The 57,671-nt window shown below is 56.9% G+C and carries 46 protein-coding genes and 1 riboswitch (2 of these 47 cut by a window edge); of the genes, 20 read left to right on the forward strand and 26 right to left on the reverse strand.

The window, feature by feature from the left end; all coding sequences use genetic code 11:
* From murG to leuO, 14 genes are all read right to left on the reverse strand, one after another.
* Nucleotides 1–964, reverse strand: partial view of an undecaprenyldiphospho-muramoylpentapeptide beta-N-acetylglucosaminyltransferase gene (gene murG, locus AAE045_RS16985; protein ID WP_455548731.1) — the 5' portion only. Its footprint begins 104 nt before the window's first position; only the first 964 of its 1,068 coding nucleotides appear in the window; it begins with the start codon at nt 962–964; the stop codon falls past the left edge of the window.
* The gene (ftsW, locus tag AAE045_RS16990; protein WP_455548732.1) at nt 961–2,205 is read right to left on the reverse strand and encodes a cell division protein FtsW; all 1,245 of its coding nucleotides are present in this window, start codon (nt 2,203–2,205) and stop codon (nt 961–963) included. The genes murG and ftsW overlap by 4 nt, the downstream gene beginning before the upstream one ends.
* Nucleotides 2,205–3,521: a UDP-N-acetylmuramoyl-L-alanine--D-glutamate ligase gene (murD, locus tag AAE045_RS16995; protein WP_455548733.1), complete on the reverse strand. Its 1,317-nt coding sequence runs from the start codon at nt 3,519–3,521 to the stop codon at nt 2,205–2,207. Before murD ends, ftsW begins: the two co-directional genes overlap by 1 nt.
* 2 nt (nt 3,522–3,523) lie before the next feature.
* Nucleotides 3,524–4,606 (reverse strand): phospho-N-acetylmuramoyl-pentapeptide-transferase, encoded by a 1,083-nt coding sequence (gene mraY, locus AAE045_RS17000; protein ID WP_455548734.1) that lies wholly within the window; start codon nt 4,604–4,606, stop codon nt 3,524–3,526.
* Complete coding sequence (gene murF / locus AAE045_RS17005) at nt 4,600–5,958, reverse strand: UDP-N-acetylmuramoyl-tripeptide--D-alanyl-D-alanine ligase (RefSeq protein ID WP_455548735.1); 1,359 nt, start codon at nt 5,956–5,958, stop codon at nt 4,600–4,602. Before murF ends, mraY begins: the two co-directional genes overlap by 7 nt.
* Nucleotides 5,955–7,442, reverse strand: a complete 1,488-nt coding sequence (gene murE, locus AAE045_RS17010; RefSeq protein WP_455548736.1) for a UDP-N-acetylmuramoyl-L-alanyl-D-glutamate--2,6-diaminopimelate ligase — start codon at nt 7,440–7,442, stop codon at nt 5,955–5,957. The genes murF and murE overlap by 4 nt, the downstream gene beginning before the upstream one ends.
* Nucleotides 7,429–9,195 carry a peptidoglycan glycosyltransferase FtsI gene (locus tag AAE045_RS17015; RefSeq protein ID WP_455548737.1) on the reverse strand — a complete coding sequence of 589 codons (1,767 nt, stop codon included), beginning with the start codon at nt 9,193–9,195 and terminating at the stop codon, nt 7,429–7,431. Before AAE045_RS17015 ends, murE begins: the two co-directional genes overlap by 14 nt.
* A 15-nt stretch (nt 9,196–9,210) precedes the next feature.
* Nucleotides 9,211–9,573, reverse strand: coding sequence for a cell division protein FtsL (gene ftsL, locus AAE045_RS17020; RefSeq protein WP_455548738.1), 363 nt, complete (start codon nt 9,571–9,573; stop codon nt 9,211–9,213).
* Nucleotides 9,570–10,511 carry a 16S rRNA (cytosine(1402)-N(4))-methyltransferase RsmH gene (gene rsmH / locus AAE045_RS17025; protein ID WP_455548739.1) on the reverse strand — a complete coding sequence of 314 codons (942 nt, stop codon included), beginning with the start codon at nt 10,509–10,511 and terminating at the stop codon, nt 9,570–9,572. Before rsmH ends, ftsL begins: the two co-directional genes overlap by 4 nt.
* A 3-nt stretch (nt 10,512–10,514) precedes the next feature.
* Nucleotides 10,515–10,973 carry a division/cell wall cluster transcriptional repressor MraZ gene (mraZ, locus tag AAE045_RS17030; protein ID WP_455548740.1) on the reverse strand — a complete coding sequence of 153 codons (459 nt, stop codon included), beginning with the start codon at nt 10,971–10,973 and terminating at the stop codon, nt 10,515–10,517.
* Nucleotides 10,974–11,543: 570 nt separating this feature from the next.
* Nucleotides 11,544–12,548: a catabolite repressor/activator gene (cra, locus tag AAE045_RS17035; protein ID WP_455548741.1), complete on the reverse strand. Its 1,005-nt coding sequence runs from the start codon at nt 12,546–12,548 to the stop codon at nt 11,544–11,546.
* A 175-nt stretch (nt 12,549–12,723) separates the two neighbouring features.
* A complete protein-coding gene (gene ilvN, locus AAE045_RS17040; protein ID WP_455426920.1) occupies nt 12,724–13,215 on the reverse strand; it encodes an acetolactate synthase small subunit in 492 nt (163 codons plus the stop codon).
* A gap of 1 nt (nt 13,216) precedes the next feature.
* Nucleotides 13,217–14,941, reverse strand: a complete 1,725-nt coding sequence (gene ilvI, locus AAE045_RS17045; protein WP_455548742.1) for an acetolactate synthase 3 large subunit — start codon at nt 14,939–14,941, stop codon at nt 13,217–13,219.
* Between the two features lie 408 nt (nt 14,942–15,349).
* Complete coding sequence (gene leuO, locus AAE045_RS17050; RefSeq protein ID WP_455548743.1) at nt 15,350–16,294, reverse strand: transcriptional regulator LeuO; 945 nt, start codon at nt 16,292–16,294, stop codon at nt 15,350–15,352.
* Between the two features lie 838 nt (nt 16,295–17,132).
* Between leuO and leuA the strand changes: the two genes are divergently transcribed.
* The 4 genes from leuA to leuD are packed head-to-tail and all read left to right on the forward strand — an operon-like array spanning nt 17,133 to nt 21,814.
* Entirely contained in the window at nt 17,133–18,701 is a 1,569-nt protein-coding gene (gene leuA / locus AAE045_RS17055; protein ID WP_455548744.1) for a 2-isopropylmalate synthase, read from the forward strand.
* A gap of 1 nt (nt 18,702) precedes the next feature.
* Nucleotides 18,703–19,794 carry a 3-isopropylmalate dehydrogenase gene (gene leuB, locus AAE045_RS17060; protein ID WP_455548745.1) on the forward strand — a complete coding sequence of 364 codons (1,092 nt, stop codon included), beginning with the start codon at nt 18,703–18,705 and terminating at the stop codon, nt 19,792–19,794.
* A 2-nt stretch (nt 19,795–19,796) separates the two neighbouring features.
* Entirely contained in the window at nt 19,797–21,197 is a 1,401-nt protein-coding gene (gene leuC / locus AAE045_RS17065; protein WP_455548746.1) for a 3-isopropylmalate dehydratase large subunit, read from the forward strand.
* 11 nt (nt 21,198–21,208) lie between these two features.
* Nucleotides 21,209–21,814 carry a 3-isopropylmalate dehydratase small subunit gene (leuD, locus tag AAE045_RS17070; protein ID WP_455548747.1) on the forward strand — a complete coding sequence of 202 codons (606 nt, stop codon included), beginning with the start codon at nt 21,209–21,211 and terminating at the stop codon, nt 21,812–21,814.
* Nucleotides 21,815–21,888: 74 nt separating this feature from the next.
* On the opposite strand, the gene AAE045_RS17075 is transcribed toward leuD, so the two are convergent.
* Nucleotides 21,889–23,067 (reverse strand): sugar efflux transporter, encoded by a 1,179-nt coding sequence (locus tag AAE045_RS17075; protein WP_455548748.1) that lies wholly within the window; start codon nt 23,065–23,067, stop codon nt 21,889–21,891.
* A gap of 107 nt (nt 23,068–23,174) precedes the next feature.
* Complete coding sequence (gene sgrT / locus AAE045_RS17080; protein WP_455548749.1) at nt 23,175–23,465, reverse strand: glucose uptake inhibitor SgrT; 291 nt, start codon at nt 23,463–23,465, stop codon at nt 23,175–23,177.
* Between sgrT and sgrR the strand changes: the two genes are divergently transcribed.
* The 4 genes from sgrR (at nt 23,434) to thiQ (ending at nt 28,524) form a co-directional block, all read left to right on the forward strand.
* Nucleotides 23,434–25,092, forward strand: a complete 1,659-nt coding sequence (gene sgrR, locus AAE045_RS17085; RefSeq protein ID WP_455548750.1) for an HTH-type transcriptional regulator SgrR — start codon at nt 23,434–23,436, stop codon at nt 25,090–25,092. The two genes, sgrT and sgrR, sit on opposite strands and share 32 nt — an antisense overlap.
* A 35-nt stretch (nt 25,093–25,127) precedes the next feature.
* A riboswitch (TPP riboswitch) is annotated at nt 25,128–25,228 on the forward strand.
* 35 nt (nt 25,229–25,263) lie between these two features.
* Nucleotides 25,264–26,247, forward strand: coding sequence for a thiamine ABC transporter substrate binding subunit (gene thiB / locus AAE045_RS17090; protein WP_455548751.1), 984 nt, complete (start codon nt 25,264–25,266; stop codon nt 26,245–26,247).
* On the forward strand, nt 26,223–27,833 hold the full coding sequence (thiP, locus tag AAE045_RS17095; protein WP_455548752.1) for a thiamine/thiamine pyrophosphate ABC transporter permease ThiP: 1,611 nt from the start codon (nt 26,223–26,225) through the stop codon (nt 27,831–27,833). Before thiB ends, thiP begins: the two co-directional genes overlap by 25 nt.
* Nucleotides 27,817–28,524, forward strand: a complete 708-nt coding sequence (gene thiQ, locus AAE045_RS17100) for a thiamine ABC transporter ATP-binding protein ThiQ (RefSeq protein ID WP_455548753.1) — start codon at nt 27,817–27,819, stop codon at nt 28,522–28,524. The genes thiP and thiQ overlap by 17 nt, the downstream gene beginning before the upstream one ends.
* Here thiQ and AAE045_RS17105 read toward each other — a convergent pair.
* Together AAE045_RS17105 and araC are read right to left on the reverse strand one after the other, a co-directional pair.
* Nucleotides 28,515–29,288, reverse strand: coding sequence for a DedA family protein (locus AAE045_RS17105; RefSeq protein ID WP_455548754.1), 774 nt, complete (start codon nt 29,286–29,288; stop codon nt 28,515–28,517). The two genes, thiQ and AAE045_RS17105, sit on opposite strands and share 10 nt — an antisense overlap.
* Nucleotides 29,289–29,375: 87 nt before the next feature.
* The gene (gene araC / locus AAE045_RS17110; RefSeq protein WP_202301240.1) at nt 29,376–30,221 is read right to left on the reverse strand and encodes an arabinose operon transcriptional regulator AraC; all 846 of its coding nucleotides are present in this window, start codon (nt 30,219–30,221) and stop codon (nt 29,376–29,378) included.
* 339 nt (nt 30,222–30,560) lie between these two features.
* Here araC and araB point away from each other — a divergent pair, with 339 nt between their 5' ends.
* The 6 genes from araB (at nt 30,561) to rluA (ending at nt 40,691) form a co-directional block, all read left to right on the forward strand.
* Nucleotides 30,561–32,267: a ribulokinase gene (gene araB, locus AAE045_RS17115; RefSeq protein ID WP_455548755.1), complete on the forward strand. Its 1,707-nt coding sequence runs from the start codon at nt 30,561–30,563 to the stop codon at nt 32,265–32,267.
* Nucleotides 32,268–32,277: 10 nt separating this feature from the next.
* Nucleotides 32,278–33,780, forward strand: coding sequence for an L-arabinose isomerase (gene araA, locus AAE045_RS17120; RefSeq protein ID WP_455548756.1), 1,503 nt, complete (start codon nt 32,278–32,280; stop codon nt 33,778–33,780).
* A gap of 70 nt (nt 33,781–33,850) precedes the next feature.
* The gene (gene araD, locus AAE045_RS17125; RefSeq protein WP_455548757.1) at nt 33,851–34,546 is read left to right on the forward strand and encodes an L-ribulose-5-phosphate 4-epimerase; all 696 of its coding nucleotides are present in this window, start codon (nt 33,851–33,853) and stop codon (nt 34,544–34,546) included.
* Between the two features lie 75 nt (nt 34,547–34,621).
* On the forward strand, nt 34,622–36,982 hold the full coding sequence (gene polB / locus AAE045_RS17130) for a DNA polymerase II (protein ID WP_455548758.1): 2,361 nt from the start codon (nt 34,622–34,624) through the stop codon (nt 36,980–36,982).
* A 143-nt stretch (nt 36,983–37,125) separates the two neighbouring features.
* The gene (rapA, locus tag AAE045_RS17135) at nt 37,126–40,032 is read left to right on the forward strand and encodes an RNA polymerase-associated protein RapA (protein ID WP_455548759.1); all 2,907 of its coding nucleotides are present in this window, start codon (nt 37,126–37,128) and stop codon (nt 40,030–40,032) included.
* Entirely contained in the window at nt 40,032–40,691 is a 660-nt protein-coding gene (rluA, locus tag AAE045_RS17140) for a bifunctional tRNA pseudouridine(32) synthase/23S rRNA pseudouridine(746) synthase RluA (protein ID WP_455548760.1), read from the forward strand. Before rapA ends, rluA begins: the two co-directional genes overlap by 1 nt.
* A gap of 74 nt (nt 40,692–40,765) precedes the next feature.
* On the opposite strand, the gene djlA is transcribed toward rluA, so the two are convergent.
* Nucleotides 40,766–41,575 carry a co-chaperone DjlA gene (djlA, locus tag AAE045_RS17145; RefSeq protein WP_455426899.1) on the reverse strand — a complete coding sequence of 270 codons (810 nt, stop codon included), beginning with the start codon at nt 41,573–41,575 and terminating at the stop codon, nt 40,766–40,768.
* 182 nt (nt 41,576–41,757) lie between these two features.
* Between djlA and lptD the strand changes: the two genes are divergently transcribed.
* Genes lptD through apaH form a run of 6 tightly spaced genes read left to right on the forward strand, consistent with a single transcriptional unit; the run spans nt 41,758 to nt 48,496 of the window.
* Nucleotides 41,758–44,112 (forward strand): LPS assembly protein LptD, encoded by a 2,355-nt coding sequence (gene lptD / locus AAE045_RS17150; protein WP_455548761.1) that lies wholly within the window; start codon nt 41,758–41,760, stop codon nt 44,110–44,112.
* Between the two features lie 55 nt (nt 44,113–44,167).
* Nucleotides 44,168–45,460 (forward strand): peptidylprolyl isomerase SurA, encoded by a 1,293-nt coding sequence (gene surA / locus AAE045_RS17155; RefSeq protein WP_455548762.1) that lies wholly within the window; start codon nt 44,168–44,170, stop codon nt 45,458–45,460.
* Entirely contained in the window at nt 45,453–46,442 is a 990-nt protein-coding gene (gene pdxA, locus AAE045_RS17160; RefSeq protein ID WP_455548763.1) for a 4-hydroxythreonine-4-phosphate dehydrogenase PdxA, read from the forward strand. The genes surA and pdxA overlap by 8 nt, the downstream gene beginning before the upstream one ends.
* A complete protein-coding gene (gene rsmA, locus AAE045_RS17165; RefSeq protein WP_455548764.1) occupies nt 46,439–47,260 on the forward strand; it encodes a 16S rRNA (adenine(1518)-N(6)/adenine(1519)-N(6))-dimethyltransferase RsmA in 822 nt (273 codons plus the stop codon). The genes pdxA and rsmA overlap by 4 nt, the downstream gene beginning before the upstream one ends.
* 2 nt (nt 47,261–47,262) lie before the next feature.
* Nucleotides 47,263–47,640, forward strand: coding sequence for a Co2+/Mg2+ efflux protein ApaG (gene apaG / locus AAE045_RS17170; protein ID WP_167611223.1), 378 nt, complete (start codon nt 47,263–47,265; stop codon nt 47,638–47,640).
* Between the two features lie 4 nt (nt 47,641–47,644).
* Complete coding sequence (apaH, locus tag AAE045_RS17175) at nt 47,645–48,496, forward strand: bis(5'-nucleosyl)-tetraphosphatase (symmetrical) ApaH (protein ID WP_455548765.1); 852 nt, start codon at nt 47,645–47,647, stop codon at nt 48,494–48,496.
* Nucleotides 48,497–48,570: 74 nt separating this feature from the next.
* On the opposite strand, the gene folA is transcribed toward apaH, so the two are convergent.
* From folA to dapB, 7 genes are all read right to left on the reverse strand, one after another.
* Complete coding sequence (folA, locus tag AAE045_RS17180) at nt 48,571–49,050, reverse strand: type 3 dihydrofolate reductase (RefSeq protein WP_455548766.1); 480 nt, start codon at nt 49,048–49,050, stop codon at nt 48,571–48,573.
* Between the two features lie 175 nt (nt 49,051–49,225).
* A complete protein-coding gene (gene kefC / locus AAE045_RS17185; RefSeq protein ID WP_455548767.1) occupies nt 49,226–51,085 on the reverse strand; it encodes a glutathione-regulated potassium-efflux system protein KefC in 1,860 nt (619 codons plus the stop codon).
* Nucleotides 51,078–51,608: a glutathione-regulated potassium-efflux system oxidoreductase KefF gene (gene kefF, locus AAE045_RS17190; RefSeq protein WP_455548768.1), complete on the reverse strand. Its 531-nt coding sequence runs from the start codon at nt 51,606–51,608 to the stop codon at nt 51,078–51,080. The genes kefC and kefF overlap by 8 nt, the downstream gene beginning before the upstream one ends.
* 104 nt (nt 51,609–51,712) lie before the next feature.
* Nucleotides 51,713–51,946, reverse strand: coding sequence for a YgdI/YgdR family lipoprotein (locus tag AAE045_RS17195; RefSeq protein ID WP_455426890.1), 234 nt, complete (start codon nt 51,944–51,946; stop codon nt 51,713–51,715).
* Between the two features lie 149 nt (nt 51,947–52,095).
* Nucleotides 52,096–55,320, reverse strand: a complete 3,225-nt coding sequence (gene carB / locus AAE045_RS17200; protein WP_455548769.1) for a carbamoyl-phosphate synthase large subunit — start codon at nt 55,318–55,320, stop codon at nt 52,096–52,098.
* An 18-nt stretch (nt 55,321–55,338) separates the two neighbouring features.
* Nucleotides 55,339–56,499, reverse strand: coding sequence for a glutamine-hydrolyzing carbamoyl-phosphate synthase small subunit (gene carA, locus AAE045_RS17205; protein WP_455548770.1), 1,161 nt, complete (start codon nt 56,497–56,499; stop codon nt 55,339–55,341).
* Between the two features lie 458 nt (nt 56,500–56,957).
* Nucleotides 56,958–57,671 carry the 3' portion of a 4-hydroxy-tetrahydrodipicolinate reductase gene (gene dapB, locus AAE045_RS17210; RefSeq protein ID WP_455548771.1) on the reverse strand. It continues 108 nt past the right edge of the window, so only the last 714 of its 822 coding nucleotides appear in the window; its start codon lies beyond the right edge, outside the window — the gene reads right to left on this strand; it ends in the stop codon at nt 56,958–56,960.

The raw sequence follows: 57,671 nt of genomic DNA on the forward strand, positions 1-57,671 counted from the left end.
CCCATCCGGTGAGCGTTTCGGTAACGGCATCCACGGTAAACTGCGGCTGCTCGAGTATTTTTGCGGCGCCAGCCTTTTCCAGCGGCAGCGCGTTCCAGTATTGCTGACGGTCTTTATGCTGGAAGGGGACAAACAGCGCAGGCAAGCCTGCGGCCGCGATCTCGCTGACGGTTAAGGCACCGGAGCGGCAAACCACAACGTCTGCCCATGCGTAGGCGGCAGCCATGTCATCAATAAATTCGGTCACTTTATGCTGGGGCTGTGCGGCCTCGGCATAAGCCTGCTGCACGACAGCCTGAGCGCCTTTACCACACTGGTGCCAGATAGTGACGGCTCCAGCGAGTCGCCCGGCTACCTGTGGCATGGTCTGGTTAAGCACGCGCGCTCCCTGGGAGCCACCGACTACCAGTACGCGTACCGGCCCCTCACGGCCAGCAAAACGCTCTTGCGGCAGTGGGAGTGCCAGCACGTCCGTACGGACCGGATTCCCAACAACATCCGCATTCGGAAATGCGCCCGGGAATGCCTGCATAACTTTCTTAGCGATTTTTGCCAGCCACTTGTTCGTCAGGCCCGCAATCCCGTTTTGTTCGTGAAGCACAACCGGAATGCCAAGCGACCACGCTGCCAGACCACCCGGGCCTGAGACATAACCCCCCATACCGAGCACGACCTGCGGGCGATAAGCTTTCATGATCGCCCTCGCCTGCCGCCAGGCGTTAAAGATTCGCACCGGAGCAAGCATCATTGCTTTCAGCCCTTTCCCGCGCAGGCCTGAAATACGGATAAAGTCGATTTCAATGCCATGTTTCGGCACCAGGTCCGCTTCCATTCGATCGGCGGTGCCGAGCCAGCGAACCTGCCAGCCCTGGTCCATCAGATGATGTGCTACCGCAAGCCCCGGGAAAACGTGTCCCCCGGTGCCGCCCGCCATCACCATTAACCGCCGGGATTGATTGCTCATCGCACACCCCGCGTAAACGCCTGGGCCTTCGCCAGACGCGTTTCATAATCGATTCGCAGCAACATCACGATTGCCGTAGACATAATTAACAGGCTGGAGCCGCCGTAACTGATGAGCGGCAGCGTCAGGCCTTTCGTTGGCAGCATCCCCGCGGCTGCCCCTACGTTCACCAGCGCCTGGAAACTGAACCAGATGCCGATTGAACAGGCCAGAAAGCCCGAGAAACGCTGGTCCATATCGAGGGCGCGTCGCCCGATGGACATCGCACGAAAAGCGACGAAGAATACCATCATTAATGCCAGTGCCACACCGATATATCCCAGTTCTTCGCCGATAATGGAGAAGATAAAGTCCGTGTGTGCCTCCGGCAGATACTCCAGTTTTTGCACCGAGTTTCCTAAGCCCTGGCCCCAGAGTTCACCGCGTCCGAATGCCATCAGAGACTGCGTCAGCTGGTAGCCGCTGCCAAACGGATCTTCCCACGGGTTCCAGAAGGAGGTCACTCGGCGAATACGATATGGTTCGGCAAGAATCAGCAGGATAACCGCCGAAATCCCCATGCCGATGATGGCCAGGAACTGCCAGAGTTTCGCCCCGGCGAGGAACAGCATCGCGAGCGTGGTCACGAACAGCACAACGACGGTACCGAGGTCAGGCTGGGCCAGCAGCAGAACCGCCATCACCAGAATCACGCCCATCGGCTTCAGGAATCCGCGAAGGTTGTTACGGACTTCGTCGACCTTGCGCACCAGGTAGTTCGCCAGGTAACAGAACAGAGATAGCTTGGTAAATTCAGCAGGCTGAATACGCAGCGGACCGAAGGCAATCCAACGGGACGCACCGTTAACCGAGCTTCCCACCACCAGTACAATCAGCAGCATGGCGATGGACAGCAGCAGCATGGCGGTACTGTGACGCTGCCAGAACTCCATTGGCAGGCGCAGCGTTATCATGGAGAGCGCAAAGGCCAGAATGATGTAAAGCCCGTCACGCTTCGCAAAGAGGAACGGATCGTTTGCAAGGCGCTGACCCACGGGCATGGACGCCGAGGTCACCATAATAAAACCTACAGCTGCCAGACCAAACGTCAGCCACAGCAGGGTACGGTCATAAAGCACCATGCTGTTGGAGTCGCCCTCGCGGGAGCCCATCACCCAGCCTTTTAACGCCGCTGACACCCATGCCAGGATGGCATATCCTGGAATACGTGGCATACGCAGGCGAGGGAGTGATAAACGCATCAGCCAAGCTCCTTCGCTAATTGGGTAAAGACGTCGCCGCGCTGCTCAAAGTTTTTGAACTGGTCGAGGCTGGCACAGGCTGGCGATAACAGAACCATATCGCCAGGCTGGACGCGCGGGCCGATAAGCGCCATTGCCTGCGCCATAGTTTCGGTCTGCTCGGCGATATCAGGACGCAGCTGCGCCAGCTCCGCGCCGTCGCGGCCGAAACAATAAATACGAACGCTGGAACCTTGCAGATATGGCGCGAGGGAGGAGAAATCAGCAGATTTGCCGTCGCCGCCCAGCAGCAGATGCAGCGTGCCATCAACGTGCAGGCCGTTCAGCGCCGCTTCGGTGCTGCCAACGTTGGTAGCTTTTGAATCGTTAATCCAGCGTACGCCGTTATGTTCGTAGGCCAGCTGGAAGCGATGGGCCAGACCGGTGAAGGTGGTCAGCGCCTTCAGGCTGCTGGAACGCGGGAGCTTCACCGCATCCGCCAGCGCCAGCGCTGCCAGCGCGTTAGTGTAGTTATGCTGCCCCACCACTTTCATCTCTTTGGTGTTCAGCACCTTCTCACCTTTGACGCGCAGCCAGGTATCGCCCTGCTGACGGTTAAGGTGATAATCACCCACGTCCACGCCGAAGCTGATGCAGCGCTCGTCTGCGCCGCGTACCGGCATGGTCAGCGCATCATCCGCGTTCACCACGCAAACGGCAGCATTTTCATAAACCCGCAGTTTGGCCGCACGGTACTGCTGGAGGCCAAACGGGTAGCGATCCATATGATCCTCGGTTACGTTGAGGATCGTGGCCGCCGCCGCTTTCAGGCTGTGGGTTGTTTCAAGCTGGAAGCTGGACAGTTCAAGCACGTACAGCTCGCAGTGCTGCTCGAGAAGCATCAGCGCCGGCAGGCCAATATTGCCCCCGACCCCAACGTTAACCCCTGCCGCTTTCGCCATTTCGCCGACCAGCGTCGTCACGGTGCTTTTACCGTTAGAACCGGTGATGGCGACTATCGGTGCCTGCGCTTCGCGGCAGAACAGTTCAATGTCACCAATGATTTCTACGCCGTTCTCCGCCGCTTTGCTTAATGCCGGGAGTGCCAAAGCCATACCAGGGCTTGCGATGATTAAATCAGCTGCCAGCAGCCAGTCTTCGTTCAGGCTGCCCAAATGGCGTTCGACCGCCGCAGGCAGTTTATCCAGGCCTGCCGGAGCGATGCGGGTATCCATCACGCGCGGCGTCACGCCGCGGGCAAGGAAGAAGTCCACGCACGACAGTCCGGTCAATCCTAACCCGATAATGACGACTTTTTTACCCTGGTAATCTGCCATGATTAACGCACCTTCAGGGTAGCCAGGCCAATAAGGACCAGCATCAGTGAGATAATCCAGAAGCGCACGATGACGCGCGGCTCCGGCCAGCCTTTCAGTTCATAGTGGTGGTGAATCGGCGCCATACGGAAGATGCGCTGACCGCGCAGCTTGAAGGATCCGACCTGCAGAATGACGGAAAGGGTTTCAACCACGAACACGCCGCCCATAATCACCAGCAGGAACTCCTGGCGCAGCAGCACGGCAATTGTGCCTAACGCGCCGCCCAGGGCCAGCGAGCCGACATCGCCCATAAAGACCTGAGCCGGATAGGTGTTGAACCACAGGAAGCCCAGACCCGCACCGACAATCGCCGTACAGACGATAACCAGCTCACCCGCATGACGCAGATAAGGAATGTGCAGATATTCAGCGAACTTGATGTTACCCGTTGCCCAGGCGACAAGCGCAAAGCCCCCGGCAACCAGCACGGTTGGCATGATGGCAAGCCCATCCAACCCGTCGGTAAGGTTCACGGCGTTACCGGTGCCGACGATGACGAAGTAAGCCAGCAGGATATAGAACAGGCCAAGCTGCGGCATCACGTCCTTAAAGAACGGTACAACCAGCTCGGTGGCTGGCGTTCCTTTTCCGGCGATATACATGGTGAAGGCCACGGCCAGGGCAATGATCGACATCCAGAAGTACTTCCACCGTGCAATCAAGCCCTTAGTGTCTTTACGCACCACCTTACGGTAGTCATCCACAAAGCCAATCGCGCCGTAGCCAACCAGCACAAACAGTACGCACCAGACATAGGGGTTAGAAGGGTAAGCCCACATCAGCACGGATATCACAATCGACGTCAGGATCATGATCCCGCCCATTGTCGGCGTGCCGCGCTTGCTAAAGTGAGATTCCGGGCCGTCGTTACGCACGACCTGGCCGAAAGAGAGTTCCTGTAAACGTGCGATCATGCGCGGGCCCATCCACAAAGAGATGAACAGCGCGGTCAGCAGGCTGACGATGGCGCGAAACGTCAGATAGGAAAAGACGTTAAAGCCGGAATAGTATTTGACCAAATGTTCGGCCAGCCAAACTAACATGTACCTTTCTCCTGTAATGCGCGAACCACCTCTTCCATGGCCGCACTACGTGAACCTTTCACTAAAATAGTCATTATCGAATGCTCCGCGAGCAGCGCTTTCAGGCGCTCCAGCACGGCTTTTTTATCGCTGTAATGCTCACCAACTTCTGAGGCTTTGCTGATTATTTCGCTCAGCGTGCCAACGCTTAACACACGGTCGATTCCTGCAGCCTTCGCCGCTTCCCCCACCTCACGGTGACAGTGCTGGGCATCTTTGCCCAGCTCGCCCATGTCGCCGACCACCATCACGCGGAAACCGGGCATTTCAGACAGTACCTGAGCCGCTGCGGTCATCGAGCCGACGTTCGCGTTGTAGCTGTCATCCAGTAACAGCTGCGTTTCGGACAGTTGAATCGGGAACAGGCGGCCCGGTACAGCCTTAAGCTCTGCCAGACCGGCTTTAATCGCTTCCAGAGGCGCACCCACGGCCATGGCCAGCGCGGCGGCTGCCAGGGCGTTAGCAATGTTATGGCGGCCCGGCAGCGGCATGATCACATCCACGTCGCCCGTTGGGGTCTGCAGCGTGAACTCTGTGCCGTGTGTGGTGATATGAAGACTGGTCGCGGTGAAATCGCTGTCCGCCGCATTCGGTGAGAAGCGCCAGACTTTACGTTCGCCAATCACTTCCTGCCAGTTGAGCCAGTCGTTATTGTCGGCGTTAAGGATCGCGATGCCGTTAGCGGGTAAACCGGCATAAATTTCGCCTTTCGCTTTTGCCACACCGGCAAGTGAACCAAATCCTTCCAGGTGTGCAGCCGCCAGATTATTGACCAGCGCGGCTTCAGGGCGTGTCAGCCCTACCGTCCAGGCAATTTCACCCTGATGGTTGGCGCCGAGCTCAATGACCGCATAGTCATACTCTGGGGTCAGGCGCAGCAGGGTCATCGGCACGCCGATGTCGTTATTCAGGTTACCGGCGGTGTACAGCGTGTTCCCGCACTGGCGCAAAATCGCTGCCGTCATCTCTTTTACAGAGGTTTTCCCGGATGAACCGGTCAGGGCAACCACGCGGGTTGGTACCTGCTGACGAACCCACGCGGCCAGCTGGCCAAACGCCAGACGAGTGTCCTCAACGACCAGCTGCGGCACGTCGATTGGCAGTTTACGGCTCACCAGCAGTGCGCCAGCCCCGCCGTTGACGGCATCCTGCGCGAAATCATGCGCGTCGAAACGTTCGCCTTTCAGCGCCACAAACAGGCAACCCGGCGTCAGTTTGCGCGTATCGGTGGTGACATCAGTTATATCAGCATCTGCACCATGCAGCTGGCCAGGCAGGGTTTCTGCCAGTTTGCTGAGCGCTACGCGGATCATGCTACAACTCCCAGCAGGCGAGCGGCGGTTACGCGGTCGGAATAGTCGAGACGACGATTGCCAACGATCTGATAATCCTCATGGCCTTTACCCGCCACCAGCACCACATCATTCTCTTTGGCCTGCATGATGGCGTTGGTTACGGCTTCGGCACGGCCAGCAACCACATAAGCGCGGCCTGCGTCGAGCATGCCAGCCAGAATATCGTTGACGATGGCTTTCGGTTCTTCGGTTCTTGGGTTGTCATCGGTGACCACAACCACATCGGCATACTGTTCAGCAATGGCACCCATCATTGGACGTTTGCCCTTGTCGCGGTCCCCGCCGCAGCCAAATACGCACCACAGTTTGCCCGTGCAGTGCAGACGAGCGGCCTGGAGCGCTTTTTCAAGCGCGTCCGGCGTATGCGCGTAATCCACCACTACGGTTGTTTTACCCGGTGCGGTGAATACTTCCATACGCCCGCAAACGGGCTGTAACCGCTGGGCGGTTTTCATGAGATCTTCAAGCGGATAGCCCAGCGCCAGCAGCGTAGCCAGCGCCAGCAGCAGATTGCTGACGTTAAACGCGCCCATCAGGCGGCTTTCAATTTCGCCATCGCCCCAGGAGGAGCTGAACTGGATAGTGGCACCGCCATCGTGATAATGCACATTGGTTGCTTTCAGCCAGCGTCCACGGCAGCCGGGCTGCAGGTTATCTTCCATAGTCACTGCTACGGCATCCGGCAGACGAGCCAGCCACTTACGGCCCACTTCGTCATCAGCGTTGATGATGGCCTGCCCGCTTTCGTGTTCGGAGAACAGCAGCCATTTAGCCGCTTCGTAGCCGGCCATATCGCCATGGTAGTCCAGGTGATCGCGGCTCAGGTTGGTGAACACGGAGGCCTGGAATTTCAGCGCCGCAACGCGATGCTGCACCAGACCGTGGGAGGAGACTTCCATCGCGGCAAAAGAAGCACCCTGCTCACGCAGGTTAGAGAGGATTTGCTGGACGTCCACGGCGGAGCCGGTGGTGTTCTCGGTCGGTATAACCTGACCTAACAGCCCGTTGCCCACCGTGCCCATGACGGCACTGGTTTCGCCCAGCAGAGTGGCCCACTGCGCCAGCAGCTGCGTGGTAGTGGTTTTACCGTTAGTGCCGGTCACGCCAACCAGACGCAGAGCGGAGGATGGCTCATGGTAAAAACGGCCTGCCAGGGCAGAGAGACGCTGATGCAGCTGGCTGAGGTAAATCACCGGCACGCCGTGCATCTCACGGATTTCGCCGTCCTGGGCAACGCCGTCTGCTTCAGCCACGACGGCAGCTACGCCCTGCGCAATCGCCTGCGGGATATACCGACGCCCGTCCGCCTGATGACCGACCACCGCCACAAAAAGGTCGCCCGAAGCCGCCACGCGGCTGTCGAGTGTCATCTCTCGCAGTGCTCTCTCCGGGGCAACTGGCACCCATGGAGCGAGAAGGTCGCGCAAATTACGATCTGCCACCTGATCCCTCTTTCTGATTAATTACAAATTCACTTTTTTCACCGGTTGCCAGCGCGTCCGGCTCGATGTTCATGGTGCGTAATACGCCGCCCATGATGGCACCGAATACCGGTGCGGATACGGCACCACCGTAGTATTTACCCGCCTGCGGATCGTTGATGACCACCACCAGCGCAAAGCGTGGGTTGCTGGCCGGCGCGACGCCCGCGGTGTAGGCGATGTATTTGTTGATGTATTTCCCGTCCGGGCCAACCTTCTTCGCCGTACCGGTTTTAATCGCGATACGGTAGCCCTTAATGGCTGCTTTTACGCCGCCACCACCCGGCAGGGCCACGCTTTCCATCATGTGGACAACGGTGCGGACGGTGGACTCCGGGAAGATACGTTCGCCGGGCACCGGCGGATCAACTTTGGTTATCGACAGCGGGCGGTAAACCCCGTAGCTGCCAATCGTTGCGTAGACTCGCGCTAACTGTAACGGCGTTACCATTAGCCCGTAGCCGAAAGAGAAGGTGGCCCTCTCTATGTCAGACCACCGTTGTTTTTGAGGATATAAGCCACTGCGTTCCCCGACCAACCCCAAATTGGTCGTTTTTCCCAGTCCAAAACGTGAGTAAGTATCTACTAACGCTGAGGAGGGCATCGCTAACGCCAGTTTGGAAACCCCGACGTTACTCGACTTCTGTAGCACCCCGGTGAGGGTCAATTCGCTGTAGCGCGCCACATCTTTAATCTCATGACCATTGATGCGGTACGGTACGGTGTTCAGCACAGAGTTTTCCTGCACGACGCCGCGCTGGAGCGCGGTCATCACCACCATCGGTTTCACGGTTGAGCCTGGCTCAAACACGTCGGTGATGGTGCGGTTACGCATGATGTCTTTCGGCGTGCCGCTCAGGTTGTTCGGGTTGTAGGACGGGCTGTTCGCCATCGCCAGTACTTCGCCGGTATTCACATCCACCAGCACGGCGCTGCCCGACTCGGCCTTGTTGAACGCCACGGCGTTGTTGAGCTCGCGGTAAACCAGCGCCTGCAGGCGCTCATCAATGCTTAAAGCCAGGTTATGGGCTGCCTGGCTGTCGGTAGAGGAAATGTCTTCGATAACGCGGCCGTAGCGGTCTTTACGCACGACGCGCTCGCCGGGCTGGCCGGTAAGCCATTTATCGAAGCTTTTTTCAACGCCCTCAATGCCCTGACTGTCGACGTTGGTAAAACCGATGAGGTGAGCAGTGACTTCGCCAGAAGGATAATAACGGCGGGACTCTTCGCGCAGGTGAATCCCCGGCAGCTTCAGTTTTTTGATGTAGTCGCCGATGTCCGGGTTAACCTGACGGGCCAGGTAGATAAAGCGCCCTTTCGGGTTGCTGTTAACGCGGGAGGCAAGCTGGTCAAGCGGGATTTTCAGCGCGTCGGCCAGCGCCTTCCAGCGGTTATCGAGAGTGATACCCCCGGCGTCGTGCAGCTCTTTAGGATCCGCCCAAATTGCTTTTACCGGTACGCTGACCGCTAACGGACGCCCGGCACGATCGCTGATCATGCCGCGTGAGGTTGAGACTTCCTGAACGCGCAGGGAGCGCATATCGCCCTGGCGCACCAGCATGTCAGGCGCGATGATCTGCAGCCAGGCAACGCGGCCTAACAGGAACGCCAGCGCTAACAGGATGCAACCGCAAAGCAACGCAAAACGCCAACCGATAAAGTTGGCCTGCTCTTCCTGGCGTTTTGGTTTAAGCTTTTTTGCCGCTGCTCTCATCTGTCGCGCTAATCCTTATTGCTGAACTACGATGTTTTCCTGCGAAGGATCGACATGCTGCAGCTGCAGCTTTTCCGTCGCGATCCGTTCTACCCGGCTGTGATCGCCGAGCGCGTTTTCTTCCAGAATCAGGTTGCGCCACTCAATATCCAGCGCGTCACGCTCCACCACCATTTGTTCACGCTGAGCGGTGAGCAGACGGGTGTGGTGCGCGGTTGTTACCACGGAAATCGCGGTAAAAATAATGGCGATGAACAGGCAGAGTGGCAGTTTGCCGTGGCGGAACAGGTCGCCGCCAATTACCGTTGGCAGCGCGTGACGCTCGTTGCTGCCAAGCTGGGTCACCTTCCCCAGGGCTTCTGACACTCTGTTGATCATGCGGTAGTCCTCTCAGCGATACGCAGCACCGAACTACGGGCGCGTACGTTTTCCGCCACTTCCGCTTCACCCGGCATCATCTTGCCGAGGGATTTCAGATAGCGGCCGCCAAGTTTGTTCAGCTGTGCTTCCGTCATCGGTAAACCAGCCGGTACCTGTGGACCACGGCTGTTCTCACGCATAAAGCGTTTAACGATGCGGTCTTCAAGCGAGTGGAAGCTGATGATCGACAGACGGCCGCCCGGAGACAGGGCTTCGATGGAGCCTTTCAGCGCCTTTTCGATTTCTTCAAGCTCGCTGTTAATCCAGATGCGGATCGCCTGGAACGTGCGCGTCGCCGGGTGTTTAAATTTATCTTTGACCGGCATGGCAGCCGCCACAACCGCTGCCAGCTCTTTGGTTCGCGTCATTGGCTCTTCGCGATTGCGTTCGATGATGGCGCGTGCAATGCGTTTACCGAACTTCTCTTCGCCGAAGGTTTTAATCACCCAGGCGATGTCGGCTTCGTCAGCGGTCAACAACCACTGCGCAGCGGACTGGCCACGGGTGGGGTCCATACGCATATCCAGCGGGCCGTCGCGCATAAACGAAAAGCCGCGCTCTGCGTCATCAAGCTGCGGGGAGGAAACGCCAAGGTCGAGAAGAATACCGTCGATTTTACCGGTAAGCCCGCGCTCGCTAACGTACTGCGCAAGCTCGGAGAAAGGGCCGTGAATGATGGAGAAACGAGGGTCATCAATGGCTTCGGCGGCGGCAATGGCCTGCGGATCGCGGTCGATAGCCAGCAGGCGTCCTTCTGCTCCCAGCTGGGAGAGAATCAGTCGTGAGTGGCCACCGCGACCAAACGTGCCATCAATGTAGATGCCATCGTGACGAATATTAAGGCCGTTGACGGCCTCATCAAGCAGCACCGTAGTATGTTTAAAATTTTCCATCATTACTTATAGTGACAAGTCCTGCAGACGGTCCGACAGCTCTGTCGTCGTGGCCTGCTCAGCGTCGATGTCTTCCTTAACTTGTAGATGCCAGGTCGCTTCATCCCACAGTTCAAACTTATTGAACTGCCCGACCAGCATGACTTCTTTGGTCAGCCCGGCGTGCTGGCGTAAAACAGGCGCCAACAGTAATCGCCCGGCACTATCCATCTGACATTCACTGGCATGCCCCAGTAACAGACGCTGAACGCGGCGCTCTGCGGGGTTCATGCTCGACAAACGGGCTAGCTTTTGTTCAATAATTTCCCACTCGGGGAGGGTGTAGAGCAGCAGGCAGGGGTGATGGATGTCGATGGTGCAAACCATCTGACCTTCTGAGGTTTCGATCAGCTTTTCCCGATAACGGGTAGGTACGGCGAGCCGCCCCTTGCTGTCGAGATTGACTAATGTTGCCCCACGGAACATGCCAGCCTCACCCTATGTTGACCCTTTCCACCACTTTACCCCACAAATTCCCACCCAAAGGAGTTTACGGAGCGGAGGAAAACCTTGTCAAGCAAGCCTCGCCGCTGCGGGAAATAAATTTCCTCACCTAAGCGATTGAAAAATGGCTGGCGTGAAAAGCATTGGATCAGCGAGGCACAAATTAACGTTATGAATATTTGAAAGAAAAGAGACGAATAAACACGTTGTTCGTTAAATAGACTGAAAACCCGATAACAAAAACACCAGGTACTCAGCTTGCGACGCGGTCGGCATTTTAAGGCATTTCCCCGCAGGATAACAGCGGCAGATACGGGCGGAAGGCAGTGCAGCAGCGGGTTTAAGACGAGTTAAGAATTTATTGTTTATTTATCCGGCACTTTTTTACGGCTGGTATGTAACAAAACAATACAGAACGGCTAATTATTACTTTTTGGCGTGACTTTCTTTACATTAATGCCGACAAAATTAATTACCTGAAATATTAGGGGAAATTACAGGAGAAAAATCTTAATTAAAAAGGCAGCGAAAACTGCCTTCAACTTATTCGCCTCAGTGACGGCTTAGACTGCCACGACGATACAAATTACGACGAATGCGCGTCAGCCCGGCCTTCGGCTTGCGCGGCTCGTCCAGGCTGGCAAGCACCAGCTCCAGCACGCGTTCCGCAACGTCCCGATGACGCTGAGCAACAGCCAGCACCGGACACTGCAGGAAATCCAGCAGTTCATGATCGCCAAAGGTGGCTATAGCAAGCTCAGACGGCAGGCGACCTTCACGGCGTAGCGTCACATCCATTACACCCTGCAGCAGAGCAAACGAAGTGGTGAACAGCGCCTGCGGCATCGGATGCGTCTCCAGCCATTTTTCAAACAGCTGGGCTGCGGCTTCACGCTCGTAGCTATTGGCGTACAGGAAATGAACTTCGCGGGGATCATCCTTCCAAGCCGTACGGAAGCCCTGCTCGCGCAGGTAGCTTACGGATAGCTCCGGCAGCGCACCCAGATAGAGTACGGTGTCGGCCGGAAATTTGCGTAGCTCTTCGGCCAGCATTTCCGCATCGTCCTGGTCCGCGCCTACCACGCTCGTGAAGTGTTCACGATCCAGCGCGCGGTCCAGCGCGATGATAGGGAAAGGATCGTTAGCCCAGCGCTGGTAAAAAGGATGCTCCGGGGGCAACGAGGTTGAAACGATGATGGCATCTACCTGGCGCTGCAGAAGATGTTCGATGCAGCGCATCTCGTTATCTGGCTGATCCTCAGAACAGGCGATCAGCAGCTGGTAGCCGCGCTGACGCGCCTGCCGCTCCAGATAATTGGCGATTCGGGTATAACTGGTGTTTTCCAGATCCGGGATAACGAGGCCTATAGAGCGCGTGCGCCCAGCCCGCAGACCCGCCGCCACCGCGTTAGGGTGGTAGTTATGTTCGCGTACAACCGCCATGACTTTCTCAACGGTCTTGTCACTGACACGATACTGCTTTGCTTTACCGTTGATGACGTAGCTCGCCGTGGTGCGCGAAACTCCAGCCAGGCGCGCGATTTCATCCAATTTCACAGAAGCCCCTTAATCATTAAGTTATCCATAACCATACCCTGGTCATGGTTACAACGTTGACATCTAAGCGCAGAATATTAACTCCAGCAACTGCTTTTGCGGGCAGTTGTTGAATGGATTCCAAAAAAAAGCCCGGTAGTGAATACCGGGCGTGTGAATCAGATCACATTTATAGCTAGCGCATGATCCTGTCGCCGCGGGATACGCCCACGATGCCGGAACGCGCCACCTCAACAATTTTCGCTACTTCACGGATTGTATTGAGGAATGCATCGAGCTTATCGCTGGTGCCCGCCAGCTGAACCGTATAAAGCGTTGGCGTCACGTCGATGATCTGCCCGCGGAAGATTTCTGCGCTGCGTTTCACCTCTTCACGCCCGTAGCCGCTGGCCTGGACCTTAACGAGCATGATCTCACGCTCGACGTGGGCCCCCTGCCCCAGCTCGCTGACGCGCAGCACGTCCACCAGCTTGTGCAGCTGCTTCTCGATTTGCTCCAGCACTTTTTCATCGCCGACGGTCTGGATCGTCATGCGCGACAAGGTTGGGTCGTCGGTAGGCGCGACGGTCAGGCTTTCAATGTTATAGCCACGCTGGGAGAACAGGCCGATCACGCGCGACAGCGCCCCGGATTCGTTTTCCAGTAAGACAGACAGTATCCGGCGCATATCAGGTTCTCTCCGTTTTGCTTAGCCACATTTCACCCATTCCCCCGCCGCGGATCTGCATCGGGTAAACGTGCTCGGTGCCGTCCACCATTACGTCCACAAACACCAGACGCTGGTTTTTAACTGCCTCAAGCGCTTCTGCCAGCTTGCTTTCCAGCTCTTCAGGCTGGGTGATGCTGATCCCCACATGCCCGTAGGCTTCGGCAATGCGCACGAAATCAGGCAGGGATTCCATATAGGACTGCGAGTGGCGACCTGAATAGATCATGTCCTGCCACTGTTTCACCATTCCCAGGAAGCGGTTATTGAGATTCAGCACTAATACCGGCAGCCCGTACTGTAGCGCGGTGGACAGCTCCTGAATGTTCATCTGGATGCTGCCATCTCCGGTGACACAGACAACCATTTCATCCGGCAGGGCCATCTTCACGCCCAGCGCCGCCGGCAGGCCGAAGCCCATAGTGCCAAGGCCACCGGAGTTGATCCAACGACGGGGTTCATCAAAGGTGTAATAGAGGGCGGCGAACATCTGATGCTGGCCAACGTCCGAGGTAACATAGGCCTCGCCGTTAGTCAGCTTATAGATCGTTTCGATAACCGCCTGCGGCTTGATTTTTCCGCTTTCACGGTCGAACTCGAGGCACTGTTTTGCGCGCCAGTTTTCGATGCTCTGCCACCAGTCGCGAATATCATCGCAGGATTGCACCGTCTCTTCCTGGGACAGCAGCTCAAGCATTTGTTGCAGCACCTGACGGGCATCCCCAACGATAGGGATATCGGCGCCAACCGTCTTAGAAATAGAAGTCGGGTCTATATCGATGTGCAGCACGGTGGCATTCGGACAGTATTTTGCCAGGTTGTTGGTGGTGCGGTCGTCAAAGCGCACGCCAACGCCGAAGATGACATCGGAGTTGTGCATCACCATGTTGGCTTCATAGGTGCCGTGCATCCCCAGCATGCCCAGCGCCTGGCGATGCGTTCCTGGAAACGCCCCCAGCCCCATAAGAGATGAAACAACCGGGATATTGAGCTTTTCAGCCAGCTCGCGCAGCTCGGCATGACATGCAGAGGTAATGGCACCGCCACCCACATACATCACGGGCTTTTTCGCCGTCAGCAAGGTTTGCAGCGCGCGCTTGATCTGCCCTTTATGGCCCTGAGTCGTTGGATTATAGGAGCGCATGCTGACCGTATCAGGGTAGCTATACGGGAATTTATTCGCCGGGCTCATGATATCTTTTGGCAGGTCTACCACCACCGGTCCCGGACGGCCGCTTGCCGCCAGCCAGAACGCTTTTTTAATCACGGCCGGAATATCTTCAGCCTGCTTAACCAGGAAACTGTGTTTCACCACCGGTCGGGAAATCCCCACCATGTCGCACTCCTGGAAGGCATCGTAGCCAATCAGGGAAGTTGCCACCTGTCCGGAGAGGATGACCAGGGGTATAGAGTCCATATAAGCCGTGGCAATACCGGTAATGGCATTTGTCGCTCCGGGACCGGAAGTCACCAGCACTACCCCGACCTCTCCCGTCGCGCGGGCCAGACCATCGGCCATATGCACCGCCGCCTGCTCATGGCGCACCAGCACATGCTCAATACCACCAATGGTGTGGAGCGCGTCGTAAATATCGAGTACCGCGCCCCCGGGATAGCCGAATACATGTTTAACGCCCTGATCGATAAGCGATCGGACGACCATCTCGGCTCCTGACAACATCTCCATGGTTTGCCTCCAGGCTTACGTTTTGACCGCCAGCGGAAAGCTTTCCCGCCCGGTCGTTGAGGCAGGTTCTCTGCGCCTGCCTGACTTTTTTATTCTGCGAATGCCACCTAACATAACCGTTGAAAATCAGGCACGCAATCTCCCCGCAAAGGCCCGCCAGCGGCCATTTTTTACTTATTTGCTACAAAATATCGCGCAGGCAGCGTTTAGCGCTAAGCATAGGGAAAGATGATGAGTGATTATGTTTTAAAAGGACAAAATGACAGGAGATATCTAATTCTTACGGCAGGGATTGTAATCAGCCATCAGGAGAAAAAAACGAAACAGCATAAAATACCAGTTTTAAGCCCATAAAAAGAAAAACCGGATAGTTGTCCTAACCGGTTTTGCTGATTTTTAACTTAACGCTTATTTTCCGCAGATTGACGTCAGTAATTCAGCCATCCACTGGTGACCTTTATCCCTGCCGGCGGCTTCATGCCACGAGAGATAACAGGTTCGCGTATTTTCTTCGAGCGGCAGGGGGAATAAGTTCAGGTGCAAACTCTCGGAAAATTCCTCTGCCAGCCAGCGTGGCGCAATGGCCACCAGCTGCGTCTGTGAAACAACGTTTAACACGCTGGTCATAGCCATGCCCTGATAGGAAATACAGGCCTGGGTTTGTGGATTGTGATACCAGAGCGCGCTAAAGGAGGCAAAACGGTCAAGCGCCACCACCGCATGCTGTTCATTATAAACATCCGCTTCCGTCAGCGGCGCTAACAGACGGGGGTGTTTTTTACTCGCCACCAGAACCATCTCATCTTTGAATAACGGCACGCAGGTAAATTCCGGGCGGCGGAACTCATCGTAGCTGATGACAAACTCGGTTTCCTGGTAGCGCAGCTGATGTTCAATATCTTTATTTAAGCAGGACTTAAATAACAGCTGAATATTGGGCGCAAGGTTGCGGATGTTATTAAAGATCACCGACGTCAATAAATTATCCAGCGGGCTGCTGACGCAGAGATGAAAAATTCTTTCGCTATCAGAAGGCTCAAACTCGGTGCCGGGTAATTCATTTTGTACCAGCTGCAGCGCCTGGCGTATTGAGCCGAAGAGCTGGAACGCTCTGGCGGTAGGCTGAATACCACGACCATAGCGTACGAACAGCTCGTCGTTGAACATAATTTTTAAGCGAGCGACGGCGTTACTGACCGCAGGCTGCGACATGCCAAGCAGCTGAGCTGCTTTGGTGATGTTTTGCACCTGCATAACCGCATCAAACACCGTCAGTAAATTTAGATCTACTGTGCGTAGCTGAGGTTTAGCGATGTCTGCCGTCAGCGGCAGATCGAGATTATTATCTGACATATTTACTCCATTTGATAGGACAGTTCCCTCTTTACAGACAAGGCTGTAGGTAATTCCATTTATCATTTCCGGGCAAAATATGCTGACTGCAAAACCCAAAAGGCCAGACCGAATTAATTAAATTCAGGAAGTTTAATTATTCGAGAAGCCCTGTTTCAGGAATTATAAGCACAACAAATATCTCACTTTTACCGGAGCAACTTGTGCGTTCATCAACCTATCTTACGAATCTTGAGAATCACAACATAAAAGCGCACAACACACAATAATTGATGTGGTGAATAATATGTTAAGCGCCAATAAAATGTTCCCCTGTCAACAAGGGCATTTTTGGTCAAAAAAAGATTAAAAGTTCTTAAAAAGCGGAATCAATCATATAAATAATATATTAATTCACACAAATCAAAAGGATAGATTATGGTTGTCCGGTCAGATTTGAAACAAATATATATCATCAAATGTCATTGTGTTACAGCCCGCTCTTACAAGGCCTTCTGCGTACCTTTAGTATATTTTCAGATTTTTGCGTTTTTTAGCACAATTCGCTTAATGCCCTTCTCTCGCCAGCACGTGCAAATTCTTCATGTTGCTTCTCAAAGGTTGACAGTACAAAGCAGATCAAGTACCAATGAATACAACACAAAAACACTTGAGGCCTGAAACATGATTCGCTCCCATCGCCTACTAGTTCTACTACTAAACGCATCTTACTTGCGCGGTAGACTGGTGGGCGACATCAAGCGTTGATTCAAGCCATCAGACTGAAAAAACCCGCGCCGCTGCGCGGGTTTTTTTATGCTCGCAGTAACGGCCCCAGGACAATAAAAAGGACCCTAACATGAGCCAACAAGTCATTATTTTCGATACAACTTTGCGTGATGGTGAGCAGGCATTACAGGCAAGCCTGAGTGTGAAAGAGAAGCTGCAGATTGCGATGGCGCTGGAGCGTATGGGCGTGGATGTGATGGAAGTGGGCTTCCCGGTCTCCTCCCCTGGCGATTTCGAATCCGTGCAGACCATTGCCCGCAATATCAAAAACAGCCGCGTCTGCGGTCTGGCCCGCTGCGTTGAGAAAGACATTGATGTGGCAGCTGAATCCCTGAAAGTCGCCGAAGCCTTCCGAATTCACACTTTTATTGCCACCTCGCCAATGCACATCGCCACCAAGCTGCGCAGCACGCTGGACGAAGTGATTGAGCGCTCGATCTACATGATTAAGCGCGCCCGTAATTACACCGACGATGTTGAGTTCTCCTGCGAAGACGCGGGCCGTACCCCCATCGCCGATTTAGCTCGCGTCGTAGAGGCCGCCATTAAAGCAGGCGCCACCACCATTAACATCCCGGACACCGTCGGCTACACCATGCCGTTTGAGTTCGCCAACATCATCAGCGGCCTGTATGAGCGCGTGCCGAACATTGATAAAGCGATTATTTCCGTACACACCCACGATGACCTGGGGCTGGCCGTAGGCAACGCCATGGCCGCCGTCCATGCGGGTGCGCGTCAGGTTGAGGGCGCGATGAACGGCATCGGTGAACGTGCGGGGAACTGCTCGCTGGAAGAAGTGATCATGGCGATCAAGGTGCGCAAGGACATCATGAACCTGCACACCAACATCAATCACCATGAAATCTGGCGCACCAGCCAGATGGTCAGCCAGATCTGCAACATGCCGGTTCCGGCAAACAAAGCGATTGTCGGCACCGGCGCATTTGCCCACTCCTCCGGTATTCACCAGGACGGCGTGCTGAAAAACCGCGAAAACTACGAAATCATGACCCCGGAATCCATCGGCCTTAATCAGGTACAGCTGAACCTGACCTCCCGCTCCGGCCGCGCGGCGGTTAAACACCGCATGGACGAGATGGGCTACAAAGAAACCGACTACAACATGGATTCCCTGTACGACGCCTTCCTGAAGCTGGCCGACAAAAAGGGCCAGGTCTTCGATTACGATCTGGAAGCGCTGGCATTCATCGGCAAACAGCAGGAAGAGCCAGAGCATTTCAGCCTGGAATATTTCAACGTGCAGTCCGGCTCAAGCGTCATCTCCACGGCGTCCGTGCAGCTGAACTGTGGCGAAGAGAAGCAATCCGAAGCCGCTACCGGCAACGGACCGGTAGACGCCGTCTATCAGGCAATTAACCGCATCACCAATTACGACGTTGAGCTGGTGAAATACCAGCTGTCGGCAAAAGGCCAGGGCAAGAATGCGCTGGGCCAGGTGGATATCGTGGTGACGCATAAAGGCCGCCGCTTCCACGGCGTAGGTCTGGCGACGGATATCGTTGAGTCCTCAGCGAAAGCGATGATCAACGTGCTGAACAACATCTGGCGCGCAGGTGAAGTCGAAAAAGAATTGCAGCGCAAAGCCAATAATAAAGAAACTCAGGAAACCGTGTGACATGTCAAAATCTCATCATATAGCAGTCTTGCCGGGCGACGGCATTGGCCCGGAAGTTATGGCACAGGCGCTGAAGGTGCTGGAAGCCGTTCGTACGCGCTTTGATATGCGTATTACCACCAGCTCCTATGACGTTGGCGGTATCGCCATCGACCGTCACGGCAACCCGTTGCCGCCGGTCACCGTTGAAGGCTGCGAGCAGGCTGATGCCATCCTGTTTGGCTCCGTTGGCGGGCCGAAGTGGGAGCATTTGCCACCGACCCAGCAGCCAGAGCGCGGCGCGCTGTTACCGCTGCGTAAACACTTCAAACTGTTCAGCAACCTGCGCCCTGCCCGCCTGTATCAGGGCCTGGAAGAGTTCTGCCCGCTGCGTGCCGACATCGCCGCTAACGGCTTCGATATTCTGTGCGTCCGTGAGTTAACCGGCGGGATCTACTTCGGTCAGCCAAAAGGCCGCGAAGGCTCAGGTATGCACGAGAAGGCCTTTGATACCGAGGTGTACCACCGTTTCGAAATCGAGCGTATTGCCCGCATCGCCTTTGAGTCCGCCCGCAAACGCCGCAATAAAGTGACCTCAATTGATAAAGCGAACGTGCTGCAAACCTCCGTTATGTGGCGCGAAATCGTTAACGAAATCGCCAGTGAATACCCGGACGTAGAGCTGTCGCACATGTATATAGACAACGCTACCATGCAGCTGATTAAAGACCCGTCGCAGTTCGACGTGCTGCTGTGCTCCAACCTGTTCGGCGACATCCTGTCGGACGAATGCGCGATGATCACCGGCTCAATGGGCATGCTGCCTTCCGCCAGCCTGAACGAACAGGGCTTCGGCCTGTACGAACCTGCGGGCGGCTCTGCGCCAGACATCGCAGGGAAAAATATCGCAAACCCTATTGCGCAGATCCTCTCTCTGGCTCTGTTACTGCGCTATAGCCTGGACGCTGAAGAAGCAGCACGGGCCATTGAAAACGCCGTTAACCTCGCTCTGGAAGAAGGCTTCCGTACCGGCGACTTAGCACGCGATGGCAAAGCAATCAGCACAGACGAAATGGGCGATACCATTGCCCGCTTCGTGGCACAGGGGAAATAATCATGGCGAAGACGTTATATCAAAAGTTGTACGACGCGCACGTCGTGTATGAAGCGGTCGACGAGACGCCGCTGCTGTACATCGACCGTCATCTGGTTCACGAAGTCACCTCGCCACAGGCGTTTGACGGCCTGCGTGCCCACAAGCGCCCGGTGCGCCAGCCGGGTAAAACCTTCGCGACCATGGACCACAACGTTTCCACGCAGACCAAAGACATTAACGCCTCCGGCGAAATGGCCCGCATCCAGATGCAGGAATTAATGAAGAACTGCAAAGAGTTCGGCGTGGAGCTGTACGACCTGAACCATCCCTACCAGGGTATCGTCCACGTGATGGGGCCGGAGCAGGGCATTACCCTGCCGGGCATGACCATCGTCTGCGGCGATTCCCATACCGCTACCCACGGCGCATTTGGCGCGCTGGCGTTTGGTATCGGCACTTCAGAAGTTGAGCACGTGCTGGCAACGCAAACCCTGAAGCAGGGCCGCGCCAAAACCATGAAGATTGAAGTGACCGGCAAAGCGGCACCGGGCATCACCGCAAAAGATATCGTGCTGGCGATTATCGGCAAAACCGGCAGCGCGGGCGGCACCGGCCACGTGGTTGAATTCTGCGGCAGCGCCATTCAGGCTTTGTCGATGGAAGGCCGCATGACGCTGTGCAATATGGCAATCGAAATGGGCGCTAAAGCGGGTATCGTCGCACCGGACGAAACCACGTTTAATTACGTAAAAGGCCGTCTGCACGCGCCGAAAGCGGCAGACTGGGACGATGCCGTCGCATGGTGGAAAACATTCACCACTGACGAAGGCGCTAAGTTCGATACCGTCGTCACCCTGGACGCCGCCGATATTGCGCCGCAGGTTACCTGGGGAACCAACCCGGGCCAGGTCATTTCCGTCAACGAAAACATCCCTAATCCAGACTCCTTCACCGATCCGGTCGAGCGTGCATCCGCCGAGAAAGCGCTGGCCTATATGGGCCTGAAGCCGGGTATCCCGCTGACCGAAGTGGCTATCGATAAAGTCTTTATCGGCTCCTGTACCAACTCGCGTATCGAAGATTTGCGAGCCGCTGCAGAAATCGCTAAAGGCCGCAAGGTTGCACCAGGCGTGCAGGCGCTGGTCGTCCCAGGTTCCGGCCCGGTGAAAGCCCAGGCGGAAGAAGAAGGCCTGGATAAGATCTTTATCGAAGCCGGTTTTGAATGGCGTCTGCCGGGCTGCTCCATGTGCCTGGCGATGAACAACGACCGTCTGGAACCGGGCGAACGCTGCGCCTCCACCAGCAACCGCAACTTCGAAGGCCGTCAGGGCCGCGGCGGCCGTACGCATCTGGTCAGCCCGGCGATGGCCGCTGCCGCTGCCGTATCCGGCCACTTTGCCGACATCCGCACGCTGAAATAAGGGAAAACACCATGGCAGAAAAATTTATCCAACACACCGGCCTGGTCGTTCCGCTGGATGCCGCAAACGTTGATACCGACGCAATTATTCCGAAGCAGTTTTTGCAGAAGGTCACCCGCACCGGTTTTGGCGCGCATCTGTTTAACGACTGGCGTTTCCTCGACGACGCGGGCCAGCAGCCAAACCCGGAATTCGTGCTGAACTTCCCGGAATTTAAAGGGGCTTCTGTCCTGCTGGCGCGTGAAAACTTCGGCTGCGGTTCTTCCCGTGAGCACGCGCCCTGGGCGCTGACCGACTACGGTTTTAAAGTCGTTATCGCACCAAGCTTCGCGGATATCTTCTACGGCAACTCGTTCAACAACCAGCTGCTGCCGGTAACGCTGAGCGAAGAAGAAGTGGATGAGATGTTCAGGCTGGTGGCGGCAAATCCTGGCATTAAATTTGTTGTCGACCTGGAAGCTCAGACCGTGACGGCAGGCGAAAAAACGTATGCCTTTAACATTGATACGTTCCGCCGCCACTGCATGTTAGAAGGGCTGGACAGCATCGGCCTGACGCTGCAGCACGAGGGCGCGATTTCTACCTACGAGCAGAAACAGCCTGAGTTTATGCGCTAATTCTTTCCCCTCTCCCCAAAGGGGAGAGGGAGGAAATCAGGTGACCTCTCCCTTCAAGGGAGAGGTCACAAAGTTTAAATATTCTTCACCCGGCTGGTCAGCCCCAGCGCCACCACCGAAAGCCCCGCGATCAGCCAGTACACCGAATAATGTCCGTAGCTCTCCGTCAAAGCGCCCTGTAGCACCCCGGCCAGAATGACCCCGGTTGAGATACTGTTAGTAAATAACGTCGTCGCAGACCCTGGCCGCCCGGGCATCAGGTCCTGGAACCACAGCATACCAATCCCCGCCACGATGCCGATAAACACCGCGTTAAAAAGCTGCAAAAGAATAAGGGCCGTGCGGCTGTGGAACATAATCAGCCCAACGTAGAACAGCACGCCGGCCGCCACGGCAATGACCATCATCCGCCGCTTACCAAACCGCTTCACGTAGTAACCAGCCAGGATCATCGCCGGGATCTCCAGCCCAGCCGCCGTGCCCATCAGTAGCCCTGCCAGCGATTCAGGCAGGCCCAGATCGCTGCTCACCCACAGCGGCATGTCGATGATATACATGGTGTTGCAGGTCCACATCAGCATCGAGGCGATAAACAGCAGGCGGACGTTTTTATCCTTCCAGCCGCTGACTTCGGTCAGGGCCACATCCGCAGGCTGTTCGATGCGCGCCACGCTCGGCAGCGCAAAAAAGATAATCGCCAGCGAGACAACGAAGATCCCCGCCGCGATCAGGAACATAGTGGTGAAACCGTAGTTCAGCGCCAGCATAAAAGAGAGCGGCGGGCCGATAACCCAGGCCAGCGAGAGCTGGGCGCGCATCACCGAGCTGAACATCACGACTTCACGCGCCGAGCTGTCGGCGTATTCCCGCGCCAGAGCAAAAATCTGCGGCATGGCGGTATTGGCAATCGAGGCGAACATCACGCCGAGGGTAATTAGCGTCAGATAATGGCGGTTAAAGGCGAAAAGCACGCAGTTGGCGACCGCCATTACGCAGCACACCATAATCAGTTTGCGCCTGTCGCCCCGGCTGTCGGAACGCTTAGCCAGCAGCAGGCTGACAAGAATCCCGGCGATGGCGTTAACGGTGTAAAACAGCCCTACCCAGAACGGGCGGACTTCTACTTCACGGGATAAAAAGAGGCTGAGCGTCGGCGCCTGGAGCGCTCCTGCTATCCCCATCATAAAAGCGACAACCATAAATGCAGCATAGATTGGGTTAAGACGTCGTCCCTGGGTAAGAAACCAAATCATTGAGGATCCTTGAGAAATGCGTGCGTTAAGTGGCGAAATTATATACTAAAAAAGCCAGCAGTTAACCTGCTGGCTGGTGAAAAGCACCAATACTCAGTCACACGATATTAGCGAGGAAGGGGGATATCGGTCGTCGGGGCTGTAACCTCCCACTGCATTAAGTCTTCAAGCATCCTCAGACGTTGCCCTGCTGTCAGGCGAGCCAGCCATCCAGAACCAACGCGCTGCGTTGCGGCAAAGTAACTTCGGTAAAACTCAACAGCTGATAACCGTTTCATATGCCCCTCCTCGCTTTCATCGTTGATGATTATTGACGTAATATAGGGAAAGTTAAATTGATGACTTTTTGCGTGGAGTTCCCCTTTTATGTCCTCTGCTCGTCTGCAACAACAGTTCATCCGCCTGTGGCAGTGCTGCGACGGTAAGCCGCAAGAGACTACGCTTAACGATCTTGCCGATATGCTCAGCTGTTCACGCCGCCATATGCGTACTTTGCTGAGCGCGATGCAGGACAAAGGCTGGCTAAGCTGGAAGGCCGAGGCCGGGCGTGGAAAGCGTTCTCAGCTGGAATTTTTGTATACCGGGCTGGCGCTCCAGCAGCAGCGGGCGGAGGATCTTCTCGAGCAGGATCGCATCGATCAGCTGGTGCAGATCGTCGGCGATAAAGCCGCTGTTCGCCAGATGCTGATCTCCCACCTCGGGCGCAGCTTCCGCCAGGGCCGGCACATTCTGCGCGTGCTCTACTACCGCCCGCTGTTAAACCTGCTGCCCGGCTCGGCGCTGCGCCGCTCGGAGACGCATATCGCCCGGCAGATTTTCAGCGGCCTGACGCGTATAAATGAGGAAAACGGGGAACTGGAGGCGGATATCGCCCACCACTGGCAGCAGATCTCCCCTTTACACTGGCGCTTTTATCTTCGTCCCGGCATCCATTTTCACCATGGCCGCGAGCTGGATATGCTGGATGTCATGGCGTCGCTCCAGCGCATTAACGCCCTTCCCCTTTATGCACATATCAGCGAAATCAGCACGCCCACGGCATGGACGCTGGATATTCATCTCTCCCAGCCCGACCGCTGGCTCCCCTGGCTGCTGGGCAGCGTCAACGCCATGATCCTCCCCCGTGAATGGGCAACGCTGCCGAAGTTTGCCAGCCAGCCCGTCGGCACCGGGCCCTACGCCGTGGTGCGCAACAATAATAACCAGCTGAAAATCCACGCTTATGACGACTATTTCGGCTTCCGCGCCCTGATTGATGAAGTGAACTTTTGGGTGCTGCCGGAGATAGGCGAAGAGGTCAGCTGCGCCGTGCAGCTTCAGGGCATGCCGGACAGCGAGAAAGCCATCGAAAGCAGGCTCGAAGAGGGGTGCTACTACCTGCTGTTCGACAGCCGCTCATCACGCTGTGGCCACGAGGGCGTGCGCTCCTGGCTGAGCCACGTGCTGGCGCCGATTCACCTGCTGTACGGCGCGGGGGAGCAAAACCAGCAGTACTGGTTCCCGGCTTACGGCCTGCTTCCCCGCTGGCACCACATCCGCCCGCAGCCGATGCTTGATAAGCCCGCAGGCCTTGAAACCATCACGCTGACCTATTACCGCGCCCACGTTGAGCACCGCATCATCAGCAACATCATGTTAAAACTGCTTGCGGCCCACGGCGTGCATCTTGAGGTGCAGGAGGTCGATTACGAAGAGTGGCACGCGGGGGACGTAGAGAGCGATATCTGGCTCAACAGCGCCAACTTCACCCTGCCGCTGGAGTTTTCGCTCTTCTCGCACCTGTATGAAGTGCCGCTGATTCAGAAATGCATCAGCATCGACTGGGAAACCGATACCCGTAAGTGGCACAGCGGCGAGCTGGCGCTGCCGGAGTGGTGTCAGCAGCGCGTTGAGAACAATGATATTTTACCGCTGATTCACCACTGGCTGCGCATTGAAGGCCAGCGCAGCATGCGCGGCGTGAAAATGAACACCCTGGGCTGGTTCGATTTTAAATCCGCCTGGTTTGCACCGCCGGAGCCTTAACGCTTCCGAAACATTCAGGAAATACGTACAATCGCTGCTGCTCAACGGGGTGCTGGATGAAAAATTCTGGCTGAGATAATACCCGTCGAACCTGATCCGGATAACGCCGGCGAAGGGATTTGAGAGGTTACGCTCAAAGTCCTTTGCCACCCCTACTTCAAGAGGTGCAAAGTGTTCAAAAAGTTTCTTCCGCTGCTCATGCTCATCGCCGCCCCCGTTTTCGCCAAACCGCTGCTCACCGTCTATACCTACGACTCTTTTTCCGCAGACTGGGGGCCGGGGCCTGCCGTTAAAAAGGCCTTTGAGGCCGAGTGTAACTGCGAGCTGAAATTCGTGGCGCTGGAAGATGGCGTCTCGCTGTTAAACCGTCTGCGCATGGAAGGTAAAAACAGCAGGGCCGACGTGGTGCTGGGCCTGGATAACAACCTGATTGCCGCCGCCACGCAGACCAGGCTTTTTGCCCCGAGCAACGTTGATACCAGCGCGCTGAAAGTGCCCGGCGGCTGGAAAGATACGACTTTCGTGCCGTTCGACTACGGCTACTTCGCCTTCGTGTATGACAAAAACAAGCTTAAAAATCCGCCGAAGAGCCTGAAAGAACTGGTGGAGAGCGAGCAGAACTGGAAAGTGATTTACGAAGATCCCCGCACCAGCACGCCGGGCCTGGGCCTGCTGCTGTGGATGCAAAAAGTGTACGGCGACAAAGCGCCGGAGGCCTGGGCGAAGCTTGCGAAGAAAACCGTGACCGTCACCAAAGGCTGGTCTGAAGCCTACGGCCTGTTCCTGAAGGGCGAAGGTGACCTGGTCCTCAGCTATACCACCTCTCCGGCTTATCACATCATTGAAGAGAAGAAAGATAGCTACGCCGCCGCGAACTTCAGCGAAGGCCACTATCTTCAGGTAGAAGTGGCGGCCCGCCTGGCCTCAAGCAAGCAGCCGGAGCTGGCAGCGAAGTTTATGAAGTTTATCACCCAGCCAGGCTTCCAGAACGCTATCCCCACCGGCAACTGGATGTACCCCGTTACGGAGGTGAAGCTACCGGAAGGCTTCAGCGGCCTGAATAAACCGCAAACTCCGCTGGAGTTCACGCCACAACAAGTGTCCGACCTGCGGGCAAGCTGGATCAGCGCATGGCTTCGCGCCACCAGCCGCTAATTCCCGGCTGGCTGTTTCCGGGCCTCATCGCTGCCACGCTTGTGGTGGCGGTCGCCCTGACGGCCTTTCTGGCGCTGTGGTTTAACGCGCCACAGACGGATTTCCGGGCGCTGGCCCAGGACAGCTATCTGTGGCACGTCCTGCGCTTCTCGTTCTGGCAGGCGTTTCTCTCAGCCCTGCTGTCGGTGATCCCGGCGATTTTCCTCGCCCGGGCGCTTTATCGACGCCGCTTCCCTGGCCGTCTCGCGCTATTACGCTTATGCGCCATGACGCTGGTGCTGCCGGTGCTGGTTGCGGTGTTTGGCATTCTGACCGTTTATGGGCGAGAGGGCTGGCTGGCCTCGCTTTGTGCCTGGCTCGGGGTTGACTGGTCATTTTCGCCGTATGGCCTGCAGGGCATTCTGCTCGCCCACGTCTTCTTTAATATGCCGATGGCAACCCGGCTGCTGCTTCAGGCGCTGGAAAACATTCCCGGCGAACAGCGCCAGCTCGCGGCCCAGCTGGGCATGCAGGGCTGGAACTTCTTCCGCCTGGTCGAATGGCCGTGGCTGCGCCGCCAGCTCCTGCCCGCCGGAGCGCTCATCTTTATGCTCTGCTTCGCAAGCTTCGCCACGGTGCTTTCCCTCGGCGGCGGGCCACGGGCGACCACCATTGAGCTCGCTATTTTCCAGGCGCTCAGCTTTGACTACGACCCCGCCCGCGCCGCCCTTCTGGCGCTGATCCAGATGCTTTGCTGCCTCGGTCTCGTTGTAATGAGCCAGCGCCTGAGCAAAGCGATACCGGTTGGCGTAAGCCAGGTTCAGGGCTGGCGGGATCCGCAGGATAACCTGCGCCGCAGGCTGTGCGACGGGGCGCTTATCGGCCTTGCCCTGCTGCTGCTGCTGCCGCCGCTGCTGGCCGTAATCATTGACGGCATCAATACCGGCTTCGCTTCGGTACTCTCGCAGTCTGCGCTCTGGCAGGCGCTTTTTACCTCTCTGCGCATTGCCGTTGCCGCAGGTGTTCTCTGCGTGATAATCACCATGATGCTGCTATGGAGTTCGCGGGAGCTGCGGCTGCGCAGCCGTGCATTCGCCGGACAGGCGCTGGAGCTGAGCGGCATGCTAATCCTCGCCATGCCTGGCATCGTGCTGGCGACGGGCTTTTTCCTGCTGCTCAACGGCACCGTCGGGCTACCGCAGTCCGCCGACGGCATCGTGATTTTCACCAACGCGCTGATGGCCATTCCCTACGCGCTAAAGGTGCTGGAAAACCCGATGCTGGACGTCGCGGGCCGCTACGGCAAGCTTTGTCAGTCGCTGGATATCACGGGGCTTAACCGCCTGCGCCTTATCGATCTGCGGGCGCTAAAAATCCCGCTGGCTCAGGCCCTTGCCTTTGCCTGCGTGCTATCCATCGGCGATTTTGGCGTGGTGGCGCTGTTTGGCAACGAAGATTTCCGCACGCTGCCGTTCTATCTTTATCAACAAATTGGCTCTTATCGCAGCCAGGACGGCGCCGTGACCGCGCTCATCCTGCTGATGCTGTGCTTTATTCTGTTCACCCTGATTGAAAAACTCCCGGGACGCCATGCTGACGCTGACTGATGTAACCTGGCTTTATCACCACCTGCCGATGCGCTTCTCCCTCAGCGTGGATGCGGGCGAACGCGTTGCGGTGCTCGGGCCAAGCGGCGCGGGCAAAAGCACCTTGCTGAGTTTAATCGCGGGGTTTCTGGAGCCTGCCAGCGGGGAGATCCTTTTAGACGGTCAGGAACATACGCGCACCGTCCCCGCCCGGCGCCCGGTTTCGATGCTGTTTCAGGAGAACAATCTGTTCAGCCACCTGAGCGTGCGGGACAACATTGGCCTGGGCATGCATCCGGGGTTAAAGCTTGACCGGCAGCAGCGTCAGCGGCTGCAATATATTGCTGAGCAGATGGGATTCGGGGAGTTGCTCGACCGCCAGCCGACCCAGCTTTCCGGCGGCCAGCGCCAGCGCGTGGCTCTTGCCCGCTGCCTGGTCCGCCAGCGGCCCATCCTGCTGCTGGATGAGCCTTTTTCGGCCCTTGACCCGGCGCTGCGCCAGGAAATGCTTCAGCTGCTGGATGACGTTTGCGGGCAGCAGCGGCTCACGCTGCTGATGGTTTCCCACAGCATTGAGGACGCGGTGCGCATTGCAAATCGGAGCCTTGTTGTGGTGGATGGCCGCATCGCCTGGGATGGCGACACGGCAACGCTTTTAAGCGGCGAAGCGAGCGCTTCAGCCCTGCTCGGCATCAGGAAGGATCAGGCCTGACCCGAAAGCACTTTCCAGACAATCTTCAGGTAGATCGGCATCAGCGGATGCATTGAAAGGGCAGCCAGGCTGGCAATACCTGCGATCGCGGTGAGCGGCGCAAGCCAGTGCAGCCGCCCACGCGGTAAGAAACGCGTTAAGCGGTCGGTTCCCGATTTGCCGCTGCGCCACCAGCGCCAGCACAGCCAGCCGGCCACCCACAGCAGCAGCGCCACGCCGAGCAGCAGCCATTTGAAGCTGCTGCTTTGCATATCCGCAGGAATATCGATGGCCGCACCGGCCAGAATGCCCGGCATAAAATAGAGCGGCGGCCAGAAGATGCAGCCGATGATATTGGGCAGAATGAACTTGGAAACCGGCAGATCCAGCATGCCCGCCACCATCGGCACCAGCGGGCGGGTCGGGCCGATAAAGCGGCCAATCAGGATGGTTACCATGCTGTGCTGGTGCAGCGCATGCTCGGTTTTGTCGAGCAGCGCCTTGTTCTTCTTCATAAAGGACCAGCGGTGCAGCGGCCCTTTAAAGCGCCCGCCCAGCCAGAACGAAATCCAGTCGCCCAGCAGGCAGCCGACGATCCCCGCCGCCCAGGCGTGATAAAAATCGACCTGACCGCTGCCGATCAGCGCGCCAAGCCCGGCCATCATCACCGTACCCGGCAAAATCAGGCCCACCAGCGCCAGCGACTCGAGAAATGCCACCAGCATCACGGCAATAAGCGAATATGCCGCAGACTGGGTTATAAGGTGTTGCAGAAAAGCTTCCATAAAGCATCCGTCGAGAAATCACCAGGCGATTCTCCTGAGTGGCTCATACATCGTCAAGCCATCAATTGTATGAATAGATAATAGCGGCTATTCGCATCCGGCGCGGAATTCGCTCGGGCTGGCCCCGGTACACTTCTTGAAAACGCGGGAAAAATAGAGCTGATCCTCGAAGCCGACGTTGCGCCCGACGCTGGCAATCGGCATGCGGGTGGTACTGAGCAGCAGCTTCGCCTGGCTGATTCGCTGATCTTCACGCCAGCTCAGCACGCTGACGCCAAGCTGCTGGCGGAACAGATGCGATAGGCGGGAGGGGGAAAGGCAGACATGCTGCGCCACGCCAGCTATATCAAAATGGCTGTCCGCAAGATGGTCGCTGATGAACTGGCAGGCATCCCGCACGCGGTTATCCAGCGGCGGCTGCAGCGAAGCGTTAAGCGCCTCCATGCGGCGCAATAACAGCTGTTCAAGCAGGTTAATCGCCAGCAGTTCGGCATAGCGTCCCTCCGCCTGACCCGCGTCGATAATCTGCTGAAACAGCTGCGAAAACCCTTCCTGATGCGTATCGTCCGGGCGATAAAACCCCGTGTTGGCGAACAGCGACTCCCAGTTCAGCCACTCCTGCCAGTAGGCGCGGGGGCGGAAGTAAACCCACTGGTGATACCACTCTTTGCTTTCCGGCGAACGGCCGTAGTGATGCACCTCCCCCGGCGGAAACAGCAGCATGTCGCCGGGGCGGCAGATGTAATTCTTGCCCTGGTTGTTAATCACCCCTTCGCCGCGCACGGTGAGATTCAGAATATATCCCTTCATGCCCAGCGGCCGGTCGATGAAAAAATCCAGCGGCCCGTCGGCCTCAATCGGCGTTAAGCCAGCCACCAGATGGGCGTTAAAAGAGTAGCCGGGTAACAGGGGATCGTTTTGCAGTTCTGGCATCGTTGCGCTCACTCTTATATTGATTTACAGAAACCATTTGTCCATATCATCGTTTTCTGCCCCGCTGCCTGCGCACCGGCTTTCACGAACAGGCTGATTTGTATCATAAAGCCGCAAACAATAAGCACCTACGCTTTTCATCGGCGTGAGGCCGCTTTTTTGAAGCCAACCAAAGTGTCTATAACCACGACAGAAAAGTCCACATCGAATATTTGCACGGCGTCACACTTCGCGATCTCACAGCAGATTCCTCCATAACTACAGCGAATACGACCTGACTCTTTTGCGCTGAGAAATCTAATGTTCACTGCAAGAGTTTTACTTTATGGAGTGAGAAAAATGTCGATTGCGCTGGGCCTCGATTTTGGCAGCGATTCCGTACGCGCCTTAGCAGTAGATTGTGAAAACGGCGCTGAGCTTGCCACGAGCGTAGAGTGGTATCCCCGCTGGCAGGAGGGCCGCTTCTGCGATGCCCCCAACAACCGCTTCCGCCACCATCCGCTGGACTACATTGAATCCATGGAGCAGGCGATAAAATCCGTGCTGGCAGAGCTGAGCGCTGAGCAACGCGCCGCCATCTGCGGCATCGGCGTTGACAGCACTGGGTCTACGCCCGCGCCAATCGACGCCAGCGGCAACGTGCTGGCACTCAATCCTGAATTCGCCGACAACCCGAACGCCATGTTCGTGCTGTGGAAAGATCACACCTCGGTGGAAGAAGCCGAAGCCATCACCCGCCTGTGCCATCAGCCGGGCAAGTCCGACTACTCGCGCTACATCGGCGGCATTTATTCCAGCGAGTGGTTCTGGGCGAAGATCCTCCACGTCACGCGTGAAGATCCAAAAGTCGCTAAAGCAGCCGTGTCCTGGATCGAACTTTGTGACTGGGTTCCCGCGCTGCTGTCCGGTACCACCCGCCCGCAGGATATCCGTCGCGGGCGCTGTAGCGCAGGCCACAAATCCCTGTGGCATGAAGGCTGGGGCGGACTGCCACCGGCAAGCTTCTTTGATGAGCTGGATCCCATCATCAATAAGAATCTCGCCTATCCGATGTTTACCGAAACGTGGACCGCCGATATCCCGGTGGGAAATCTTTCCGCAGAATGGGCCGAACGGCTGGGCCTGCCGCAAAGCGTGGTGATTTCCGGCGGCGCGTTTGACTGCCATATGGGCGCAGTGGGCGCAGGCGCCCAGCCGAATACGCTGGTGAAAGTTATCGGTACCTCCACCTGCGACATTCTCATTGCCGATAAGCCAACCGTTGGCGACCGCGCAGTCAAAGGCATCTGTGGCCAGGTCGACGGCAGCGTCATCCCCGATTTTATTGGCCTTGAGGCCGGACAGTCCGCCTTCGGCGATATCTACGCCTGGTTCGGCCGCGTGCTCGGCTGGCCGCTGGAGCAGCTGGCGCTGCAGCACCCGGAGCTGCGCGATCGGATCAACGCCAGCAAAAAACAGCTGCTGCCCGCGCTGACCGAAGCCTGGGCAAAAAATCCGTCCCTGGAACATCTGCCCGTCATCCTCGACTGGTTTAACGGCCGCCGTACGCCGAATGCCAACCAGCGCCTGAAGGGCGTTATCACAGACTTGAATCTGGCAACCGATGCGCCAGCGCTGTTCGGCGGGCTGATAGCCGCCACGGCCTTCGGCGCCCGCGCCATTATGGAATGCTTCACCGAACAGGGGATCCCGGTGAGCAACGTCATGGCGCTGGGCGGCATCGCCCGCAAGTCACCGGTGATCATGCAGGTGTGCTGCGACGTGCTGAACCGTCCGCTGCAAATCGTTGCTTCCGATCAGTGCTGTGCGCTGGGCGCGGCTATTTTCGCCGCCGTAGCCGCAGGCAAGCACGCGGATATCGCCCAGGCGCAGAAGGCGATGGCCAGCCCGGTCGAAAGCACGCTGCAACCTATTCCGCTACGCGCTGAACGCTTTGAACAGCTCTACCGCCGCTACCAGCAGTGGGCCACCAGCGCCGAGCAACATTATCTTCCTTCAGCGCCTGCGGCAGCTTCTGCCGCAAAGCAGGCCGCGACGACTCTTTAAGGACATAACGATGAATATTTTTGAACAGTATGAAGTGTGGTTTGTGATTGGTAGCCAGCATCTGTACGGCCCGGAAACGCTGCGTCAGGTGACGCAGAATGCCGAACACGTCGTCAACGCGCTGAATAAAGAAGCTAAGCTGCCGTGCAAGCTGGTGCTTAAGCCATTGGGTACTACGCCGGACGAAATCACGGCGATTTGCCGGGATGCGAGCTACGACGATAAGTGCGCGGGCATGGTCGTATGGCTGCACACCTTCTCACCGGCCAAAATGTGGATTAACGGCCTGAGCATCCTGACCAAGCCGCTGCTGCAGTTCCACACCCAGTTCAATGCGCAAATCCCGTGGGGCAGCATTGATATGGACTTTATGAACCTGAACCAGACCGCGCACGGCGGCCGCGAGTTCGGCTTTATCGGCGCGCGTATGCGCCAGCAGCATACCGTGGTAACCGGTCACTGGCAGGATCCGCAGGCGCATAAACGTATTGGTGCCTGGATGCGTCAGGCCGTCTCTAAACAGGATACCCGCCAGCTGAAGGTCGTTCGCTTCGGTGACAACATGCGCGAAGTGGCGGTCACCGACGGGGATAAAGTTGCTGCACAGATGAAGTTCGGCTTCGCCGTGAATACTTACGCGGTGGGCGATCTGGTCTCCGTCGTGAATGCCATCAGCGAAGGCGAGATTAACGCGCTGGTTGATGAATACGAAAGTAGCTATCGCCTGACCGCTGCCGCGCAGGTTAACGGTGAAAAGCGCCAGAACGTGCTGGACGCCGCGCGCATCGAGCTGGGCATGAAGAAATTCCTGGTAGACGGCGGTTTCCACGCCTTCACCACCACCTTTGAAGACCTGCACGGGCTTAAGCAATTGCCGGGCCTTGCGGTACAACGTCTGATGCAGCAGGGCTACGGCTTTGCGGGCGAAGGCGACTGGAAAACCGCCGCCCTGCTTCGCATCATGAAGGTGATGTCAACCGGTCTGCAGGGCGGCACCTCCTTTATGGAGGACTACACCTACAACTTCGAAAACGGCAACGACATGGTGCTCGGCTCGCACATGCTTGAGGTCTGCCCGTCCATTTCTACTCCGGAGAAACCGGTGCTGGACGTGCAGTACCTGGGCATCGGCGGGAAAGCCGATCCGGCCCGTCTGATCTTCAACACCAAAACCGGCCCGGCGGTGAACGCCAGCCTGATCGATCTTGGGGATCGCTTCCGGCTGCTGGTGAACTGCGTCGATGCGGTTGAAACCCCGCACCAGCTGCCAAAACTGCCGGTGGCGAACGCGCTGTGGAAAGCCCAGCCGGATCTGCCGACCGCTTCCGAAGCGTGGATCCTGGCAGGCGGCGCACACCATACCGTGTTCAGCCAGTCCCTGACGCTTGACGATATGCGCACCTTCGCAGAGCTGCACGGCATCGAAATCGCCGTTATCGATAACGAAACCCGCCTGCCAGCGTTCAAAGACTCTCTGCGCTGGAACGAGGTTTATTACAGCTTTAAAAGATAACTCTTACCTGACGTATTTGTAGGGCGGATAAGCAGTGCGCCATCCGCCCTACAACGTCCAAGGACCTGCTATGTTAGAAGAATTAAAGCGCCAGGTGCTGGAGGCCAATCTGGCCCTGCCGCGACACAACCTCGTGACCCTGACCTGGGGCAACGTCAGCGCCGTCGATCGCGAGCGCGGCGTGCTGGTTATCAAACCTTCGGGCGTTGATTACGGCGTGATGACTGCGGAAGATATGGTAGTAGTGAGCCTGGAAACCGGTGAAGTGGTGGAAGGGACAAAAAAACCTTCTTCCGATACGCCAACCCATCGTCTGCTTTACCTGCAGTTCCCGCATATTGGCGGCATTGTTCACACCCACTCGCGCCACGCCACAATCTGGGCGCAGGCCGGGCAGTCCATCCCCGCCACCGGCACCACGCACGCGGACTACTTCTACGGCACCATTCCCTGCACCCGCAAAATGACCGATGAAGAGATCAACGGTGATTACGAGTGGCAGACCGGCGAAGTGATTGTTAAAACCTTCGCCGAGCGCGGCATTGATGCGCTTCAGATGCCGGGCGTGCTGGTGCATTCCCACGGCCCGTTTGCCTGGGGCAAAGATCCCGTTGATGCGGTGCATAATGCGATCGTGCTTGAAGAGGTCGCCTATATGGGGATCTTCTGCCGCCAGCTCACGCCGGATCTGCCCGATATGCAGCAGACGCTGCTGGACAAACACTACCTGCGCAAACACGGCGCGAAGGCCTATTACGGTCAGTAACACTGTACATAAAAGCAGTAATCTTCGGCGAAGTGGTCTATAATCAGGCCACTTTTTCCGTTATGAGAATGCAGCGTGCCGCAAGTTCGTCAGGGTTTTTTACTAACGCGTCACTGGCGGGACACCCCGCGTGGTACAGAGGTGGAATTCTGGCTGGCAACGGATTATGGCCCGGTTAAGGTCTGCCTGCCGCACCAGGAATCCGTCGCTTTTATCCCGCAACCGCAGCAAAGCGAAGCGGCACGAATTCTTGCAGCCGAAAACAACTATCGGCTTACCCCTCTTTCTCTCAAAGACTTCCATCAGCAGCTCGTCTGCGGCCTATACTGCCGCCAGCACCGCCAGCTTATGCGCCTGGAAAAGATCCTGCGCGACGGCGGCGTAAAGGTTTATGAAGGCGATATTCGTCCCCCGGAGCGCTTCCTGATGGAACGCTTTATTACCGCGCCCGTCTGGTTTAGCGGCGTGGAGCGCAACGGCGAATTTACCGAAGCAAAGCTCAAGCCCGCGCCTGATTATCGTCCGCCGCTGAAATGGGTCTCTCTGGACATCGAAACTAACCGCCACGGCGAGCTGTACTGCATCGGGCTGGAGGGCTGCGGGCAGCGTATTGTTTACATGCTCGGCCCGGAAAACGGCGACGCCAGCGGGCTGGACTTCACGCTCGAATACGTTCCCAGCCGCCCCCAGCTAATCGAAAAGCTCAACGCCTGGTTTGAGGAGCACGACCCGGACGTGCTGATCGGCTGGAACGTGGTGCAGTTCGACCTGCGCATGCTGCAAAAGCTGGCGGAACGCTACCAGATTCCGCTGCGGCTTGGGCGCGGGAAGGCGGTGCTGGAGTGGCGCGAGCACGGCTTTAAGCAGGGCGTGTTTTTCGCCCAGGCTGCCGGAAGAGTGATCGTAGATGGGATCGAAGCGCTGAAGTCCGCCTTCTGGAACTTCTCGTCATTCTCGCTGGAGGCCGTTTCCCAGGAGCTGCTTGGCGAGGGAAAATCGATCGACAACCCGTGGGATCGCATGGATGAGATCAACCGCCGCTTCGCCGAAGACAAGCCTGCGCTGGCTAAATACAACCTGAAGGACTGCGAGCTGGTCACGCGGATCTTTCACAAAACGGAGCTGATGCCGTTCCTGCTGGAGCGCGCCACCGTCAACGGCCTGCCGCTGGACAAGCACGGCGGCTCCGTTGCTGCCTTCGGCCACCTTTATATTCCGCGCATGCACCGTGCGGGCTACGTGGCGCCTAATCTGGGCGAAGTTCCGCCTCAGGCAAGCCCCGGCGGCTACGTGATGGATTCGCGTCCCGGCCTGTACGATTCCGTGCTGGTGCTGGATTATAAAAGCCTGTATCCGTCGATTATCCGCACTTTTCTCATCGATCCGGTCGGGCTGGTTGAGGGCATGGCCCACCCCGAGCCGGAAAGCTCTGTCGAAGGATTCCTGGGGGCGCACTTCTCGCGCACGAAGCACTGCCTGCCGGAAATCGTCGGCCAGATCTGGCACGGGCGCGACGAGGCGAAACGCCACGGCAACAAACCGCTTTCCCAGGCGCTGAAGATCATTATGAACGCCTTTTATGGCGTGCTGGGCACCAGCGCCTGCCGCTTCTTCGATCCCCGGCTTGCCTCGTCGATCACCATGCGCGGGCATCAGATCATGCTGCAAACCCGGCAGCTCATCGAAGAGCAGGGTTTTGATGTGATCTACGGCGATACGGACTCCACCTTTGTGTGGCTTAAAAAGCCTCATTCTGAGGAAGACGCCGCACGCATCGGTAAGCGGCTGGTGGAGCACGTGAATAGCTGGTGGACGCAGCATCTGCAGGAGACGCAGCAGCTCAGCAGCGCGCTGGAAATCGAGTTTGAAACGCACTTCTGCCGCTTCCTGATGCCGACCATACGCGGCACCGTTGAGGGCAGTAAAAAGCGCTACGCGGGGATGATCCAGGAGGGCGATAAGCAGCGCATGGTGTTCAAAGGGCTGGAGACGGTGCGCACGGACTGGACGCCGCTGGCCCAGCAGTTTCAGCAGACGCTCTATCTGCGCATCTTCCGCAACGAGCCGTACCAGGACTATATCCGCGAAACCATTGCCAGCCTGATGGCGGGTGAGCTGGATAGCCAGCTGGTCTATCGCAAAAGGCTGCGTCGCCCGCTGAGCGAATACCAGAAAAACGTGCCGCCCCACGTGCGGGCCGCGCGCCTTGCGGACGAGCATAATCAGCGCCTGGGTCGCCCGTCCCAGTACCAGAACCGCGGCACCATAAAGTACGTCATGACGCTGAGCGGACCGGAACCTGTGGATTATCAGCAGTCGCCGCTGGACTACGATCACTACCTCACCCGCCAGCTGCAGCCCGTGGCGGAGGGAATTTTACCTTTCCTTGAGGATGACTTTGCTACACTGATGACAGGGCAATTAGGGCTATTTTGACGGTGACGAACGCGCCTGCTTCCAGTACCATAGCGCCCTCCTGAAACATCCTAAAACCCATTTTGTACTACCGCCCTCTTTTGCGCGCGGTCGTAATGCTATTGCCTGCAAATCTTAGTCACTGATAATAGAGCCGAAATCTTATGCCTTTTACACTTGGTCAACGTTGGATCAGCGATACCGAAAGCGAACTGGGACTGGGAACCGTGGTCGCCATCGACCCCCGCATGGTTACCCTGCTTTTCCCCGCCACCGGTGAAAATCGTCTGTACGCCAGAAATGACTCGCCTATCACCCGCGTGATGTTTAACCCGGGCGATACCGTCACCAGCCATGAAGGCTGGCAACTCAAAGTTGATGAAGTTAAGGAAGAAAACGGCCTGCTCGCCTATGTTGGCACCCGTCTGGACACCGAAGAAGCCGGTACCCTGCTGCGCGAAGTGTTCCTCGACAGCAAGCTGGTCTTCAGCAAGCCGCAGGACCGCCTGTTCGCCGGTCAGATCGACCGCATGGACCGTTTTGCCCTGCGCTACCGCTCCCGCGTCTATCAGAGCGAGCAGTATCGCCAGCCGTGGAGCGGCCTGCGCGGCATGCGTACCAGCCTGATCCCGCACCAGCTGAATATCGCCCACGATGTGGGACGCCGCCACGCGCCGCGCGTTCTGCTGGCCGATGAAGTCGGCCTGGGCAAAACTATCGAAGCCGGGATGATCCTGCACCAGCAGCTGCTGGCCGGCAGCGCCGAGCGCGTGCTGATCGTGGTACCGGAAACCCTGCAGCACCAGTGGCTTGTGGAGATGCTGCGCCGCTTTAACCTGCGCTTCGCGCTGTTCGACGACGAGCGCTACGCCGAAGCCCAGCACGACAGCGATAACCCGTTCGAAACCGAACAGCTGGTTATCTGCTCCCTTGATTTTGTCCGCCGCAGCAAACAGCGCCTTGAGCACCTGTGCGACGCCGAGTGGGACCTGATGGTGGTCGATGAAGCCCACCACCTGGTGTGGAGCGAAGACGCCCCGAGCCGTGAATACCAGGCCATCGAACAGCTTGCTGAACGTGTACCTGGCGTACTGCTGCTGACCGCCACCCCGGAACAGCTCGGCATGGAGAGCCACTTCGCGCGTCTGCGCCTGCTGGACCCAAGCCGCTTCCACGATTTCGAGCAGTTTGTCGAAGAGCAGCAGAACTACCGTCCGGTGGCCGATGCCGTAGCACTTCTGCTGGCGGGGAACCCGCTGACCAACGACCAGCTTAATGCCCTGGGCGAGCTGATCGGCGAACAGGACATCGAGCCGCTGCTGCAAACCGCCAACAGCGATCGCGACGGCAGCCAGGCCGCGCGCCAGGAGCTGATTTCCATGCTGATGGACCGCCACGGCACCAGCCGCGTGCTGTTCCGCAACACCCGTAACGGCGTGAAAGGCTTCCCGAAACGCGAGCTGCACACTATTCGCCTGCCGCTGCCAACGCAGTATCAGACCGCGATTAAAGTCTCCGGCATTATGGCGGCTCGTAAGTCTGTAGAAGATCGCGCCCGCGATATGCTCTACCCGGAGCAGATTTATCAGGAGTTTGAAGGCGACACCGGTACCTGGTGGAACTTCGACCCGCGCGTTGAGTGGCTGATGGGCTACCTGACCAGCCACCGCTCCAAAAAGGTGCTGGTGATTTGTGCCAAAGCAGCCACGGCACTTCAACTGGAGCAGGTCCTGCGCGAGCGTGAAGGCATCCGTGCCGCCGTGTTCCACGAAGGCATGTCGATTATCGAGCGTGACCGCGCCGCCGCCTGGTTTGCCGAAGAGGACACCGGCGCGCAGGTGCTGCTGTGCTCTGAAATCGGCTCCGAAGGCCGCAACTTCCAGTTCGCCAGCAACCTGGTGATGTTCGACCTGCCGTTCAACCCGGACCTGCTTGAGCAGCGTATCGGCCGTCTGGACCGTATCGGCCAGGCGCACGATATTCAGATCCACGTGCCTTACCTCGAAAAAACGGCTCAGTCCGTGCTGGTGAAGTGGTTCCACGAAGGGCTGGATGCGTTCGAACACACCTGCCCTACCGGCCGCGCAATCTACGACAACGTTTATACCCAGCTGATTGAGTACCTGGCTTCACCTGAAAATACCGACGGCTTCGACACGCTAATCAAACAGTGTCGCGAGCAGCACGACGCGCTGAAGCTGCAGCTGGAACAGGGCCGCGACCGCCTGCTGGAGATCCACTCCAACGGCGGCGAGAAGTCCCAGGCGCTGGCGCAGGCGATTTCCGAGCAGGATAACGACACCAACCTGGTGAGCTTCGCCCTGAACCTGTTCGATATCGTGGGTATTAACCAGGACGATCGCGGCGACAATATGGTCGTGCTGACCCCGGGCGATCACATGCTGGTGCCTGACTTCCCCGGCCTGCCGGAAGATGGCTGCACGATTACCTTCGAGCGTGATGTCGCCCTGTCCCGCGAAGACGCGCAGTTTGTTACCTGGGAACACCCAATCATCCGCAACGGTCTGGATTTGATTCTGTCCGGCGATACCGGCAGCTGCGCGCTGTCCCTGCTGAAGAACAAAGCCCTGCCGGTAGGCACGCTGCTGGTAGAGCTGGTGTACGTCGTTGAGGCAAAAGCGCCGAAGCAGCTCCAGCTCAACCGCTTCCTGCCGCCAACGCCGGTACGCATGCTGGTGGACAAAAACGGCACCAACCTCGCAGCGCAGGTGGAGTTCGAAAGCTTCAACCGCCAGCTGAGCGCGGTTAACCGTCACACCGGCAGCAAGCTGGTTAACGCCGTGCAGCCTGACGTTCACGCCATTTTGCAGCTTGCCGAAGAGAAAGTGGAAGCGGCAGCGCAGGTGCTGATTAAAGCAGCACGTGAAGAGGCCGACGAGAAGCTCAGCGCCGAACTGTCCCGTCTGGAAGCGCTGAAGGCCGTCAACCCGAACATTCGTGATGACGAACTCGAAGCCATCGAAAGCAACCGCCTGCAGGTGCTGGAAAGCCTCGCGCAGGCCAACTGGCGACTGGACGCGCTGCGTCTCATCGTGGTGACGCACCAGTAATGATTATGGAACCCTATAACCCGCCAATGGATCCCTGGCTGGTCATCCTTTATCAGGATGAACACATCATGGTCGTCAACAAGCCTTCGGGGTTGTTGTCGGTGCCTGGGCGTCTTGAAGAGCATAAAGACAGCGTGATGACGCGCATTCAACGCGACTTCCCGCAGGCAGAATCCGTTCATCGTCTGGATATGGCCACCAGCGGCGTGATTGCGGTGGCGCTGACCAAGGCCGCCGAGCGCGAGCTGAAACGCCAGTTCCGCGAGCGTGAACCGAAGAAGCAGTATGTGGCGAGGGTATGGGGTCATCCACAGCCAGAAACGGGCACGGTGGATTTACCGCTGATATGCGACTGGCCGAACCGGCCAAAGCAGATGGTGTGTCATGAAACCGGCAAGGCGGCGCAGACGGAATATGAAGTGCTGGAGTATGCAGCGGATAACTCCGCTCGCGTTCTGCTGAAACCGATAACCGGGCGTTCGCATCAGCTTCGCGTTCACATGCTGGCGCTGGGCCATCCGATTCTGGGCGACCGTTTCTACGCTACGCCCGAGGCGCTGGCAATGGCCCCGCGTTTACAGCTGCATGCTGAAATGCTGACCATTACCCATCCCGCCTACGGCACGCCGATGACGTTTCGCGCCCCGGCTGATTTCTAAAATCCCCTCACCCTGTTCCCTCGCTCCAAAGAAGAGAGGGAACAGGATCGAGAGATCCGGGGGGAAGTTCGCTGTTACTTAAACCCTTTCGCCGTCTTGATCAGATCGTAGGCTTTCTGGATCTCCTGAGCTTTCTGCTTCGCCATCTGCATCATCTCCGGCGGCAGGCCTTTAGCGACCAGCTTATCCGGGTGGTGCTCACTCATTAGCTTGCGGTACGCGCGTTTGATAACCGTTGGCTCATCAGTACTTTTTACCCCTAATACGTTACAGGCGTCCTCAAGCGTTGGCCCGCGCTGCTGCTGGAACCCACCGCCCTGCTGCTGACCGTAGCCGCCGCCAAACTGCTGGCCGCCCTCCATCATGCGCAGGAACTGATCGAACTGAACGCGGGAGATACCCAGCTCTTCGGCAATGACGTACAGCACTTCGCGCTCGTTAGGGTGCAAAGAGCCGTCGGCGAACGCCGCCTGAATCTGGATTTCCAGAAACATCCTAATCAAATCGAAGCGTCCAAAACAGACGCTCCGCAGCTGACGCATCTTTTCGCGCAGCGGATAGCCGTTTTCTTTACCTACGCGAAATGCGTGCTGGGCCGCACTTCTTGCATCGCCATGCAGCTGCATGCGATCCATCAGTAACGACGCAATCTGAATGTCGGCTTCGGTCACGCGACCTTTCGATTTGGTGAGATGCCCCATCACTTCGAAGGTGGTGCTAAAGAACAGCGACTGGCGCTGCTGCTGGTTGGAGAACCATGCGCTACGGCGGGTGCGAGCCTTATCAATGGCATGACCGATAAGTAAGCCGAATACAACACCCCAGAAGCCACCGCCCATAATAAGTGCTATTGCGACACCGAGAACTTTACCCCAATACTGCATATACTCCCCAAATCGTCATGCTGTCGGCTAGAATTTGCTTTATCATACCCGTCATTGATAGCGGTGCCTAACAGCAGACTGCACAACGGACAGGATTAACACTAGCGCTGCGATGATGAGTAAGTTAGTCTCTGACCGTTTGCCGCGCTAAGCCATTGATGATGGAACAACGAATAACACGTATGAAAAAACGTATTCCCACCTTGCTGGCCACCCTGATTGGCACAGCGCTTTATAGCCAACAAGGTCTGGCTGCCGATCTCGCCTCGCAGTGTATGCTGGGCGTACCAAGCTATAATCGCCCGTTGATCGAAGGCGATACCAATAACCTCCCGGTTACGATTAATGCTGACCACGCAAAAGGGGATTACCCCGACAACGCGGTGTTCACCGGCAACGTAGATATTCAGCAGGGCAATAGTCGTCTGCAATCAGATGAAGTCCAGCTGCACCAGAAACAAGTTGATGGCCAGCCCGACCCGGTGCGTACTGTAGATGCCCTGGGCAACGTTCACTACGACGATAATCAGGTGATCCTCAAAGGCCCTAAAGCCTGGTCAAACCTGAACACCAAAGATACCAACGTCTGGGACGGCAATTACCAGATGGTTGACCGCCAGGGGCGCGGTACCGCAAACCTGATGAAACAGCGCGCGAACAACCGCTACACCATCTTAGAAAACGGGACTTTTACCTCCTGTCTGCCGGGTACCAATACCTGGAGCGTGGTGGGCAGCACCGTTATTCAGGATCGTGAAGAAGAAGTTGCGGAAATCTGGAATGCGCGCTTCAAGCTCGGCCCGGTCCCGGTCTTTTACAGCCCTTATTTACAGTTACCGATCGGCGATAAGCGCCGCTCCGGTTTCCTGATGCCTAACGCCAAATACAGCTCCAATAACGGCCTTGAATTTACGCTGCCGTATTACTGGAACATTGCGCCAAACTTCGATGCCACCATTACGCCAAACTATATGGAAGAGCGTGGCATTCAGTGGCAGAACGAATTCCGCTATCTGACCGTAGCGGGCGCTGGCGTGATGGAGTTTGACTACCTGGGCTCAGACGATGAATACAAGAATGAACCCGGCGTAAAACCTGATGACGATGGCCACCGCTGGCTGTTCTACTGGAACCACAGCGGCGTGCTGGACCAGGTATGGCGCTTCAACGTCGACTACACCAAAGTCAGCGACGACAAATACTTTAACGACTTCTCGTCCCAGTACGGTTCAAGCACCGACGGCTACGCCACGCAGAAGTTCAGCGTCGGCTACGCCATTGAAAACTTTGACGCGACGCTGTCTACCAAACAGTTCCAGGTCTTTGAATCACAACGAGGCAATAACTCGTACGCGGCCCAGCCGCAGCTGGACATGAACTTCTATCAGAACGATGTGGGTCCGTTTGATACCCGCATTTATGGCCAGGCCGTGAAGTTCACCAACGTGAACGACAATATGCCGGAAGCCACGCGTCTGCATATCGAGCCAACCATCAGCCTGCCGCTCTCTAACGGCTGGGCGAGCCTGAATACCGAAGCAAAACTGTTGGCGACCCACTATCAGCAGGATAACCTCGATAAATATAAAGAAAACGTTGATGCGAACAGCAAGCTTAAAAGCTCTGTAAACCGCACCATGCCGCAGTTCAAGGTTGACGGTAAGCTTATCTTTGACCGGGATATGGATTCTGCAGCAGGCTGGTCGCAAACTCTGGAACCACGCGTGCAGTACCTGTATGTCCCGTATCGTGACCAGAGCTCCATCAACAACTACGACTCATCTTTACTGCAGTCGGACTACAGCGGCCTGTTCCGTGACAGAACTTACGGCGGCCTGGACCGCATCGCTTCGGCAAACCAGGTCACTACCGGCGTCACGACGCGTATTTATGATGACGCCTCCGTTGAACGTTTTAACGTATCCGTAGGTCAAATCTACTACTTTACCCAGTCTCGCACCGGGGATGACAACATCAACTGGGAAAAAGACAAAGATACCGGCTCCGTTATCTGGGCGGGCGATACCTACTGGCGTATGACCGACCGCTGGGGTTTACGCGGCGGCGTTCAATATGATGCGCGTCTGGCTAACGTGGCAACCGGTAACGGTACCGTCGAATACCGTCGCGATAACGACCGCCTGGTGCAGATGAACTACCGTTATGCCAGCCCGGAATACATTCAGGCTACCCTGCCAAGTTTCGCGACGGCAGAGCAGTATAAAGAAGGTATCTCTCAGGTTGGTATGACAGCAAGCTGGCCGATCGTCGATCGCTGGTCCGTGGTGGGGGCGTATTATTACGATACCAACGCGAAGCAGGCGGCGGATTCCATGCTGGCGGTGCAGTATAACTCCTGCTGCTATGCGATTCGTGTTGGCTACGAGCGCAAAATCAACGGCTGGGAAAATGATGAAAGCAAATACGACAACGTGTTTGGCTTTAACATCGAGTTACGCGGCCTGAGCTCTAACTATGGCCTGGGCACACAGCAGATGTTGCGTTCCAACATCCTGCCGTATCAGAGCTCGATGTAATTCACTTTGACTGAAAACGTAATCCGCATTGCGGCTAAGTAAAAATGGAAAAAGTATGAAGAACTGGAGAACGCTGCTTCTCGGTGTCGCCCTGGTGGCGAACACTGCCTTCGCAGCGCCACAAGTGGTCGACAAAGTAGCAGCCGTTGTAAACAACGGTGTAGTTCTGGAAAGCGATGTCGATGGCTTGATGCAATCGGTAAAACTTAACGCTCAGCAGGCCGGTCAGCAGTTACCTGATGACAACGCGCTGCGCCACCAGATTCTGGAACGCCTGATCATGGACCAAATCGTCCTGCAGATGGGCACCAAAATGGGCGTGAAAGTTACCGACGATCAGCTTGATAAAGCGATTGCGGATATCGCCGCGCAGAACAAAATGAGTATGGATCAGATGCGCAGCCGTCTGGCCTATGACGGCATCAACTACAACACTTACCGTAGCCAGATCCGTAAAGAGATGACTATTTCGGAAGTGCGTAACAACGAAGTGCGTCGTCGCGTCACCATCCTGCCTCAGGAAGTGGACTCGCTGGCGCAGCAGGTTGGCAGCCAGAACGACAGCAGCACCGAGCTGAACCTGAGCCACATCCTGATTGCCCTGCCGGAAAACCCAACGTCCGCTCAGGTTGACGATGCGGAAAAACAGGCGCGTGACATTGTTTCCCAGGCGCAAAGCGGTGCGGACTTCGGCAAGCTGGCTATCACCTACTCTGCCGACCAGCAGGCGCTGAAGGGCGGCCAGATGGGCTGGGGCCGTATCCAGGAGCTGCCGTCTATCTTTGCTCAGGCGCTGGCTACCGCGAAGAAAGGCGACGTTATTGGTCCCGTTCGTTCCGGCGTCGGTTTCCATATCCTGAAGGTTAACGATCTGCGCGGTCAGACCCAGAGCATCTCTGTGACCGAAGTGCACGCACGTCACATCCTGCTTAAGCCATCACCGATCATGACCGATCAGCAGGCGCGCCAGAAGCTTGAACAAATCGCAGCCGACATCAAGAGTGGCAAAACCACCTTCGAAAAAGCCGCAAAAGAGTTCTCTGACGATCCTGGCTCTGCCAACCAGGGCGGCGATCTGGGCTGGGCTTCTCCGGACATCTACGATCCGGCCTTCCGCGACGCGATCATGAAGCTGAACAAGGGCCAGACCAGCGAGCCGGTGCACTCCTCCTTCGGCTGGCACTTAATCGAGCTGCTGGATACCCGCAAAGTGGATAAAACCGACGCGGCGCAGAAAGATCGTGCTTACCGCATGCTGTTTAACCGTAAGTTCTCTGAAGAAGCGCAGACCTGGATGCAGGAACAGCGCGCCAGCGCTTACGTGAAGATTATCGGCAGCAATGGCTAATATTGCTCGTGTGACCATCACTCCCGGCGAACCCGCCGGGATTGGTCCCGACCTGGTTGTCGCGCTGGCAGGCCGCGACTGGCCCGTTGAACTGGTCGTCTGCGCCTCCCCTGAATTACTGCTCGAACGAGCCGCCACGCTGAACCTCCCGCTGACCCTGATTCCTTACCAGCCCGACCAGACCCCCCTGCCGCAGGCAGCAGGCACGCTAACGATTCTGCCCGTTGCTTTACATGCTCCGGTGGTACCAGGCCAGCTTGATGTCCGTAACAGCACTTATGTGATAGAAACACTCGCCCGCGCCTGTGACGGTTGCATAAATGGGGAGTTCGCCGCGCTCATCACCGGGCCGGTACATAAAGGCATCATCAACGATGCTGGCGTGCCGTTTATCGGTCATACCGAGTTCTTCGAAGAGCGCTCGCACAGCGAAAAAGTTGTGATGATGCTCGCAACCGAAGAGCTTCGCGTTGCGCTGGCGACCACGCATTTGCCGCTGAAAGCCATTTCTGAGGCAATTACGCCAGATTTATTACGCCAGATAATCACCATCCTGTATCATGACCTGCAAACCAAGTTTGGTATTGCACAGCCTCACGTGCTGGTGTGCGGCCTGAACCCTCATGCAGGGGAAGGTGGGCACATGGGCACGGAAGAGATCGACACGATAATCCCGGTACTAAACGAGATGCGCGCGCTGGGTATGAACCTGTCCGGCCCGCTGCCTGCTGATACACTCTTTCAGCCAAAGTATCTCGACCACGCCGATGCAGTACTGGCGATGTATCACGACCAGGGATTACCGGTTCTGAAATATCAGGGCTTTGGTCGCGCGGTGAATATCACGTTAGGCTTACCTTTTATCCGCACTTCGGTTGACCATGGCACAGCGCTAGAGCTGGCAGGCCAGGGGAAAGCCGATGTCGGCAGTTTTACTACGGCGCTTAATCTCGCCATCAAAATGATTACGAATACTCAATGAATACTCGCGTCCACCAGGGCCACTTAGCCCGTAAACGTTTTGGACAAAACTTCCTTAATGACCAGTTCGTTATCGAAAGTATTGTCTCCGCTATTAATCCACAGAAAGGCCAGGCGATGGTTGAAATCGGCCCCGGCCTCGGTGCATTAACCGAGCCTGTGGGTGAACGCCTGGACGAAATGACCGTTATCGAACTCGACCGCGATCTGGCGGCCCGTCTGCAAACGCATCCGTTCCTCGCACCGAAGCTGACCATTTATCAGCAGGATGCCATGACCATGGACTTCGCCGAGCTGTCGAAGAAAATTGGCCAGCCGCTGCGCGTGTTCGGCAACCTGCCGTACAACATCTCTACGCCGTTGATGTTCCATCTCTTTAGCTATACTGATGCCATTGCGGACATGCACTTCATGCTGCAAAAAGAGGTGGTCAACCGCCTGGTTGCAGGACCAAACAGTAAAGCGTATGGTCGTTTATCAGTGATGGCGCAATATTATTGCAACGTGATCCCGGTGCTGGAAGTGCCGCCAACGGCCTTTACGCCTGCGCCGAAAGTGGATTCCGCCGTGGTGCGCCTGGTGCCTCATGCTACCATCCCGCATCCGGTCAAAGAGCTGCGTGTGTTGAGCCGCATCACGACGGAGGCCTTTAACAAGCGCCGCAAAACGATTCGCAACAGCCTTGGCCATCTGTTCAGCGCCGAGGTGATGGCAGAGCTGGGCGTCGACGCGACCCTGCGCGCTGAGAACATCTCAGTCGCCCAGTATTGCCAGCTGGCAAACTATCTGGCTGAACATCCTCAGCCGCAGGAGAGTTAACGATGTTGAATTCGCCCCGCGTATGCGTTCAGGTACAAAGCGTCTATATCGAATCCCAGTCCTCCCCGGAGAACGAACGTTTCGTCTTTGCTTATACCGTAACCATCCGCAACCTGGGGCGAACGCCGGTGCAGCTTCTGGGTCGTTACTGGCTTATCACTAACGGCAACGGCCACGAAACCGAAGTGCAGGGCGAAGGCGTGATTGGCGTTCAGCCCCACATCGAGCCGGGCAACGAATACAGCTATACCAGCGGCGCCGTGCTTGAAACGCCGCTGGGCACCATGCAGGGCCATTATGAAATGGTCGATTCTCAGGGCGAGGCGTTCCGCGTCGCTATTCCCGTCTTCCGTCTGGCCATTCCAGCCTTCATTCACTGATACGATGTCAACATACCTGATTGGCGATGTTCACGGCTGTTACGATGAACTGATCGCCCTGCTGCAACAGGTTGAGTTTACGCCTGGCAAAGATACTTTATGGCTGACGGGCGATTTAGTCGCGCGCGGCCCCGGTTCGCTTGAGGTCCTGCGCTACGTACGTGGGCTGGGCGACAGCGTGCGCCTGGTGCTCGGCAATCATGACCTGCACCTGCTTGCGGTGTATGCAGGCATTAGCCGGAACAAGCCAAAAGACCGCGTTTCGCAACTGCTGGAAGCACCGGACGTTGACGAGCTGCTGAACTGGCTGCGTCGCCAGCCGCTAATCCAGGTGGATAACGAAAAAATGCTGGTGATGGCCCACGCGGGTATTACTCCGCAGTGGGATATCGACACCGCCATAGCCTGCGCCCGCGATGTCGAAGCCGTACTCTCGAGCGACAGCTATCCGCTGTTCCTGGACGCCATGTACGGCGATATGCCGAACAACTGGTCGCCGGAGCTGTCGGGGCTTGCGCGTTTGCGGTTTATCACCAACTCTCTGACCCGTATGCGCTACTGCTTCCCGAACGGCCAGCTGGATATGTACTGCAAAGACACGCCGGAAAGCGCGCCTGCGCCGCTCAAGCCGTGGTTTGCGATTCCCGGTCCGGTTACCGCCAAATATTCAGTGGTCTTCGGCCACTGGGCTTCGCTTGAAGGAAAAGGGACGCCGGAGGGGATCTACGGGCTGGATACCGGCTGCTGCTGGGGCGGGGATTTAACCTGTCTGCGCTGGGAAGATAAAGCGTATTTCGTGCAGCCCTCGAACCGTAAGGCCGACATCGGCGACGGTGATACCGCAATAGCCTCATAAAAAACCCGGTGAAAACCGGGTTTTTTATTCAGTCGTAGGTCGGATAAGCGAAGCGCCATCCGACACAACATCTTTTAGCGACGTTCCAGAATCTCAAAACAATAACCGTGCGAGTTTTGCTCGTCGGCATCGTGGAATTCGCTGAACGTTGACTGCCACTCGTCCGGATCGTAATCCGGGAAGTGCGTATCCCCTTCGACTTCCGCATCAATGTGCGTCAGATACAGGCGCTGCGCTTTCGGCAGGAACTGGTCGTAGACGCGACCGCCGCCAATTACCATCACCTCTTCGGCGTCGCCGCAGGCGCTGATAGCGTCTTCAACCGAGCTGACCCACACAACCCGATCGTCGGTGCCCGGCTTGCTGCTGATAACAATATTCTTACGGCCCGGCAGCGGACGGCCGATAGATTCCCAGGTCAGACGCCCCATCACGACCGGTTTATTTAACGTGTTACGTTTAAACCAGGCCAGATCGGCCGGTATGTCCCAGGGCATGGCGTTTTCCATGCCAATAACGCGATCTACCGCTAAAGCAGCAATCAGACTGATCATTCTATTAACCCAAGGGTGGTGAAAAAATTGCCGCCACTATACGGAAAGCGCAATCTTTCGTCGACTGCCCGATCCCCCTGCTGGAAGAAATTTTTTTGTTCTGCAAAGCAGTAACCTCTTCCGTTAGCGGAGGGGTCCAGCGGGAACAATGAGTTAGCGATCATTTGTCCTAAAATCATTCCGCAGGCTTTGTCGGCGGTTCGTCCGCAAGCCTGCCGCTGTGAACCCCCTCTTCCGTGCCCTGCCAGCCGTGTCGCTGAATCACATTTAGATGGGCGCGGTCTTCGTTAATGACCTCCGTCAGCATCGCGCTGGTGCGTTTAAGCACGTCCGCCCGCGCGGGCATATCTGCGGCAATCACCATCTCTTCCACCATCTGGGTATTGAAGCGACGGAAGTGATCGGCACGTTCACGGGCCTCGTAGCTGCCAACGCCCAGCGCCTCAAGCGCCCGCCGCCCAACTTTCAGCGAGCTTTCGAAGGTTTCACGCTCCGGCTGTTCAACACCCGCCTGGCGCAGACGAATAAAGTGATCGAGGTCGCGCGCCCTGGCGATAACCCGCAGATTCGGGAAGTGTTCCTGCACCATCTCAGAGAGCTGAAGGTTAGCATCGGGATCGTCAATGGCGTTGATCAGCACCTCGGCTTTTGCCGCACCCGCTGATTCCAGCAGATCGACCCGCGTCGCATCGCCATAAAACACCTTGGTACCGAATTTGCGTAGCGTTTCGATATGGTCCGGGTCGTGATCGAGCACCACCATTTTCACTCCGCTGGTCAGCAGCAGGCGCCCGGCGATTTGCCCGAAGCGGCCGAAGCCCGCAATAATCACCCGCGGCTGCTCTTCATCAATTTCATCCGCTTCGCGGGCCTGCTCTTTGCCCGATTTTTCCAGACGGTTAAGCAGCACCAGCAGCAGCGGCGTGGCCGCCATCGACAGCGCAACCGCCAGCGTCAGGGATTTTGCCCAGCCGTCGTCGAGCACCTCCGCCATTCTGGCGGTGCCGAAAATCACAAAGGCAAATTCGCTGCCCTGCCCCAGCAGCACGGCAAACCAGCGGCGCTGCCTGCGCGGCACTTTTAGCGGCTTAGCAACCAGCCACAGCATCACGCTTTTAATCACCAGGAAGCCCACCAGCAGCGCAATAATACGCAGCGGGCTATCCATCAGCGTGCCGAAATCAATGGACATGCCGACGCCGATAAAGAACAGCCCGAGCAGCAGGCCCTTAAACGGTTCGATATCGCTTTCCAGCGCGTGGCGGTATTCAGAGCTTGCCAGCAGCACCCCCGCCAGAAATGCTCCCATCGCCATAGAGAGGCCCGCCTCTTCAAGCAGCAAGCCAAAGCCGAACACGAGAAAGAGTGCCACGGCGCTGAAGACTTCGCGCAGGCCGGAGCGGGCCACAAAGCGCAGCACCGGGCGAGTCACGTAGCGCCCCAGAACCACCACCAGCGCCAGCGCGCCGACTACCTTTAAGGCTGATATAGAAAAAGCCGCAAGCGTGGTGGTCGCTCCGCTGGTTGCCAGCAGCGGGATCATCGCCACTAAGGGGATGGCGGCGATATCCTGGAAAAGCAATACGGCGAAGGCGCCGCGCCCCATCACGGAAAGCGTCAGGTTACGTTCGTTCATCGCCTGCATGGCGATCGCCGTTGACGACAGCGCAAGGGTCAGGCCTATCAGCACCGCAACCTGCCAGCGCAGCCCCATCAGCATGCAGAACAGCCCGAGGAAAAGTCCGCAGGCAACCATCTGTAGCGCACCGCCGCCAAACACCGAGGCACGCAGCGTCCAGAGCCTGCGTGGATCAAGCTCAAGACCGATAACAAACAGCATCAGCACCACGCCGATTTCCGCAAAGTGCAGAATCGTCCCGGCGTCCGTGACCAGCCGCAGCCCCCACGGCCCAATAATGCAGCCCGCAATCAGGTAGCCAAGCACCGAGCCTAACCCCAGCCGCACGGCGACAGGGACGATTAGCGCGGCGGCCCCAAGATAGATAAGTACCTGAATCATGCTGTGGCTATCCATGGTTTGCCTCCCGCCATTCCGTCAACCGCTGCTTATACTGTTCGGCCTGCACCTCAAGGGTGTTCTCATCGCAGACGAAAGTGAAATGAATGGCAAAGCACGGCTGCCAGTTCATGCCGCAATAGAGTGCGGTCGCCTGCAGCGGCTGGCCCAGCACCTGAAAGCCGGGATGGTCCCCTAAATCAAAATGGCCGTCCCCTCCGCCGGTGGTCACCGCCCACATCACATGTTTGCCATGCAGCGCATTGCCACCGTGGCCATAGGCCCAGCCGTGGGAAAGCACTTTGTCGATCCACAGTTTCATCAGCGGTGGCATGCTGTACCACTGCATCGGATGCTGCCAGATGACCAGGTCGGCACGGCTCAGCGCCTCCTGTTCAGCGGCGATATCAATATTGAAGTCGGGATAGAGTTCGTACAGAGAGCGGATTTCGACATCGGGCAGCAGGGATGCCTGTTCAATCATTTTTCGGTTGGCGTGGGAGTGCCGGGGATAGGGGTGCGCATAGATAATTAAAATCATGAATTAGCCTGTTGTTTTACTGCCTTCTTTTCTCAAAGAGTGTAGACAGTAAATCAACGGGCTAATAGTCAATAATGTTGACGGGCTAAGCGATAAAATCTGAATTAGTTATCCAGTTCGCCCATCGACTTCACCTGGTCGCGGTTGATCTGCTCGGTCTTGCCGGTTTCTGCGTTTTTATAAGAAACCAGTCCCGTGTCGTCATCTACCTGCGGTTTGCCGTCGGTGACGATGGTTTTGCCATCGCTCGTTTTCACCGCCTGATTAGACGAACAACCGGCCACGGTAAACAGCGTTGCGGCAGCGAAGATGGAAGCCATCAGAATTTTGTTTTGCATGTTGCTCTCCCTGTTTGTAGTCGTTTCTCACTATGTACCTGAAAACTTTAGCAGGAATTTCCGCCTCCAGCGGAAAATACAGAACACTCTGAAGAAGTGGGGACAATAAAAAACCCGCCGAAGCGGGTTTAAGTAGAGTGCCGAAGTGATTACTTCGCGATTTGCGCGTGCATTTCCTGCACCGATATCACCTTCTCGGTCGCGTCGGCGTTCATCGCCATCGCGGTAGCGAAGCCGCCGTTCAGCGTGGTGTCGTAATGCACTTTATACTGCAGCGCGCTGCGGCGGATGAGCTTGGAATCCTCAATCGCCTGGCGGCCTGCGGTGGTGTTGATGATGTAGGTATATTCGCCGTTCTTGATGCGGTCCTGAATGTGCGGACGACCTTCATGCACCTTGTTCACCAGGCGCGGGTTGATGCCCGCTTCGCCCAGCACGATAGCCGTGCCGTGGGTAGCGTCCAGCTCAAAGCCCTGTTTCAGCAGCTTGGCGGCCAGGTCAACGACGCGCTCTTTGTCGCCTTCGCGAACGGAGAGCAGCGCGCGGCCAGGTTTACGCATGGTGGACTGGCTGCCCAGCATCGCCTTGGAGAAAGCTTCTGCGAAGGTGCGGCCCACGCCCATCACTTCACCGGTAGAGCGCATCTCTGGCCCTAACAGCGGGTCGACGCCCGGGAACTTGTTGAACGGCAGCACCACTTCTTTTACGGAGTAGTACGGCGGGATGATCTCTTTCGTCATGCCCTGCTCAACCAGCGTCTGGCCAACCATCACGCGCGCGGCAACTTTCGCCAGCGCCATACCGGTTGCTTTGGAGACGAACGGTACGGTACGGGCGGCGCGTGGGTTCACTTCAATCAGGTAAACCTCGTTGTCCTTCACCGCAAACTGCACGTTCATCAGGCCGCGAACCTGCAGCTCGAAGGCCAGTTTCTGCACCTGCTGGCGCATCACGTCCTGGATCTCTTTGCTCAGCGTATAGGCTGGCAGGGAACATGCGGAGTCGCCGGAGTGCACGCCCGCCTGCTCAATGTGCTCCATGATGCCGCCAATCAGCACGGTTTCGCCGTCGCAGATGGCGTCGACGTCCACTTCAACCGCATCGTCAAGGAAGCGGTCCAGCAGCACCGGCGCATCGTTAGAAACGCTAACTGCTGTCTGGAAGTAGCGACGCAGGTCGGCTTCGTCATAGACGATTTCCATCGCGCGGCCGCCCAGCACATAAGAAGGACGAACGACCAGCGGATACCCGATATGCGCCGCTTTCTCTACGGCCATTTCGATTGCGGTCACCGTGGCGTTGGCAGGCTGTTTCAGCTTCAGGCGGTCAACCGCGTGCTGGAAGCGCTCGCGGTCTTCGGCGCGGTCGATTGCGTCCGGGCTGGTGCCGATAATCGGTACGCCAGCGGCCTCCAGCTCACGAGCCAGCTTCAGCGGAGTCTGGCCGCCGTACTGCACGATAACGCCTTTTGGCTTCTCAACGCGGACGATTTCCAGCACGTCTTCCAGGGTTACCGGCTCGAAGTACAGGCGGTCGGAAGTATCGTAGTCGGTAGATACGGTTTCCGGGTTGCAGTTAACCATGATGGTCTCGTAACCATCTTCACGCAGCGCCAGCGAGGCGTGTACGCAGCAATAGTCGAACTCGATGCCCTGGCCGATACGGTTTGGCCCGCCGCCCAGCACCATAATCTTGTCGCGGTCGCTGTTCGGGTTGGCTTCGCACTCGTCTTCATAAGTGGAGTACATGTAGGCGGTATCGGTAGAAAACTCCGCCGCGCAGGTATCAACGCGCTTATAAACAGGGTGCAGGTTATGCTGCTCGCGCAGCTTGCGGATTTCAGACTCGCGCACGCCAGCCAGTTTAGCCAGGCGCGCATCGGCGAAGCCTTTACGCTTGAGCATACGCAGGAAGTCGTAGTCCAGACCGGTGATCCCCAGCTCTTCCACTTTTTCTTCCAGGCGCACCAGCTCTTCAATCTGCACCAGGAACCAGCGGTCGATGTTGGTCAGGTTGAACACGCCGTCGACGGACAGGCCAGCACGGAAGGCGTCGGCCACGTACCAGATACGGTCAGCGCCCGCGTCTTTCAGCTCGCGGCGGATTTTGGTCAGCGCTTCCGGGTCATCCAGATTGACTTTCGGATCAAAGCCCGTCGCGCCTACTTCCAGACCGCGCAGCGCTTTTTGCAGGGATTCCTGCTGCGTGCGGCCAATCGCCATCACTTCGCCCACGGATTTCATCTGCGTCGTCAGGCGGTCGTTCGCGCCAACAAACTTCTCGAAGTTGAAGCGAGGAATTTTGGTTACAACGTAGTCGATAGACGGCTCGAACGAGGCCGGGGTTTTGCCGCCGGTGATGTCGTTCATCAGCTCGTCGAGGGTGTAGCCCACCGCCAGCTTCGCCGCCACTTTCGCAATCGGGAAGCCGGTTGCTTTGGACGCCAGCGCCGAGGAGCGGGAAACGCGCGGGTTCATTTCGATAACAATCAGACGGCCGTTTTTCGGGTTAACCGAGAACTGCACGTTTGAACCGCCGGTTTCTACGCCGATTTCACGCAGCACCGCCATCGAGGCGTTACGCATGATTTGGTATTCTTTGTCGGTCAGGGTCTGGGCCGGGGCCACGGTGATGGAGTCACCGGTGTGGATGCCCATCGGGTCGAAGTTTTCGATAGAGCAGACGATGATGCAGTTGTCGTTTTTATCGCGCACCACTTCCATCTCGTACTCTTTCCAGCCAATCAGCGACTCGTCAATCAGCAGCTCTTTGGTTGGGGAAAGATCCAGACCGCGCTCGCAAATCTCTTCAAACTCTTCGCGGTTGTAGGCGATACCGCCGCCGGTGCCGCCCATGGTGAACGAGGGGCGAATAATGCACGGATAGCCCACGTCAGCGGCAACCGCCAGCGCTTCTTCCATGGTGTGGGCAATGCCGGAGCGCGCGGTATCAAGGCCGATTTTTTTCATTGCCACGTCGAAGCGGCGGCGGTCTTCTGCTTTATCAATCGCGTCGGCTGTGGCACCAATCATGGTGACGCCAAACTCGGCGAGCACGCCCTGGCGTTCCAGCTCCAGCGCGCAGTTCAGCGCGGTCTGGCCGCCCATGGTTGGCAGCACCGCGTCCGGGCGCTCTTTTTCGATGATTTTGCGCACCACTTCCCAGTGGATTGGCTCGATGTAGGTCGCATCGGCCATTTCCGGGTCGGTCATGATGGTTGCCGGGTTGGAGTTCACCAGGATAACGCGGTAGCCCTCTTCACGCAGCGCTTTACACGCCTGGGCACCGGAGTAGTCGAACTCGCACGCCTGGCCGATAACAATCGGGCCTGCACCAAGGATCAGGATGCTTTTTATATCTGTACGTTTTGGCATTTTTAAGGCTCCTGATTCTTACTTGCTGAAAAGAGTGGCTGTAGTGCGGTACTGCTTGATCAAGTCGATAAAGTGGTCGAAAAGCGGCGCGGCATCGTGCGGACCCGGGCTTGCTTCAGGGTGGCCCTGGAAGCTGAACGCTGGCTTATCGGTACGATGAATCCCCTGTAGGGTGCCGTCGAACAGCGACTTGTGGGTCACGCGCAGGTTCGCAGGCATCGTTGCTTCGTCTACTGCAAAACCGTGGTTCTGGGCGGTGATCATCACGCAGTCGCGATCCAGATCTTTTACCGGGTGGTTGCCGCCGTGGTGGCCGAACTTCATCTTCACTGTTTTCGCGCCGCTTGCCAGAGCCAGCAGCTGATGGCCTAAGCAGATGCCGAAGACCGGCACGTCGGTTTCCAGGAAAGCTTTAATGGCGCTGATGGCGTAATCGCATGGCGCCGGGTCACCGGGACCGTTGGAGAGGAAGATGCCGTCCGGGTTCATCTTCAGCACTTCCTCAGCGGAGGTCTGCGCCGGAACAATCGTCAGGCGGCAGCCGCGGTCCACCAGCATGCGCAGAATATTGCGCTTCACGCCGTAGTCATAGGCCACCACGTGGAAAGGTAAATCTTCTTCTTTTGCTGCTTCCGGCAGGTCGCCCTCAAGCGTCCAGCTGCCCTGCTGCCAGGCGTAGGACTCTTTCGTTGTCACTTCTTTTGCGAGGTCCATGCCGTTCAGGCCAGGGAAAGCCTTTGCTTTCTCATGGGCCAGCGCCGCGTCAACGCTGTCGCCGGCAATGATGCAGCCGTTCTGAGCGCCTTTCTCACGGAGCAAACGGGTCAGCTTACGGGTATCGATATCGGCAATCGCCACGATGTTATGGCGTTTTAAATAAGAAGAGAGGTCTTCGGTATTGCGGTAGTTGCTGGCAATCAGCGGCAGGTCACGAATGACGAGGCCTTGCGCATGTACCTGGGAGGATTCTTCATCAGCGGCGTTGGTGCCGACGTTGCCGATATGGGGATAAGTAAGAGTGACGATTTGGCGGGAGTAGGAAGGATCAGTGAGGATTTCTTGATAACCGGTCAATGAGGTATTGAAAACGACTTCCCCAACGGCGGTACCTGATGCCCCAATGGCGCGACCGTGGAATTGGGTTCCGTCTTCCAGAACCAATATTGCTGACTTAATCAAAACGCCCTCCAGGGAATAAACAGTCAATTTATTTGCATATTAATTCAAAACGAATTCAGGAATCAATGCAAAACAGCCTGTCATTTGGATTTTTGACAAACGGCGGCATTCTAGGGACTGGCCAGGCAAAAGTCTACCATAAAGCGAACTTTTTCTGTCTATTTTGACGCTCTGATTAAAAATATGCGCATTGATGGGTGAAATGATTAGCTAACTCAGGGTAAGTAAACGGTTGCGAGACAGAAAGAATAGAAATCCATCACCCAGGGTTACAAAAAGTGGACCAGATGGTCAAAAATAACATTTACGCAACGCGTTTTGATGGGAAAGCTTTATGTTTTGTCTACCTGGACATAAAAAGCCAACCAAACAGGTAAAAATAAAAAGGGCAATAAATTATTGCCCTGTCAATCAAACAATTATGATTGTAATAACCACATCACGATGGGTAATTCTTGCTACAAACTATTGAGATCCAGCACGTCGCGCATGTCATAAAGACCATTTTTCTTGCCGTTCAACCATAAAGCTGAACGAACTGCGCCATTTGCAAAAGTCATGCGGCTTGAAGCCTTGTGAGTGATTTCAACGCGCTCGCCGATATCTGCAAACATCGCCGTATGCTCACCCACAATGTCCCCGGCGCGTACGGTGGCGAAACCAATGGTTCCAGGCACTCGCTCACCGGTATAGCCTTCGCGGGAATAAACCGCGCACTCTTTAAGGTCTTTATCCATCGCCTGGGCAATGGCCTCCCCCATCGCCAGCGCGGTGCCGGACGGCGCATCCACTTTATGGCGGTGGTGGGCTTCAATAATTTCGATGTCGGTGTAGTCGCCCATGACCTTGGCCGCTTTCTCGAGCAGCTTGAGCATGACGTTCACGCCAACGCTGAAGTTGGCGGCAAAGACAACGGGGACGTCAGCGGCAGCTTCGTTAATTGCCTGCTTGCCCGCCTCGTCAAAACCGGTTGTACCTATGACCATCCCCTTGCCGTGCTGGCGGCAAAAGGCCAGATGGCGTAACGTGCCTTCCGGGCGAGTGAAATCGATAAACACGTCAAAATCGTTGACCACATTTTCAAGGCTGTCGCTGACTGTCACACCTGTTTTCGCCACGCCGGCCAGCTCGCCCGCATCGCTGCCGACCAGGGAGGAGCCTTCGCGCTCAAG

Origin of the sequence: Dryocola clanedunensis (genome assembly GCF_038405435.1) — a bacterium.
Taxonomy (GTDB): Bacteria; Pseudomonadota; Gammaproteobacteria; order Enterobacterales; family Enterobacteriaceae; genus Dryocola; species Dryocola clanedunensis_A.

What these genes read in the sequence shown, in the direction of transcription:
- mraY (WP_455548734.1), bottom strand. Translation starts at nt 4,606, where the DNA reads ATGTTAGTTTGGCTGGCCGAACATTTGGTCAAATACTATTCCGGCTTT.
- AAE045_RS17105 (WP_455548754.1), bottom strand. Translation starts at nt 29,288, where the DNA reads ATGGAAGCTTTTCTGCAACACCTTATAACCCAGTCTGCGGCATATTCG.
- rsmA (WP_455548764.1), top strand. Translation starts at nt 46,439, where the DNA reads ATGAATACTCGCGTCCACCAGGGCCACTTAGCCCGTAAACGTTTTGGA.
- carB (WP_455548769.1), bottom strand. Translation starts at nt 55,320, where the DNA reads ATGCCAAAACGTACAGATATAAAAAGCATCCTGATCCTTGGTGCAGGC.
- rluA (WP_455548760.1), top strand. Translation starts at nt 40,032, where the DNA reads ATGATTATGGAACCCTATAACCCGCCAATGGATCCCTGGCTGGTCATC.
- araA (WP_455548756.1), top strand. Translation starts at nt 32,278, where the DNA reads ATGAATATTTTTGAACAGTATGAAGTGTGGTTTGTGATTGGTAGCCAG.
- lptD (WP_455548761.1), top strand. Translation starts at nt 41,758, where the DNA reads ATGAAAAAACGTATTCCCACCTTGCTGGCCACCCTGATTGGCACAGCG.
- thiQ (WP_455548753.1), top strand. Translation starts at nt 27,817, where the DNA reads ATGCTGACGCTGACTGATGTAACCTGGCTTTATCACCACCTGCCGATG.
- apaH (WP_455548765.1), top strand. Translation starts at nt 47,645, where the DNA reads ATGTCAACATACCTGATTGGCGATGTTCACGGCTGTTACGATGAACTG.
- araD (WP_455548757.1), top strand. Translation starts at nt 33,851, where the DNA reads ATGTTAGAAGAATTAAAGCGCCAGGTGCTGGAGGCCAATCTGGCCCTG.
- AAE045_RS17015 (WP_455548737.1), bottom strand. Translation starts at nt 9,195, where the DNA reads ATGAGAGCAGCGGCAAAAAAGCTTAAACCAAAACGCCAGGAAGAGCAG.
- ilvN (WP_455426920.1), bottom strand. Translation starts at nt 13,215, where the DNA reads ATGCGCCGGATACTGTCTGTCTTACTGGAAAACGAATCCGGGGCGCTG.
- folA (WP_455548766.1), bottom strand. Translation starts at nt 49,050, where the DNA reads ATGATCAGTCTGATTGCTGCTTTAGCGGTAGATCGCGTTATTGGCATG.
- leuB (WP_455548745.1), top strand. Translation starts at nt 18,703, where the DNA reads ATGTCAAAATCTCATCATATAGCAGTCTTGCCGGGCGACGGCATTGGC.
- thiP (WP_455548752.1), top strand. Translation starts at nt 26,223, where the DNA reads ATGGCTTCGCGCCACCAGCCGCTAATTCCCGGCTGGCTGTTTCCGGGC.
- pdxA (WP_455548763.1), top strand. Translation starts at nt 45,453, where the DNA reads ATGGCTAATATTGCTCGTGTGACCATCACTCCCGGCGAACCCGCCGGG.
- AAE045_RS17195 (WP_455426890.1), bottom strand. Translation starts at nt 51,946, where the DNA reads ATGCAAAACAAAATTCTGATGGCTTCCATCTTCGCTGCCGCAACGCTG.
- araB (WP_455548755.1), top strand. Translation starts at nt 30,561, where the DNA reads ATGTCGATTGCGCTGGGCCTCGATTTTGGCAGCGATTCCGTACGCGCC.
- murF (WP_455548735.1), bottom strand. Translation starts at nt 5,958, where the DNA reads ATGATCCGCGTAGCGCTCAGCAAACTGGCAGAAACCCTGCCTGGCCAG.
- leuA (WP_455548744.1), top strand. Translation starts at nt 17,133, where the DNA reads ATGAGCCAACAAGTCATTATTTTCGATACAACTTTGCGTGATGGTGAG.
- araC (WP_202301240.1), bottom strand. Translation starts at nt 30,221, where the DNA reads ATGCCAGAACTGCAAAACGATCCCCTGTTACCCGGCTACTCTTTTAAC.
- murD (WP_455548733.1), bottom strand. Translation starts at nt 3,521, where the DNA reads ATGGCAGATTACCAGGGTAAAAAAGTCGTCATTATCGGGTTAGGATTG.
- ilvI (WP_455548742.1), bottom strand. Translation starts at nt 14,941, where the DNA reads ATGGAGATGTTGTCAGGAGCCGAGATGGTCGTCCGATCGCTTATCGAT.
- AAE045_RS17075 (WP_455548748.1), bottom strand. Translation starts at nt 23,067, where the DNA reads ATGATTTGGTTTCTTACCCAGGGACGACGTCTTAACCCAATCTATGCT.
- mraZ (WP_455548740.1), bottom strand. Translation starts at nt 10,973, where the DNA reads ATGTTCCGTGGGGCAACATTAGTCAATCTCGACAGCAAGGGGCGGCTC.
- apaG (WP_167611223.1), top strand. Translation starts at nt 47,263, where the DNA reads ATGTTGAATTCGCCCCGCGTATGCGTTCAGGTACAAAGCGTCTATATC.
- sgrT (WP_455548749.1), bottom strand. Translation starts at nt 23,465, where the DNA reads ATGAACTGTTGTTGCAGACGAGCAGAGGACATAAAAGGGGAACTCCAC.
- rsmH (WP_455548739.1), bottom strand. Translation starts at nt 10,511, where the DNA reads ATGATGGAAAATTTTAAACATACTACGGTGCTGCTTGATGAGGCCGTC.
- djlA (WP_455426899.1), bottom strand. Translation starts at nt 41,575, where the DNA reads ATGCAGTATTGGGGTAAAGTTCTCGGTGTCGCAATAGCACTTATTATG.
- ftsL (WP_455548738.1), bottom strand. Translation starts at nt 9,573, where the DNA reads ATGATCAACAGAGTGTCAGAAGCCCTGGGGAAGGTGACCCAGCTTGGC.
- surA (WP_455548762.1), top strand. Translation starts at nt 44,168, where the DNA reads ATGAAGAACTGGAGAACGCTGCTTCTCGGTGTCGCCCTGGTGGCGAAC.
- sgrR (WP_455548750.1), top strand. Translation starts at nt 23,434, where the DNA reads ATGTCCTCTGCTCGTCTGCAACAACAGTTCATCCGCCTGTGGCAGTGC.
- ftsW (WP_455548732.1), bottom strand. Translation starts at nt 2,205, where the DNA reads ATGCGTTTATCACTCCCTCGCCTGCGTATGCCACGTATTCCAGGATAT.
- leuO (WP_455548743.1), bottom strand. Translation starts at nt 16,294, where the DNA reads ATGTCAGATAATAATCTCGATCTGCCGCTGACGGCAGACATCGCTAAA.
- leuD (WP_455548747.1), top strand. Translation starts at nt 21,209, where the DNA reads ATGGCAGAAAAATTTATCCAACACACCGGCCTGGTCGTTCCGCTGGAT.
- kefF (WP_455548768.1), bottom strand. Translation starts at nt 51,608, where the DNA reads ATGATTTTAATTATCTATGCGCACCCCTATCCCCGGCACTCCCACGCC.
- rapA (WP_455548759.1), top strand. Translation starts at nt 37,126, where the DNA reads ATGCCTTTTACACTTGGTCAACGTTGGATCAGCGATACCGAAAGCGAA.
- kefC (WP_455548767.1), bottom strand. Translation starts at nt 51,085, where the DNA reads ATGGATAGCCACAGCATGATTCAGGTACTTATCTATCTTGGGGCCGCC.
- leuC (WP_455548746.1), top strand. Translation starts at nt 19,797, where the DNA reads ATGGCGAAGACGTTATATCAAAAGTTGTACGACGCGCACGTCGTGTAT.